The sequence below is a fragment of the Lentzea aerocolonigenes genome, from assembly GCF_000974445.1.
GTDB lineage: Bacteria > Actinomycetota > Actinomycetes > Mycobacteriales > Pseudonocardiaceae > Lentzea > Lentzea aerocolonigenes.
This window is the reverse complement of sequence record NZ_BBOJ01000013.1, coordinates 1-56082: the sequence shown is the minus strand read 5'-3', so window position 1 is coordinate 56082 and position 56082 is coordinate 1. Positions and strand designations below refer to the sequence as shown.

Annotated in this window: 62 protein-coding genes (1 of these 62 only partly in view); 45 read left to right on the top strand and 17 right to left on the bottom strand. The window is 68.7% G+C overall.

Annotated elements, in window-relative coordinates; genetic code table 11:
* The 14 genes from AOM45_RS24455 to dprA all read left to right on the top strand — a co-directional run.
* Positions 1–577, top strand: partial view of a type II CAAX endopeptidase family protein gene (locus AOM45_RS24455; RefSeq protein ID WP_030468014.1) — the 3' portion only. 200 nt of this gene lie to the left of the window's left edge; only the last 577 of its 777 coding nucleotides appear in the window; its start codon lies off the left edge, out of view; the stop codon is at positions 575–577.
* Positions 577–1308 (top strand): LamB/YcsF family protein, encoded by a 732-nt coding sequence (locus AOM45_RS24450; RefSeq protein ID WP_030468015.1) that lies wholly within the window; start codon positions 577–579, stop codon positions 1306–1308. Before AOM45_RS24455 ends, AOM45_RS24450 begins: the two co-directional genes overlap by 1 nt.
* 122 nt (positions 1309–1430) lie before the next feature.
* On the top strand, positions 1431–1886 hold the full coding sequence (gene rpsP / locus AOM45_RS24445) for a 30S ribosomal protein S16 (protein ID WP_030468016.1): 456 nt from the start codon (positions 1431–1433) through the stop codon (positions 1884–1886).
* The gene (locus tag AOM45_RS24440) at positions 1883–2122 is read left to right on the top strand and encodes an RNA-binding protein (RefSeq protein ID WP_030468017.1); all 240 of its coding nucleotides are present in this window, start codon (positions 1883–1885) and stop codon (positions 2120–2122) included. The genes rpsP and AOM45_RS24440 overlap by 4 nt, the downstream gene beginning before the upstream one ends.
* Before the next feature lie 17 nt (positions 2123–2139).
* Positions 2140–2655, top strand: a complete 516-nt coding sequence (gene rimM, locus AOM45_RS24435) for a ribosome maturation factor RimM (protein ID WP_030468018.1) — start codon at positions 2140–2142, stop codon at positions 2653–2655.
* Positions 2645–3391, top strand: coding sequence for a tRNA (guanosine(37)-N1)-methyltransferase TrmD (trmD, locus tag AOM45_RS24430; protein WP_030468019.1), 747 nt, complete (start codon positions 2645–2647; stop codon positions 3389–3391). The genes rimM and trmD overlap by 11 nt, the downstream gene beginning before the upstream one ends.
* Before the next feature lie 151 nt (positions 3392–3542).
* Positions 3543–3902 carry a 50S ribosomal protein L19 gene (rplS, locus tag AOM45_RS24425; protein ID WP_030468020.1) on the top strand — a complete coding sequence of 120 codons (360 nt, stop codon included), beginning with the start codon at positions 3543–3545 and terminating at the stop codon, positions 3900–3902.
* A 99-nt stretch (positions 3903–4001) separates the two neighbouring features.
* Complete coding sequence (gene lepB / locus AOM45_RS24420) at positions 4002–4646, top strand: signal peptidase I (RefSeq protein ID WP_051783485.1); 645 nt, start codon at positions 4002–4004, stop codon at positions 4644–4646.
* A 4-nt stretch (positions 4647–4650) separates the two neighbouring features.
* On the top strand, positions 4651–5514 hold the full coding sequence (gene lepB / locus AOM45_RS24415) for a signal peptidase I (protein WP_030468022.1): 864 nt from the start codon (positions 4651–4653) through the stop codon (positions 5512–5514).
* Positions 5511–6302 carry a ribonuclease HII gene (locus AOM45_RS24410; RefSeq protein ID WP_035910356.1) on the top strand — a complete coding sequence of 264 codons (792 nt, stop codon included), beginning with the start codon at positions 5511–5513 and terminating at the stop codon, positions 6300–6302. The genes lepB (AOM45_RS24415) and AOM45_RS24410 overlap by 4 nt, the downstream gene beginning before the upstream one ends.
* Positions 6302–6625 carry a DUF2469 domain-containing protein gene (locus AOM45_RS24405; RefSeq protein ID WP_030468024.1) on the top strand — a complete coding sequence of 108 codons (324 nt, stop codon included), beginning with the start codon at positions 6302–6304 and terminating at the stop codon, positions 6623–6625. Before AOM45_RS24410 ends, AOM45_RS24405 begins: the two co-directional genes overlap by 1 nt.
* Before the next feature lie 156 nt (positions 6626–6781).
* Positions 6782–7153, top strand: a complete 372-nt coding sequence (locus tag AOM45_RS24400; RefSeq protein ID WP_051783525.1) for a YraN family protein — start codon at positions 6782–6784, stop codon at positions 7151–7153.
* A gap of 1 nt (position 7154) precedes the next feature.
* Positions 7155–8678, top strand: coding sequence for a YifB family Mg chelatase-like AAA ATPase (locus AOM45_RS24395; RefSeq protein ID WP_030468026.1), 1524 nt, complete (start codon positions 7155–7157; stop codon positions 8676–8678).
* Positions 8679–10156: 1478 nt separating this feature from the next.
* Positions 10157–11287 carry a DNA-processing protein DprA gene (gene dprA, locus AOM45_RS24390; RefSeq protein ID WP_030468027.1) on the top strand — a complete coding sequence of 377 codons (1131 nt, stop codon included), beginning with the start codon at positions 10157–10159 and terminating at the stop codon, positions 11285–11287.
* Positions 11288–11398: 111 nt separating this feature from the next.
* Here dprA and AOM45_RS24385 read toward each other — a convergent pair whose 3' ends face one another.
* Positions 11399–11929 carry a hypothetical protein gene (locus tag AOM45_RS24385; protein ID WP_156093851.1) on the bottom strand — a complete coding sequence of 177 codons (531 nt, stop codon included), beginning with the start codon at positions 11927–11929 and terminating at the stop codon, positions 11399–11401.
* Positions 11930–12086: 157 nt separating this feature from the next.
* Between AOM45_RS24385 and AOM45_RS24380 the strand changes: the two genes are divergently transcribed.
* Positions 12087–13064 (top strand): tyrosine recombinase XerC, encoded by a 978-nt coding sequence (locus tag AOM45_RS24380; protein ID WP_051783489.1) that lies wholly within the window; start codon positions 12087–12089, stop codon positions 13062–13064.
* A 67-nt stretch (positions 13065–13131) separates the two neighbouring features.
* A complete protein-coding gene (locus AOM45_RS24375) occupies positions 13132–14034 on the top strand; it encodes a FliA/WhiG family RNA polymerase sigma factor (protein ID WP_372497494.1) in 903 nt (300 codons plus the stop codon).
* A 536-nt stretch (positions 14035–14570) separates the two neighbouring features.
* Here AOM45_RS24375 and AOM45_RS49790 read toward each other — a convergent pair.
* Positions 14571–15053, bottom strand: a complete 483-nt coding sequence (locus AOM45_RS49790; RefSeq protein WP_081902160.1) for a M23 family metallopeptidase — start codon at positions 15051–15053, stop codon at positions 14571–14573.
* A 370-nt stretch (positions 15054–15423) separates the two neighbouring features.
* On the opposite strand from AOM45_RS49790, the gene rpsB reads away from it, so the two are divergent.
* From rpsB to AOM45_RS24335, 7 genes are all read left to right on the top strand, one after another.
* Entirely contained in the window at positions 15424–16245 is an 822-nt protein-coding gene (rpsB, locus tag AOM45_RS24365; protein WP_030468031.1) for a 30S ribosomal protein S2, read from the top strand.
* A gap of 71 nt (positions 16246–16316) precedes the next feature.
* A complete protein-coding gene (gene tsf, locus AOM45_RS24360) occupies positions 16317–17132 on the top strand; it encodes a translation elongation factor Ts (RefSeq protein ID WP_030468032.1) in 816 nt (271 codons plus the stop codon).
* A 64-nt stretch (positions 17133–17196) separates the two neighbouring features.
* Positions 17197–17964 carry a UMP kinase gene (gene pyrH / locus AOM45_RS24355; protein WP_372497493.1) on the top strand — a complete coding sequence of 256 codons (768 nt, stop codon included), beginning with the start codon at positions 17197–17199 and terminating at the stop codon, positions 17962–17964.
* Between the two features lie 61 nt (positions 17965–18025).
* Positions 18026–18583, top strand: coding sequence for a ribosome recycling factor (gene frr / locus AOM45_RS24350; protein ID WP_030468034.1), 558 nt, complete (start codon positions 18026–18028; stop codon positions 18581–18583).
* Positions 18584–18649: 66 nt separating this feature from the next.
* Positions 18650–19504 carry a phosphatidate cytidylyltransferase gene (locus AOM45_RS24345; RefSeq protein WP_030468035.1) on the top strand — a complete coding sequence of 285 codons (855 nt, stop codon included), beginning with the start codon at positions 18650–18652 and terminating at the stop codon, positions 19502–19504.
* 49 nt (positions 19505–19553) lie between these two features.
* The gene (locus AOM45_RS24340) at positions 19554–20072 is read left to right on the top strand and encodes an RNA polymerase sigma factor (RefSeq protein WP_051783491.1); all 519 of its coding nucleotides are present in this window, start codon (positions 19554–19556) and stop codon (positions 20070–20072) included.
* The gene (locus AOM45_RS24335; protein ID WP_030468037.1) at positions 20059–20589 is read left to right on the top strand and encodes a hypothetical protein; all 531 of its coding nucleotides are present in this window, start codon (positions 20059–20061) and stop codon (positions 20587–20589) included. Before AOM45_RS24340 ends, AOM45_RS24335 begins: the two co-directional genes overlap by 14 nt.
* Here the strand turns inward: AOM45_RS24335 and AOM45_RS24330 are convergent.
* Positions 20586–21404: a VOC family protein gene (locus tag AOM45_RS24330; protein WP_030468038.1), complete on the bottom strand. Its 819-nt coding sequence runs from the start codon at positions 21402–21404 to the stop codon at positions 20586–20588. The genes AOM45_RS24335 and AOM45_RS24330 overlap by 4 nt on opposite strands.
* Before the next feature lie 94 nt (positions 21405–21498).
* Between AOM45_RS24330 and AOM45_RS24325 the strand changes: the two genes are divergently transcribed.
* Both AOM45_RS24325 and AOM45_RS24320 read left to right on the top strand, forming a co-directional pair.
* Positions 21499–22242, top strand: a complete 744-nt coding sequence (locus AOM45_RS24325; RefSeq protein ID WP_051783493.1) for a class I SAM-dependent methyltransferase — start codon at positions 21499–21501, stop codon at positions 22240–22242.
* 36 nt (positions 22243–22278) lie between these two features.
* Complete coding sequence (locus AOM45_RS24320) at positions 22279–23256, top strand: aldo/keto reductase (protein WP_030468040.1); 978 nt, start codon at positions 22279–22281, stop codon at positions 23254–23256.
* Between the two features lies 1 nt (position 23257).
* On the opposite strand, the gene AOM45_RS24315 is transcribed toward AOM45_RS24320, so the two are convergent.
* Positions 23258–23773, bottom strand: coding sequence for a PadR family transcriptional regulator (locus tag AOM45_RS24315; RefSeq protein WP_236703818.1), 516 nt, complete (start codon positions 23771–23773; stop codon positions 23258–23260).
* Positions 23774–23850: 77 nt separating this feature from the next.
* On the opposite strand from AOM45_RS24315, the gene rlmN reads away from it, so the two are divergent.
* Positions 23851–24957, top strand: coding sequence for a dual-specificity RNA methyltransferase RlmN (gene rlmN, locus AOM45_RS24310; RefSeq protein ID WP_030468042.1), 1107 nt, complete (start codon positions 23851–23853; stop codon positions 24955–24957).
* 4 nt (positions 24958–24961) lie between these two features.
* Here rlmN and AOM45_RS24305 read toward each other — a convergent pair whose 3' ends face one another.
* The gene (locus AOM45_RS24305) at positions 24962–25273 is read right to left on the bottom strand and encodes a hypothetical protein (RefSeq protein ID WP_030468043.1); all 312 of its coding nucleotides are present in this window, start codon (positions 25271–25273) and stop codon (positions 24962–24964) included.
* 143 nt (positions 25274–25416) lie between these two features.
* Here AOM45_RS24305 and AOM45_RS24300 point away from each other — a divergent pair, with 143 nt between their 5' ends.
* A complete protein-coding gene (locus AOM45_RS24300) occupies positions 25417–26967 on the top strand; it encodes a serine/threonine-protein kinase (RefSeq protein WP_035910409.1) in 1551 nt (516 codons plus the stop codon).
* 1 nt (position 26968) lies between these two features.
* Here AOM45_RS24300 and AOM45_RS24295 read toward each other — a convergent pair whose 3' ends face one another.
* A complete protein-coding gene (locus AOM45_RS24295; RefSeq protein ID WP_051783531.1) occupies positions 26969–27325 on the bottom strand; it encodes a winged helix-turn-helix transcriptional regulator in 357 nt (118 codons plus the stop codon).
* A gap of 104 nt (positions 27326–27429) precedes the next feature.
* Between AOM45_RS24295 and AOM45_RS24290 the strand changes: the two genes are divergently transcribed.
* On the top strand, positions 27430–28332 hold the full coding sequence (locus AOM45_RS24290; protein WP_030468046.1) for an NADP-dependent oxidoreductase: 903 nt from the start codon (positions 27430–27432) through the stop codon (positions 28330–28332).
* On the opposite strand, the gene AOM45_RS24285 is transcribed toward AOM45_RS24290, so the two are convergent.
* The gene (locus tag AOM45_RS24285) at positions 28333–28590 is read right to left on the bottom strand and encodes a DUF2631 domain-containing protein (RefSeq protein WP_030468047.1); all 258 of its coding nucleotides are present in this window, start codon (positions 28588–28590) and stop codon (positions 28333–28335) included.
* A 157-nt stretch (positions 28591–28747) separates the two neighbouring features.
* Between AOM45_RS24285 and AOM45_RS24280 the strand changes: the two genes are divergently transcribed.
* The 5 genes from AOM45_RS24280 to AOM45_RS24260 all read left to right on the top strand — a co-directional run bounded on the left by AOM45_RS24280 (position 28748) and on the right by AOM45_RS24260 (position 33744).
* The gene (locus AOM45_RS24280; RefSeq protein ID WP_030468048.1) at positions 28748–29887 is read left to right on the top strand and encodes an ABC transporter ATP-binding protein; all 1140 of its coding nucleotides are present in this window, start codon (positions 28748–28750) and stop codon (positions 29885–29887) included.
* A complete protein-coding gene (locus tag AOM45_RS24275) occupies positions 29880–31019 on the top strand; it encodes an ABC transporter substrate-binding protein (protein WP_030468049.1) in 1140 nt (379 codons plus the stop codon). Before AOM45_RS24280 ends, AOM45_RS24275 begins: the two co-directional genes overlap by 8 nt.
* A gap of 18 nt (positions 31020–31037) precedes the next feature.
* The gene (locus AOM45_RS24270; RefSeq protein ID WP_035910360.1) at positions 31038–31877 is read left to right on the top strand and encodes an ABC transporter permease; all 840 of its coding nucleotides are present in this window, start codon (positions 31038–31040) and stop codon (positions 31875–31877) included.
* Positions 31874–32680: an ABC transporter permease gene (locus AOM45_RS24265; protein WP_051783495.1), complete on the top strand. Its 807-nt coding sequence runs from the start codon at positions 31874–31876 to the stop codon at positions 32678–32680. The genes AOM45_RS24270 and AOM45_RS24265 overlap by 4 nt, the downstream gene beginning before the upstream one ends.
* Before the next feature lie 77 nt (positions 32681–32757).
* Entirely contained in the window at positions 32758–33744 is a 987-nt protein-coding gene (locus tag AOM45_RS24260; protein WP_162185666.1) for an ArsR/SmtB family transcription factor, read from the top strand.
* Between the two features lie 42 nt (positions 33745–33786).
* Here the strand turns inward: AOM45_RS24260 and AOM45_RS24255 are convergent, their stop codons facing one another.
* A complete protein-coding gene (locus AOM45_RS24255; protein ID WP_081902162.1) occupies positions 33787–34242 on the bottom strand; it encodes a peptidase inhibitor family I36 protein in 456 nt (151 codons plus the stop codon).
* A gap of 188 nt (positions 34243–34430) precedes the next feature.
* Here AOM45_RS24255 and AOM45_RS24250 point away from each other — a divergent pair, with 188 nt between their 5' ends.
* Positions 34431–36035, top strand: coding sequence for a sensor histidine kinase (locus AOM45_RS24250; protein ID WP_035910363.1), 1605 nt, complete (start codon positions 34431–34433; stop codon positions 36033–36035).
* Complete coding sequence (locus AOM45_RS24245) at positions 36032–36682, top strand: response regulator (protein WP_030468055.1); 651 nt, start codon at positions 36032–36034, stop codon at positions 36680–36682. Before AOM45_RS24250 ends, AOM45_RS24245 begins: the two co-directional genes overlap by 4 nt.
* 236 nt (positions 36683–36918) lie before the next feature.
* Here AOM45_RS24245 and AOM45_RS24240 read toward each other — a convergent pair whose 3' ends face one another.
* Positions 36919–37185, bottom strand: a complete 267-nt coding sequence (locus AOM45_RS24240) for a GlsB/YeaQ/YmgE family stress response membrane protein (protein WP_030468056.1) — start codon at positions 37183–37185, stop codon at positions 36919–36921.
* A 135-nt stretch (positions 37186–37320) separates the two neighbouring features.
* Here AOM45_RS24240 and dxr point away from each other — a divergent pair, with 135 nt between their 5' ends.
* From dxr to map, 6 genes are all read left to right on the top strand, one after another.
* Positions 37321–38451 (top strand): 1-deoxy-D-xylulose-5-phosphate reductoisomerase, encoded by a 1131-nt coding sequence (gene dxr / locus AOM45_RS24235; RefSeq protein ID WP_030468057.1) that lies wholly within the window; start codon positions 37321–37323, stop codon positions 38449–38451.
* A 7-nt stretch (positions 38452–38458) separates the two neighbouring features.
* Complete coding sequence (locus AOM45_RS24230; RefSeq protein WP_236703817.1) at positions 38459–39670, top strand: M50 family metallopeptidase; 1212 nt, start codon at positions 38459–38461, stop codon at positions 39668–39670.
* Positions 39671–39718: 48 nt separating this feature from the next.
* A complete protein-coding gene (gene ispG / locus AOM45_RS24225) occupies positions 39719–40849 on the top strand; it encodes a flavodoxin-dependent (E)-4-hydroxy-3-methylbut-2-enyl-diphosphate synthase (RefSeq protein WP_035910414.1) in 1131 nt (376 codons plus the stop codon).
* A 150-nt stretch (positions 40850–40999) separates the two neighbouring features.
* Positions 41000–41851, top strand: coding sequence for a GNAT family N-acetyltransferase (locus AOM45_RS24220; protein ID WP_030468060.1), 852 nt, complete (start codon positions 41000–41002; stop codon positions 41849–41851).
* Between the two features lie 18 nt (positions 41852–41869).
* Entirely contained in the window at positions 41870–43660 is a 1791-nt protein-coding gene (locus tag AOM45_RS24215; protein WP_030468061.1) for a penicillin-binding transpeptidase domain-containing protein, read from the top strand.
* Positions 43661–43681: 21 nt separating this feature from the next.
* Positions 43682–44539, top strand: a complete 858-nt coding sequence (map, locus tag AOM45_RS24210; RefSeq protein ID WP_030468062.1) for a type I methionyl aminopeptidase — start codon at positions 43682–43684, stop codon at positions 44537–44539.
* Here the strand turns inward: map and AOM45_RS24205 are convergent.
* Positions 44526–45206 (bottom strand): alpha/beta fold hydrolase, encoded by a 681-nt coding sequence (locus AOM45_RS24205; RefSeq protein WP_030468063.1) that lies wholly within the window; start codon positions 45204–45206, stop codon positions 44526–44528. The genes map and AOM45_RS24205 overlap by 14 nt on opposite strands.
* A gap of 28 nt (positions 45207–45234) precedes the next feature.
* On the opposite strand from AOM45_RS24205, the gene AOM45_RS24200 reads away from it, so the two are divergent.
* Positions 45235–46734 (top strand): cobyric acid synthase, encoded by a 1500-nt coding sequence (locus tag AOM45_RS24200; RefSeq protein ID WP_030468064.1) that lies wholly within the window; start codon positions 45235–45237, stop codon positions 46732–46734.
* Here the strand turns inward: AOM45_RS24200 and AOM45_RS24195 are convergent.
* Positions 46658–47551 (bottom strand): EamA family transporter, encoded by an 894-nt coding sequence (locus AOM45_RS24195; protein WP_030468065.1) that lies wholly within the window; start codon positions 47549–47551, stop codon positions 46658–46660. The genes AOM45_RS24200 and AOM45_RS24195 overlap by 77 nt on opposite strands.
* A 73-nt stretch (positions 47552–47624) precedes the next feature.
* Here AOM45_RS24195 and AOM45_RS24190 point away from each other — a divergent pair, with 73 nt between their 5' ends.
* Positions 47625–48518 (top strand): LysR family transcriptional regulator, encoded by an 894-nt coding sequence (locus AOM45_RS24190; RefSeq protein ID WP_030468066.1) that lies wholly within the window; start codon positions 47625–47627, stop codon positions 48516–48518.
* Here AOM45_RS24190 and AOM45_RS24185 read toward each other — a convergent pair.
* The 3 genes from AOM45_RS24185 to AOM45_RS24175 are packed head-to-tail and all read right to left on the bottom strand — an operon-like array spanning position 48515 to position 51421.
* Entirely contained in the window at positions 48515–49606 is a 1092-nt protein-coding gene (locus tag AOM45_RS24185) for a winged helix DNA-binding domain-containing protein (protein WP_051783504.1), read from the bottom strand. The two genes, AOM45_RS24190 and AOM45_RS24185, sit on opposite strands and share 4 nt — an antisense overlap.
* Positions 49603–50706 carry an epoxide hydrolase family protein gene (locus tag AOM45_RS24180; protein WP_030468068.1) on the bottom strand — a complete coding sequence of 368 codons (1104 nt, stop codon included), beginning with the start codon at positions 50704–50706 and terminating at the stop codon, positions 49603–49605. The genes AOM45_RS24185 and AOM45_RS24180 overlap by 4 nt, the downstream gene beginning before the upstream one ends.
* Positions 50707–50749: 43 nt before the next feature.
* Complete coding sequence (locus AOM45_RS24175) at positions 50750–51421, bottom strand: FadR/GntR family transcriptional regulator (protein WP_030468069.1); 672 nt, start codon at positions 51419–51421, stop codon at positions 50750–50752.
* Between the two features lie 48 nt (positions 51422–51469).
* On the opposite strand from AOM45_RS24175, the gene AOM45_RS24170 reads away from it, so the two are divergent.
* Both AOM45_RS24170 and AOM45_RS24165 read left to right on the top strand, forming a co-directional pair.
* Positions 51470–52714, top strand: coding sequence for a CynX/NimT family MFS transporter (locus tag AOM45_RS24170; RefSeq protein ID WP_236703816.1), 1245 nt, complete (start codon positions 51470–51472; stop codon positions 52712–52714).
* 48 nt (positions 52715–52762) lie between these two features.
* Complete coding sequence (locus tag AOM45_RS24165; protein WP_030468071.1) at positions 52763–53167, top strand: VOC family protein; 405 nt, start codon at positions 52763–52765, stop codon at positions 53165–53167.
* Between the two features lie 7 nt (positions 53168–53174).
* Here the strand turns inward: AOM45_RS24165 and AOM45_RS24160 are convergent, their stop codons facing one another.
* From AOM45_RS24160 to AOM45_RS24150, 3 genes are all read right to left on the bottom strand, one after another.
* Positions 53175–53588, bottom strand: coding sequence for an NADPH-dependent FMN reductase family protein (locus tag AOM45_RS24160; protein ID WP_030468072.1), 414 nt, complete (start codon positions 53586–53588; stop codon positions 53175–53177).
* Between the two features lie 65 nt (positions 53589–53653).
* Positions 53654–55027: a mycothione reductase gene (locus AOM45_RS24155; protein WP_030468073.1), complete on the bottom strand. Its 1374-nt coding sequence runs from the start codon at positions 55025–55027 to the stop codon at positions 53654–53656.
* Positions 55028–55280: 253 nt separating this feature from the next.
* On the bottom strand, positions 55281–56082 hold an 802-nt coding region (locus tag AOM45_RS24150), incomplete at its 5' end, for an IS110 family transposase (RefSeq protein ID WP_063778353.1).

The window sequence follows — 56082 nt, the reverse complement described above, 5'->3', positions numbered from 1 at the left end:
CTCGCTCGTGCTGATCGGGTCGCTGGTGCCGATCATGCTCGCGGCCGCGGTCGCCATCGTGATCACCTACCTGCGCGGCAACGGGCCCGTCGTCGACCTCCGGCTCAGCATGACCAAGGCGGACGTCGTCATCGGTCTCAAGATCGGTGTAGTCGGCCTCGTCTTCACCTACGCCGCCGCGACCGTGTGGGCGAAGATCGTCGGCAAGGAGAACGCCACGAGCGCCGTCGGCGAGCTCTTCAGCCAGGCGAACCTCCCGCTCGCCGCCGCCATCACGATGTTCGTCTACATGAGCTTCATCGGGCCGATCTGCGAGGAGATCATCTTCCGCGGGCTGCTCTGGGGCGCCGTCGAACGTCAGGGCTGGAGCCGGTGGGCCGCGTTCGTGCTCACCACGGTGATCTTCGCGGTCAGCCACCTCGAACCGCAGCGCACCTGGTTGCTCCTCGTGATCGCCATCCCCATCGGCGTCGCCCGCCTGATCACCCGCAGCCTCGGCGCGAGCATGGTGGCGCACGTGATGAACAACTTCCTTCCTGGGCTGTCTCTCCTCCTCCTGTCGGCCGGTGTCATCTGATGGACCTCAACAGCGACCTCGGCGAGGGCTTCGGCATCTGGAAGCTCGGCGACGACACCGCGCTCCTGAGCATCATCACCAGCGCGAACGTCGCGTGCGGCTTCCACGCCGGCGACCCGTCCACGATGCGCAGGGTGTGCGAGGAGGCCGCGAGGAACGGCGTCCGGATCGGCGCGCAGGTCTCCTACCGCGACCTCGCGGGGTTCGGACGGAGGTTCATCGATGCCGACCCCGTCGAACTGGCCGACGAGGTGCTCTACCAGATCGGTGCGCTGGACGCGTGCGCACGAGCAGCAGGCACCGAGGTCGTGTACGTGAAGCCGCACGGCGCTCTCTACAACGCCACCGTGCACCACGAGAAGCAGGCGGAAGCCGTGGTCAACGGCACCAAGGCGTTCAAGGACCTGCCGATCCTCGGCCTTCCCGGCTCGGAGCTGCTCAAGAAGGCCGAACGGGCGGGGTTGCGGCCGGTCCAGGAGGCCTTCGCCGACCGCGGGTACACGCCGGAAGGCACGCTCGTCCCGCGCAGTCAGCCGAACGCCCTGCTCACCGACACCGCGCAGATCGTCGAACGGGCGACGAGGCTCCAGGACGGCGAGATCGTCGCGGTCGACGGCAGCGTCATCAAGACCCGTGCGGAGTCGTTGTGCGTGCACGGCGACACGCCTGGAGCGGTCGAACACGCGCGAGCCGTGCGGGAAGCGCTCGGCACCGTGACGTCGTTCGCATAGACCCGATTCGGATCCAGCGGTCCCCATCTGGCACAATTGCCCGCTGTCCGTCGCGGTCGGCCCCTCTGCCCGGGCCGCGGCTGTGCGAACCATCAACACAGAGCTCTAGGAGTACCAGGCCAATGGCCGTCAAGATCAAGCTTCAGCGTCTCGGCAAGATCCGCCAGCCGTACTACCGCATCGTGGTCGCCGACGCGCGCACCCGTCGCGACGGCAAGGCCATCGAGACGATCGGCAAGTACCACCCGAAGGAAGAGCCGTCGTTCATCGCGGTCGACTCCGAGCGCGCGCAGTACTGGCTGGGTGTCGGCGCGCAGCCGACCGAGTCGGTCCAGCGTCTCCTCGAGATCACCGGTGACTGGCAGAAGTTCAAGGGCCTGCCGGGCGCCGAGGGCACCCTGAAGGTCAAGGAGCCGAAGGCGTCGAAGGCCGACCTGTTCGCCGCCGCTCTGGCCGCCGCGAACGAGGAGCCGATGACCGAGGCCACCACGCCGAAGAAGAAGGCCCCGAAGAAAGACGACGCCGCGAAGGCCGACGCCCCCAAGGCTTCTGCCGAGGCGACCAAGGACGAGGCGTGAGTTTGTTGGCTGACGCCCTCGAACACCTCGTTCGCGGCATCGTCGACCACCCGGACGACGTCCGGGTGAACCTCGTCACGACCCGCCGCGGCCGCACCCTCGAGGTCCACGTCCACCCGGACGACCTCGGCAAGGTGATCGGCCGTGGTGGTCGCACCGCGACGGCTCTGCGCACCGTGATGGCCGGCATCGGCGGTCGTGGTGTGCGGGTCGACGTCGTCGACACCGACCGCTGAACGAACTTCAAGGGCAAATGGACGTCGTTGTCGGCCGTGTGGCCAAGGCGCACGGGATCACCGGCGAACTCGCCGTTGACGTGCGCACTGATTCACCCGAACTGCGGTTCAAGCTCGGAGCCACGCTCCAGGCGAAGCTGCGTGACGGCACGTCCCGAAGCCTCACCGTGTCAGCCGCCCGGCCTCATGCCGGGCGGCTGCTCGTGCGTTTCGAGGAAGTCCTCACGCGCGACGTCGCGGAAGCTCTGCGCGGCACGTTGCTGCTGGGCAGCACCGACGACCTGCCGCCGACCGACGACCCCGACGAGTTCTACGACCACGAGCTCGAAGGTCTCGCGGCGGAGCTCGTCGACGGTACGAAGATCGGCACGGTCAAGGAGGTCGTCCACGGACCCGGTGGCGAGCTGCTCGTGATCATCCGTGATCGCGGCGAGGCGCTCGTGCCGTTCGTGCGCGAGATCGTGCCCACCGTGGACGTTCGGGGCGGCCGTGTCGTGATCGACCCGCCAGAGGGCCTGCTCGATGCAGATTGACGTCGTCACGATCTTTCCGGAGTACCTGGCGCCGTTGCGCGCCGCGTTGCTCGGGAAGGCGATCGACAAGGGTCTGATGAGCGTCGGCGTCCACGACCTGCGCGACTGGACCCAGGACGTGCACAAGGCCGTCGACGACAGCCCGTACGGCGGTGGGCCCGGCATGGTCATGAAGGCCGACATCTGGGGTCCAGCGCTCGATGACGTGTGCACGGACGAGACGCGTCTCATCGTGCCGACGCCTGCTGGACGGCCGTTCACGCAGGCAGTCGCGCACGAGTACGCGAACGAGTCGCACCTCGTCTTCGCGTGCGGTCGCTACGAGGGCATCGACCAGCGTGTCGTTGATGACGCCGCACGGCGCGTGCGCGTCGATGAGGTGTCCATCGGCGACTACGTGCTCGTCGGCGGTGAGGTGGCCGTGCTCGTGATCGTGGAAGCGGTCGCACGGCTGTTGCCCGGCGTGCTCGGCAACCCGAAGTCGCACGCGGAGGACTCGTTCCAGGACGGGCTCCTCGAAGGCCCGAGCTTCACGCGGCCGGAGGTGTGGCGCGAGCTCGCCGTCCCGGACGTGCTCCGCTCGGGCAACCACAAGCTGATCAACCGCTGGCGGCGTGACCAATCGCTCGTGAGGACCTTCCAAAGGCGTCCTGACCTGCTGGAAGCGTTGCCGGAGGATGCGTTCGACAAGCACGACCGCGCCCTGCTCGCGCGCCTGCGCGAGGGCGGGGAGTAGTCCGATTTCATTCCGGAGTGCCTGGTCTGGCACACTGGAGCAGTTGCCGCAGCCGGTGTGCTACCGGCGTGCGCACACAAGCCGACCCCCATCATGTCGTGCACAGTCATGGAACATGCTCTGGGGAGTTCAAGACACGTGAGGAACACCGATGAACATCCTGGACGCACTTGACGCCCAGTCGCTGCGCTCTGACATCCCGGCGTTCCGCGCCGGTGACACGCTGAAGGTTCACGTCCGCGTCATCGAGGGCTCGCGCGAGCGCGTCCAGGTGTTCCAGGGCGTCGTGATCCGTCGCCAGGGCGGCGGCATCCGCGAGACCTTCACGGTCCGCAAGGTGTCGTTCGGCGTCGGCGTCGAGCGCACCTTCCCGGTGCACTCCCCGAACATCTCGGAGATCGAGGTCGTCACCCGCGGTGACGTGCGTCGCGCCAAGCTGTACTACCTGCGCGACCTGCGTGGCAAGGCCGCCAAGATCAAGGAGAAGCGCGAGGCCCGTCCGGTCTCCTGATCGGTGGCTTCGAGCCCAGAAGACGCAGAGGACGCCTCCGCACCGGACGAACCGGAGCGGGGGCGTACTCCTGTTTGGAGAGAAGTTCTCTACGTCGTAGTGACGGCCGTCGTGCTGACGGTGCTGATCCAGGCGTTCGTGGCGCGGGTCTACGTGATCCCCTCGGCGTCGATGGAACGCACGTTGCACGGCTGCACCGGCTGCGAGAACGACCGCGTGCTGGTCGACAAGCTCACCTACCGGTTCGGCGACATCGAGCCCGGTGAGGTCGTCGTGTTCCGCGGCCCTGAGGCGTGGACGACGCACGACTTCCGCAACGCGCCGTCGACGAATCCCGTCGCACGGGTTGTGCAGAACATCGGTTCGTTGCTGGGTGTCGCGCCTGCGAACGAGCGTGACTTCGTAAAGCGTGTCATCGCGCTTCCCGGGCAGACGGTGATGTGTTGCGACGAGCAGCACCGTGTTGTTGTGGACGGCAAACCGCTCGATGAGCCGTATGTGTACTGGCAGCCCGGCAGTTCGCCGGCGGACCACGAGCCGTTCGCTCCGATCCGCGTGCCGGACGGACGGTTGTTCGTCATGGGGGACAACCGGATGAACTCCACCGACTCGCGCAAACAGGGCGGCGGGGGCGTAGCGGGCACAGTGCCGATCGAGAACGTCATCGGCAAGGCGCGGTACGTCGTCTTCCCGAAAGATCGGTGGAGTGTTGTGTCCGATCACAACCCTCAGCCCCTAGGCTGATCTCGTGGTTGACGTCGATCCAGAGCAGACCCCGTCCAGCGACGAGCCCAGTTCGGACGCTTCGGATAAACCTTCGAAGAAGAAGAAAAAGGGCAACTTCTGGAAGGAACTGCCGGTCCTCATCCTGGTCGCGTTCGGCCTCGCGATCGGCATCCAGATCTTCCTCGGCCGTGTCTACATGATCCCGTCGGAGTCGATGGAGACGACGCTGCACGGGTGCACCGACTGCTACGGCGACAGGGTGCTCGTGGACAAGGTCACCTTCCGCTTCACCGAGCCGGCGCCGGGCGACGTGATCGTGTTCCGCGGTCCGCCGTCGTGGCAGAACGACTTCATCTCGGAGGGGACGGGCAACCCGATCTCGGAGGGGTTGTCGTGGCTGGGGTCGCTGATCGGGTTGCCGTCGGCGAACGAGGAGGACTTCGTCAAGCGCGTGATCGCCGTCGGCGGGCAGACCGTGAAGTGCTGCGACGAGCAGAACCGCGTGACGGTGGACGGCAAGCCGCTCGACGAGCCGTACAAGCACTTCGACGAGGGCACGCCGGCCGAGCAGGAGTCGTTCGAGGAGCTCAAGATCCCGGACGGCATGCTGTTCGTGCTCGGGGACAACCGCAACCACTCGTGCGACTCGCGGTGCCAGGGGCAGGGCGGGCTCAACGGGCTGGTGCCGGTGGGCAACGTGATCGGCAAGGCGCGCGTGATCGTGCTGCCTCCGTCGAGGTGGGGCGGGGTGTCGGACCACAACCCGCAGGTCGTTTCGATGGGTGCGCCGGGCTGGCAGCAGAACGTTCCGATGGGCCTGGGTATCGTCGCTGCGTGGCCGCTTCTGCTGCTGGGACGTCGAGTGCGAGACCGATTCCGCCGATGACGATGCTGATGCCGCCCCGAGCCGTGGTGAGGGGTTCGTCGGGGAACTGGGCGTTGCAGGGCTCGCTGGAGCGCCGCGGACTGGGGCCGGTCGCCGGGGTCGACGAGGCCGGGCGCGGGCCGTGCGCCGGGCCGTTGGTGATCGCGGCGTGCGTGCTGCGGCCGGGTGACGCGACGCGGCTCGAGGGCCTGAACGACTCGAAGCTGATGACGGCGCTGGCGCGGGACCGGATGTACGACCTGGTGCTCAAGCGTGCCGTGGATCACTCCGTGGTCGTCGTGTCGCCCGCCGAGATCGACTGGCTGGGCATCCACGTCATGAACCTGGAGGGCATGCGGCGCGCGGTGGCGCGGATGGCGACGCATCCCGGGTACGTGCTGACGGACGGGTTCAAGGTGCCGGGGATGCCCGCGCCGAGCGTCGCGGTGGTCAAGGGCGACCAGGCGGCGGCGTGCGTTGCGGCGGCATCCGTGCTGGCCAAGGTCACGCGGGACCGGATCATGGAGGATCTGCACTCGCGGTATCCCCAGTACGGGTTCAACGTGCACAAGGGCTACTGCACGCCGGAGCACACAGCTGCGTTGATGGAACACGGGCCGTGTGCGGAGCATCGCTGGTCGTATGTAAATGTGGCAGCAGCGGCTTCGAAGCACGGTCTCGCCGCGCCGCACAGGGTGGCGCGCGGCACGACCACGAACGCCGTGGTCCAGAATGAGGCAGCCCCGGCTGACGCCGGGGAGCTCGCGACGAGGGAGGGCGCGGAGCAGATGACCCGCGCGGAGGCGTAATGAGTGCAGAGGATCTCGAGAAGTACGAGACCGAGATGGAGCTGTCGCTGTACAAGGAGTACCGCGACATCGTCAGCCAGTTCTCGTTCGTCGTAGAGACCGAACGGCGTTTCTACCTGGCCAACTCGGTGGACGTGCAGGTGCGCAACGCCGATGGCGAGGTGTACTTCGAGGTGCGCATGTCGGACGCGTGGGTGTGGGACATGTACCGCCCCGCGAGGTTCGTCAAGAACGTTCGTGTCATCACGTTCAAGGACGTGAACGTGGAGGAGCTGGACAAGCCGGACCTTCGCCTGCCGGAAAGCGGGCCGTTCCCCACATAGCACACCCCACCGACAGTTCCGCCGTTTCAAGATCGACAACGGCCGACTTGTCCACAGCCGCCGAGTTGTCCACAGATTCCCCTCAGCCCGGCCACCCACCCCGCCCCACCCTGCAAGGTCGTACCCAACGACCCACAGAAGGCGAGGGCAGTGGTGGTGGCACAGACGCTGGTCGAGACCAGGCAGCAGGAGCTGGGCCGTCAGGGGGAGGACCTGGCGTGCAGGTACCTGGAGGGGCAGGGCCTGGTGGTCCTGTCGAGGAACTGGACGTGCCGCGACGGCGAGCTCGACGTCGTGGCCGTGGAAGGCGACCGTCTGGTCGTCTGCGAGGTCAAGACCCGGTCCGGCCCTGTGTGGGGCCGGCCGGACGAGGCCGTGGACGAACGCAAGCTCTCCCGCCTGCGCCGAACAGCCCTGCGCTGGCTGGGCGCTCACGGCGTCGGCTGGTGCAACGTCCGCGTCGATCTGATCTCGGTCACCTGGCCGCCTGACGGCGAAGCGCGCCTGCAGCACCTGCGGGGAGCCTGAGGTGGCGCTGGCGCAGGCGTGGTCCGTCGCTCTCTACGGCGTCGACGGCCTGGCCGTCGAGATCGAGGCCGACGTGGGCGTTGGCCAGCCCCGCACGCATCTCCTCGGGCTTCCCGACGCTTCCTTGCACGAGTCGAAGGAGCGGGTGAAGGCCGCTGTCCGCAACAGCGAGGAGGAGTGGCCGAAGCAGCGCATCGTGCTGGGTCTGTCGCCGGCGAACCTGCCGAAGGGCGGCAGCAGCTACGACCTGGCCATCGCCTGCGCCACCCTGGCCGCCGCCGGCTCGGTCCCGTGCGAGCGCCTGGCCACCACCGTGCTGCTGGGCGAGCTCGCCCTCGACGGCCGGATCCGCCAGGTCCGAGGTGTCCTCCCGTCGCTGCTCGCCGCCCGCCGCGCCGGCCTGCGCGCAGCGATCGTGCCGGTGGACGCCCTACCCGAGGCGTCCCTCGTGGACGGCCTCGAGATCCACGGCGCGCACACGCTCTCCGAAGCCCTCTCCTGGCTGAGGGCGGAGAACGTGGAGTTGCTGTCCCCGTCGGAGTCGGCCGAACCGCCGCTCCCGGAGGTCCCTGACCTGGCCGACGTGGTCGGCCAGCCGGAGGCACGCTGGGCGCTCGAGGTGGCCGCGGCGGGCGCCCACCACCTGCTGCTGACGGGCCCGCCCGGCACCGGCAAGACGATGCTCGCCGAACGCCTGCCGGGCCTGCTCCCACCGCTGACCCGCCAAGAAGCCCTGGCGGTGACCGCGGTCCACTCGGTGGCCGGCGTCCTGTCGCCCGACTACCCGCTGGTCGCGAGCCCGCCGTTCGTGAACGTCCACCACACGACGTCGATTGCGGCCCTGATCGGCGGCGGCAGCGGAATGGCGAAGCCGGGCGCGGCCTCCCGAGCCCACAAGGGCGTGCTGTTCCTCGACGAAGCGTGCGAGTTCGGCCAGAAGACGATCGACACCCTCCGCACGGCCCTGGAGGACGGCGAGGTCCGCATCCCGCGCCGCGACGGCATAGCCCGCTACCCGGCCCGCTTCCAGCTGATCCTGGCCACGAACCCGTGCCCGTGCGCGCCGCCGAAGGAGATCGACTGCATCTGCACCACCACAGTCCGCCGCCGCTACCAGGCCCGCCTGTCCGGCCCGCTGCTGGACCGCGTGGACCTCCGAGTCCGAATGCGAGCCACCACAGCCATGTCCAACGCCGACGCCACCCCACCAGAACCCACCGAGGTGGTCCGCGAACGAGTCCTCAAGGCCAGATCCCGCGCCGCCACCCGCTGGTCGGCTCACGGCCACACCTGGCTGACCAACGCAGTGGTCCCAGGCCCGGCCCTACGCCGAGAGTTCGCCCTCCCACGCCCCACCACAGCACTCCTGGACCGAGCCCTCGCGACCGGCGCCCTGACGGGCCGAGGCGCCGACCGCTGCCTACGCGTCGCCTGGACCCTCGCCGACCTGGCCGAAGCCGACCGCCCAACCCCAGACCACGTAGCCGCAGCCCTCAGCTTCCGAGAACGCCGAACCCCAACCTAACCGCACCCCACGGCCCACCCCGCACTCCGCCGACCCACGCGACCCCCTGCCGACTCACGCCGCACCCGTCGGCCTGCGCGGCACCCGTCGGCCTGCGCGGCACCCGCTGACCTGCGCGGCATCCTGCCGACTCACGCCGTGCTCCGTCGGCCCACGCGACCCCCTGTCGACCCACGCCGTGCTTCGTCGGCCCACGCCGCACCCGCCGGCCCACGCGACCCCCTGCCGACCCACGCCGTGCTTCGTCGGCCCACGCCGCACCCGCCGGACTGCGCGGCACTCTGCCGACTCACGCCGAACCCACGGCCCCCACCCCGCGCTCCGTCGGTCTGCGCCGCACTCGCCAGCCTGCGCCGCACCCACAGACCCACGCCGCCCGATCGGCTCACGTCGCACCCGTCGGCTCACACCGCACCCGCAGGCGCGCCGCCCCCACAACTCCACACCGGACCCACCGACCTCCACCGCCCCCACAACTCCACACCGCAGCCACCGACCCACCGACCCATCGACCCACGCCGCCCCATCGACCTACGCCGCCCCATCGACCTACGCCGGACCCCGCCTGCCCTTGCCCCATCCCGCCGACCCGCGCTCCACCCACAGGTGCCCACCACAGACGCATACCTCACCCGCAGGCGCGCCTCCCCACAACGCCACACCGCGCCCGCAGGCCCCACGCTGGCCCCCACAGGTGTACGTCGCATCCCGCAGGTGCGTGCCCCACCCACAGGCACATCTCTCACCTGCGACTTAACGGCCCACGCTCCACCTGCGGCTCCACCACACCCGAAGGTGCCCGCATCACCGTCCCCCGCCGACTCCAGCCACCTCTTCCCTCGAAGCCGACCCAAGCCGCCAGGCGCGAAGCCCTGAAGGCCCCGATCCCGCGCCCGGCTCCAGCCGAGCAGGCGCTCGTCCACCCCCCGCGAGCGCCTGCTCACCCACCAGCACACAGCCCGACCGACACCGAGGCGCTGCCGGCCCGCCACGACCCATGCACCACCGGCGGCCCGCGTGCCCTGCCCCAGTCATCCAGAACCGACCCCCGAAGCTGCCGGGCGCGGAGTCCCACTCCCGCTCCGCGCCCGGCACCCATCCCAACTGCGACACCCAAGTCGCCGGACGAAGAGCCTCGAGCCTCGGCTCGCGCCCGGCCATCGAGCGGGCCGCTCGCCCCTTCCCCAGCGGGCGGCCCGCTCACCCCGCGCCCTCCAGCCCACCGGACCGGCTCCCACCCCGCGTCCGGTGTCGAGCGGGCCGTCCGCCCTTCCCAAACCGGGCGGCCCGCTCACCCTCCGCGTCCCGAACAGGAACCCGACCATGACCTCGCTTCTCGTCCCAGCCGTTGCCTCAGGCCTTCTTGCGCCGCTGCATCTGCCGTGCACCGTTCGCAGGCGCTCCGCCGGCGCCAGCCCACCGAACCCGTGGCGGCCAGATCCGTGGCATCGGTGGTTGCCCTGGTGGTGGTTTCGGTGATGTCTCCTCCGACTGATGCCGTCCGCCTGGCCAGGGCCTACCTCTCCCGCGTGGCCGAGCCCTTCCCCGCGGCGCTTGCGGCTCTGGTCGCTCAGGTCGGGCCGGTCGAGGCCGCGGAGCTCGTGCGGGCGGGTGAGGTGTCGCCCTCCGTTGCGAGTCAGACTTCTGCTCGCCGGGCCGAGGAACGCGCTCATGAGGACGTCGAGCGCATTGCCAAGATCGGTGGGCGGCTGGTCATCCCCGAAGACGACGAGTGGCCGCGGTGGCCCTTTGTGGCGCTGGCCAATGCGCGGCGGGCTGGTGGTGAGCCGCTCGCGTTGTGGGTTCGGGGGCCGCACGACCTGGCTGCGGCTGCGGACAAGGCCGTGGCGATCGTCGGGTCGCGGGCTGCCAGCGGGTACGGCGAGCACGTTGCCGCCGAGTTCGCGTACGGGTTGGCGCAGGCTGGTGTGACCGTCGTGTCCGGTGCGGCGTACGGGATTGATGGCGCTGCTCATCGCGGTGCGCTCGGGGCCGGCGGGTTGACCGTCGCGGTTTTGGCGTGCGGGGCCGACTTCGCTTATCCCGCTGGGCATCAGGGACTGCTCGGCAAGATCGCGCGAGAAGGGCTGATCGTCAGTGAGTACGCGCCGGGCGTGATGCCTGCGCGGCATCGGTTTCTCACTCGCAACCGACTCATTGCCGCGTTGGGTGGTGGCACCGTTGTCGTGGAGGCCGGGAGACGCAGTGGGGCCAAGAACACCGCTGCGATCACGCTTGCGCTGGGGCGGCAGTTGATGGTGGTGCCTGGGCCCGTGACGTCCGCCAGTTCGGTCGGGTGTCACGAGTTGTTGCGGGACGGGCAGGCCGTGTCGGTGAGCTCTGTGGCCGAGATTGTGGAGTCGGTGGGGCGGTTCGGGGACGACCTCGCCACCGAGCCCGCTGAGAAGGAGAGCGAGCTCGGGGCGCCGCACGGGGAGGCCATGCGCGTGTACGAGGCCCTGGGCAAGCGGTGCGGGGTCAGTGACGAGGTCGTGTCGGTCGAGTCCGGAGTGCCGTTGGAACGGGTTCGGGCTTTGTTGCCCGAGCTGGAACTCGCCGGACTGGCGCTGCAGGCCGACGAGGGCTGGCAGAAGCTGGAGGTGCGGTGATCAGCTGACGTGGATTCCCAGGTCCGCCGAACCAAGCCTGTCCACTGTGGACTGAAGGGTGCGAGGTTCGGTCGAGCGGTGCGGAGGACGTGACCTGTGGCTTCGCTTTCTTCATCGGGAGGTGTCGCCGGCCTCGTTCCGGGTGTCGGTGTCCTGGTCGTTGTCGCGCAGCACGAGAGCGGCGATCACGGCGTCGGCGAGGGCTTCGGCCTTCTGCTGCTTCATGCCCAGTGAGAGGGCGCGTGCGAGTGCGATCTGGCGCACTTCGGCCAGTTGGCTCGTGGTGAGCGGAGTCGACGGCAGCTCGAGAGGCTTGAGCTGCTTGCCGCGCAGCTTGCGCCACGCCTTGCGCATGGCGCTGCCAGTGCCGTCTCGCACGGCTTTGCCGACGCTGTCCGAGACCGCGGTGATCACGCTGCCGGACACGAGGGCGATCACCGGGGTCGCCATCGCGACGATGTCGCCCAAGCCGAAGCCCAGGGGGTCGTCGTAGGCGCGGCGCAACCTGCGTTCCGCCTGCTTGGGGCTTTCCAAGTAGGGGGCCGCGACCACGTCGAACGAAGGCAGCTCCTCTGGAGCGATCTTGCGCACGACTCGGCGGGCGAGCTCGTCGGCTGTTCGGACGGTGGTGCTGGCTACCATCGCTACTCCGAAAGGTGATCTGTGCGGGCCACCAAACCCCTGGTCGTCACAGGGAGTTGAAACGTTATCGTGTTCGCTCTCATGAGAGCGCTCTCAAATGGCGCGGGGGTGTGGCGATACTTGACCAAACGCCCCGACTGGCGCAGCGTCTTGGCCTATGTCCCCGCCGCCGCATGGTCGGACACGTCGTGTCGATCTCGTTCGCCTGCGCGAAAAACTGCCGGCGTCCGTCGCAGACGTGTTGCGGCAGTACGAACGGCACTTGACGTTGGAGCGTGACCTGTCACCGCACACCGTGCGTGCCTACGTCGGTGACGCTGTGGCGTTGCTGGGACATGTCGCCGGGAATAACCCTGATGAAGCCGACATCGGACGCATCGACCTGACGAGCTTGCGGTCCTGGCTTGCCGCACAACGCACTGCGGGTGCCAGCCGCACGACGCTCGCACGGCGTGCCGCAGCTGCGCGGACGTTCACCGCGTGGGCACATCGTGGTGGCCACCTGGCTACGGATCCGGGTCCTCGGCTCGCTGCGCCGCGGCCGCACCGGACGTTGCCGTCCGTGTTGCGCGCGGACCAGGCGAAGGATGCGATGGCCGCCGTATCCTCCGGTGCTTCCGAGGGCGACCCGGTTGCGCTGCGTGATCAGGCCGTGGTGGAGTTGCTGTACGCCACAGGTATCCGCGTGGCCGAGCTCTGTGGTCTTGATCTCGACGACGTGGACTACTCCCTAAGGGTGATTCGGGTTCTGGGCAAAGGTGGACGCGAGCGCAGCACGCCGTTCGGCGTGCCGGCTGAGCGAGCGCTGCGCCGGTGGCTCGACGAGGGGCGAAATGCCCTGGTAGCACCGGATTCGCCACCGGCTTTGTTCCTCGGCGCCCGCGGCGGCCGGCTGAACCAGCGAGCCGTTCGGACTCTGGTGCACGAGGTCGTCGCCGTGGTACCGGATGCGCCGGACATCGGGCCGCACGGGTTGCGCCACTCCGCTGCGACCCATTTGCTGGAAGGAGGAGCGGACCTGCGCACCGTCCAAGAACTGCTTGGTCACGCTACGCTCGCAACGACTCAGCTTTACACACACGTCACTGTCGAACGGCTGAAGGCGATCCATGACCGAACCCACCCCCGTTCCTGACACCCCAGGGGGAGGATCGCGTACGGCGACCGTGCCCCCTGAACCCGTCCTGCCCGCACCTTCGACGATGCAGGCGAGCAACGGGCAGCGTCAGAACGGCGCGCCGCGCACCGAGGCGAGTCCCGAGCCCGGTGCCGACACGCATGTCAACGGCACTCCCGCAGCCGTTCCGACTGCCGTGACGCGCGCGGATGTCAGGTCTGGTGACGACGTCGAGGCCGGCATCGTCGCGCTGTGGCGCAGCTACGGCGAGTCCCGTGATCAGGGTCAGCGCGACCGCCTGGTGCTGCACTACGCGCCGCTCGTCAAGTACGTCGCCGGTCGCGTCGGCACGGGCCTTCCAGCCCACGTGGACGTGGCCGATCTGATCCAGTCCGGCATCTTCGGCCTGGTCGACGCGATCGAGAAGTTCGAGCCGGAACGCGGCCTCAAGTTCGAGACCTACGCCATGCAGCGCATCCGCGGCGCGATCCTCGACGACCTGCGCTCCCAGGACTGGGTGCCGCGCTCGGTCCGCAGCCGCGCCCGCGACGTGGAGCGCGCCCTCGAACGCCTCGGCGCCAAGCTGCAGCGCACGCCCACCGACCGCGAGCTCGCCGCAGAGCTCAAGATCGGCCTGGCCGAGCTGCGCGAGCTCTACGGCCAGCTCCAGCTGACCAGCGTCGTCGCCCTCGACGAGCTGATCGCCCCGAACAAGGGCGGCGCCTCCCTGGCCGAGTCGTTGCCAGACGACGATGCGGAAGACCCGGTGGCGAGCCTCGTCGACCAGGACAGCCGCCGTCAGCTGGCCGACGCGATAGCCCAGCTCGCCGAACGCGACCGCGTGGTCGTGACCCTCTACTACTTCGAGAACCTGACCCTCGCCGAGATCGGCAAGGTCCTCGGCGTCACCGAGTCCAGGGTCTGCCAGCTGCACACCCGCGCAGTCCTGCGCCTGCGCACCAAGCTCAACGAGCAGTCCGAGGCCTGACCAGAGACCGCCCGAACACTGAAATCGGGCCTTCAAACCTCCTTCCGCCGCTTGCGACGGCTAATTCACTCGAACGGGTGGCCGTTGGAGCAGCTCCAACCACAGGCCGTGGCGCAAGCGCGTGCGGGCCGAAGGCCGGGAGCAGGTGGGCCCGGAGCAGGTGGGCCGGGAGGCGGTCGGTGAGCGTTGCCACCTCCCGGCACCTGCCGGGCGCTGCGGCGCACAACGGGGTCGCGCCGCGATCAACCGCCGGGACAGCGGCGGGAAGCGCCCGATCGGACCGCCGTGCGACGTGACGGGTCGCCGCGTGGCGGAGGTCTGGCCGGCTGAGGTCCGGCTGGCTGAGCTTTGGCTGGCGGAGGTTGGGTGCCGCGTCCGCCAGTGGCGGCTGGTTGTCGGTGGCGGCAGGATTGTTGGGCCGTACTGATCGGGTTGCGGCGTTGTGGGAGTGGGCGCAGTCGCTGGGGGCAGCCGTCGCGCGTCGCCGCTGTGCCATTTGACGGGCGACGGCGGTTGGGGCGGGCGCTGTGCGTGGGTCAGCCGCCTCGGGCTGGGGGTGCGGGGCCCAGCGGTAGGAGGCGTACTCGGCCCGTCGAGACCAGGCGTAGCGGGTCCAGGTACTCGTGGCCTCGGCGGGCGCCCCAGTGCAGGCAGGGCGATGGGCAGTGGCCCTCTTGCAGGTGGCCGATCACCTCGCCTCGGCGGACCTGGCGGCCGGTGGTGACTGCGGGGTCGACGGGTTCGTAGGTCGTGCGCAGGTTGCCGCGGTGTTCCAGGGACACCAGCGTGCGGGCGGCTACTGCGCCTGCGTGGATCACCACTCCGTCTGCTGCGGCCAGGACTGCTGTGCCCGCTGGGGCGGAGAGATCTACGCCTCGGTGGCCTGGGCCGAAGGGTGACGTGGGGGCTTGGTATGCGCGCACCACCGGATGGGGCGGGGGCAGGGGCCAGGTGAAGCGGGTGATGGGTGTGGGGGGCAGGAGGGTTGTGAGGAGCAGGGCGGTGGGGAGGAGGGGCATGGGTTCACCGTGGGGGATGGGGCACCCCGGGGACCAGCGGTGATCGGGGAACTGTGGATTACTCGCCGGTTGTGGACAACTACCCCGGGCGAGATGGGGGCGATTCGAAGTTTGTCGGGGGTGGGGAGTAGACTTTTGGGTGCGTCCCGTCTGTGCGCGGGACGACTTCGCGTGCCAACGCAGATCCGACCGGCTGATTTCAGCAGGGTCGAGTCACGACGTCCGACGGTCCTGACGGTGCAGAGATGCTCCGCGGGTGCGGACGGCGGCCACGGCACCAGGGCTGAAGGCCGACCGGCCGGAGGCGTCAACCGAACCGACGCGCAAAGGCGAGACCTGGCGCGTCCGACAGATGAGGTGCGAACCGGCCATGGCCGTCGTAACCATGAAGCAGCTGCTCGACAGCGGCGTGCACTTCGGGCACCAGACCCGGCGCTGGAACCCGAAGATGAAGCGCTACATCTTCACTGAGCGCAACGGCATCTACATCATCGACCTGCAGCAGACGCTGACCTACATCGACCGGGCTTACGAGTTCGTCAAGGAGACGGTCGCGCACGGCGGGTCGATCCTGTTCATCGGCACGAAGAAGCAGGCGCAGGAGGCCATCGCCAACGAGGCGCTCCGCGTCGGCATGCCCTACGTGAACCAGCGCTGGCTGGGCGGCATGCTCACCAACTTCTCGACGGTGCACAAGAGGCTTCAGCGCCTCAAGGAGCTCGAGTCGATGGAGCAGACCGGCGGCTTCCAGGGTTTCACCAAGAAGGAAATCCTGATGATGAACCGCGAGAAGGACAAGCTGGAGCGCACGCTCGGCGGTATCCGCGACATGTCCAAGGTGCCCAGCGCCGTGTGGATCGTGGACACCAAGAAGGAGCACATCGCGGTCGGTGAGGCTCGCAAGCTGAACATCCCGATCGTGGCGATCCTCGACACGAACTGCGACCCGGACGAGGTCGACTACCCGATCCCGGGCAACGACGACGCGATCCGTTCCGCCGCCCTGCTGACCAAGGTCGTGGCCGAGGCCGCCGCCGCCGGTCTCATGCAGCGCTCCGGCGCCCGTCGCGACGCCGCCGAGGGCCAGGACAAGCCCGAGGTCGCCGCTGACGAGCCGCTGGCGGAGTGGGAGCAGGAGCTCCTCACCAACACCACGGCCGAGGCCCCGGCCGAGCAGCCCGTCCAGTCCTGATCTCCCCCACGCGGCGCCCGCGACCAGCGGGCGCCGCGTGACTCAAGCGCGTACATCGCAGAAGGAAAACGATGGCGAACTACACCACCGCGGACGTCAAGAAGCTCCGCGAGCTGACCGCCGCCGGCATGATGGACTGCAAGAAGGCCCTGGACGAGGCTGACGGCGACTTCGACAAGGCCGTCGAGATCCTGCGCATCAAGGGCGCCAAGGACGTCGGCAAGCGCGCCGAGCGCACCACGTCCAACGGCCTCGTCGCCGTCAAGGACGGCGCGATGGTCGAGCTGCGCTGCGAGACGGACTTCGTGGCCAAGAACGCCGACTTCATCGCCCTGGCCGACGACATCGTCGCGATCGCCAAGGCCAACAAGGTCGCCGACGTCGAGGCCCTCAAGGCCGTCGAGGTTGACGGCAAGACCGTGGACGCGCTGGTCCAGGAGTTCTCCGCCAAGATCGGCGAGAAGCTCGAGCTGGCCAAGGCCGTCGACTTCGACGGCACCGTCTCGGTCTACCTGCACCGTCGTGCCGCCGACCTGCCGCCCGCCGTCGGCGTGCTGGTCGAGTACACCGGCGACAACGCCGAGGCCGCCAAGGGTGCCGCGATGCAGATCGCCGCGATGCGCCCGAAGTTCGTCACCCGTGACGAGGTTCCCGAGGAGCTCGTCGCCAACGAGCGCCGCATCGCCGAGGAGACCGCTCGCGAGGAGGGCAAGCCCGAGGGCGCGCTCCCCAAGATCGTCGAGGGTCGCGTCAACGGCTTCTTCAAGGACGTCGTGCTCCTCGAGCAGGCTTCCGTGACCGACAGCAAGAAGACGGTCAAGGCTCTTCTGGACGAGGCCGGCGTGACGGTGACCCGTTTCGCTCGGTTCGAGGTCGGCCAGAGCTGATTCGCATGAGGGCGGGGTTGCAAGCACCGGCGACCCCGCCCTTGGCGTGTCTACAGACTTCCCAATGGCGCGAGGAGAAGGACCTGTGAGCGAAGAAGGTAGCCACGGCTACAGCCGGGTGATGCTCAAGCTCGGTGGCGAGATGTTCGGCGGTGGTGGCGTCGGTGTTGATCCCGACGTCGTCCAGACAGTCGCCAAGCAGATCGCGGCCGTCCACAAGTCCGGCGTGCAGGTGGCCGTCGTGATCGGTGGTGGCAACTTCTTCCGCGGGTCCGAGCTCCAGCAGCGCGGCATGGACCGTTCGCGCGCCGACTACATGGGCATGCTCGGCACGGTCATGAACTGCCTGGCGTTGCAGGACTTCCTGGAACGCGAGCACGGCATCGACACCCGCGTGCAGACGTCGATCCAGATGACGCAGGTCGCCGAGTCCTACATCCCGCGCCGCGCGATGCGCCACCTCGACAAGGGCCGCGTCGTGATCTTCGGCGGCGGCGCCGGCCTGCCGTACTTCTCCACGGACACCACGGCCGCCCAGCGCGCGCTGGAGATCGGTTGCGAGATCGTCCTGATGGCCAAGGCCGTCGACGGCGTCTACACGGCCGACCCCAAGATCGACCCCGACGCGTTGATGTTCGACAACATCACCCACCGCGAGGTGCTGGAACGCGGCCTCAACGTCGCCGACGCCACGGCCTTCAGCCTCTGCATGGACAACAACATGCCGATCCTCGTCTTCAACCTCCTCACCGAGGGGAACATCGCGCGCGCGGTGCGTGGTGAGAAGATCGGAACTCTGGTCAGCACCCCCGGTGGCCGCCCGGCCTTCTAGACCTGGTGGGATCTGACCAGGACCGGGATTTGGGCACGCAAACGCAGAGCAAGGAGCAGTCGTGATCGACGAGACCCTCCTCGACGCCGAGGAGAAGATGGAAAAGGCGGTTTCGGTGGCGAAGGAGAACCTCGCCTCCGTTCGAACCGGTCGTGCGACTCCCTCGATGTTCAACCGAATCCACGTCGACTACTACGGCTCGCCCACGCCGCTGAACCAGATGGCCAGCATCAGCGTGCCTGAGGCGCGGATGGCGGTCGTGAAGCCGTACGACGCGAGCCAGCTGAACGCGATCGAGAAGGCGATCCGGGACTCCGACCTGGGCGTCAACCCCGGCAACGACGGCACCGTGATCCGCGTCGTGATCCCGCAGCTCTCCGAGGAGCGCCGCCGGGACATGGTGAAGGTCGCGAAGGCCAAGGGCGAGGACGCGCGCGTCTCCGTCCGCGGTGTCCGCCGCAAGGCGAAGGAAGAGATCGACAGGCTCGTCAAGGACGGCGAGGTCGGCGAGGACGACGGCGCTCGTGGTGAGAAGGAGCTCGACGCTCTCACCCACAAGTACACGGCGCAGGTCGACGAGCTCGTGAAGCACAAGGAAGCCGAGCTTCTCGAAGTCTGATGTTCCTGAAGGTTCGCCCGGCCGAGTCACGGCAGGCGTAGCAGCCCTGGCCGGGCGGAGGTCGTGATGGGAGCACAGGTGGCAGGCGGTCCGACGGACGTGCCCGCGTCGAAGCCGTCGCGCGCGGGACGTGACCTGCGTGCGGCGATCCTGGTCGGCGTCGGGCTCGGCGCCCTGGTCATCTTGTCGCTGCTGACCGTACGCCAGACCTTCATCGGCATCGTCGCGGCAGCCGTGGCGGTGTCGACGTGGGAGCTGACGAACGCCTTCAAGAAGGGCGGCATCAACGTCGCCCTGTGGCCCGCGCTCATCGGCGGTCAGGCGATCATCTGGCTGTCCTGGCCGCTGGAGCGCGCCGGCATGATGACCGGGTTCGTGGTCACCGTGCTGGTGTGCATGATCTGGCGGTTCCGCGGCGGTTCCGACGGCTACCTGCGCGACCTCAGCGCGTCCGTGTTCACCGTCGCGTACATCCCGGTCTTCGCGTCGTTCGCGGCCATGCTCGTCGTACCCGAGGACGGTGCGGGTCGCGCGTTCGCGTTCCTCATCGGTGTCGTGCTGTCCGACGTCGGCGGCTACGCGGCCGGTGTCTTCCTCGGCAAGCACCCGATGGCGCCGACGATCAGCCCGAAGAAGTCCTGGGAAGGCTTCGCCGGCTCGATGGTCGCGGGCATGGTCGGTGGCGCGATCACCGTCACCACGCTGCTCGACGGCCAGTGGTGGCACGGTGTCCTGTTCGGCGCGGCACTCGTCATCACCGCCACCGCGGGCGACCTGGTCGAGTCGCTGATCAAGCGCGACCTCGGCATCAAGGACATGGGCACGCTGCTGCCCGGCCACGGCGGACTGATGGACCGGATGGACTCGCTCCTGCCGTCGGCCGTCGCCTCCTGGCTGCTGCTGCACCTGTTCGTGCAGTGACGGTTTCCGCGCAACGCCGCAACTAGTGGTTGTGAGAGACCACGAGGCAATGGCGGCGTTCGAGCGGATCTACCGCAACAACGTCGGCGCGATCACCCGGTACTTCGCCAGGCGGTGCGTTGAACCGCAGCTCGTGGCGGACCTGACGGCGGACACATTCGTCCGTGCGATCACGTCGTTCCCGACGTTCGACTCTTCGAGAGGCACGGCGGCCAGCTGGCTGTACGGCATTGCCCGCAAGGCCTTCGCCGCACACAGCGAACAGTCGGCTCGGGGCGCCGAACTGGTGCGCCGGGTCGGCGGCAGGCGGGAGCTCGGCCGCGATGAGCTGGCCGAGCTGGAGGCGCGGATCGACGCCGAACAACGCGGCCGCCTGCTGCTCGAACGGCTGCGGACGCTGCCCGAGATCGAACGGGAAGCGATCGAGCTCGTGCACCTCGATGGTCTCGCACCCAAGGAAGCGGCCGAAGCGCTCGGCGTGCCGAAAGGGGCGATGCGGTCTCGGCTGTACCGCGCCATGGCACGCCTGCGCGATGACGTGGAGGTGCACGCAGATGAGCAAGTTTGAGGACAACCTGTGGGCTGAGCTGCAGCAGGAGCACGGACAGACGCTGCTGCGGAACATGACGAGGCGGCAAAGCCGGCGCACGAAGCGATGGATCGTCGCAGCAGCAGCGGTCACCGTTCTAGGAACTGGTGCGTTGGCCGCATCGGCCTACTTCGGTGGCGCGCCACCCGCGTACGCCGTGGTCGACAACCCGGACGGATCGGTGACGTTGACCATCCGGGAGCTGGAGCGGTTCGACGAGGCCACGGCGAAGCTGCGCGAGCGGGGTGTTCCGGCGATCGCGGTGGGGTTGCGGCAGGACTGCGTGGAAACCGGGCGCTCGCTCGACGTTCCCGTGGCCGCGGTGGACTTCGAGTTCACCAAGGAGGCGTCCAAGATAACGATCACGCCTGGTCGCATCCCCGTGGACGCCACAGTGGTGCTCGCGACGGCGAACGAGGGTGACCACTGGATCGTCACCGGTGGGGTCTACGCGCGTGACCAGCTGCCGGGTTGTCTGCCCAAACGCGTGCGTTAGTCGTCGTAGGGGTCGTCCACCTCGGTGCGCGGCTCGGCCTCGATCACTCGGGACGGGTCGATCACCGAGAACGCCATTCCCGCGTGGTCCTCGACCACGGTGATGCGTCCGTACGGGGTGTCGTAGGGCTCGACGGTCACCCGGCCGCCGAGCTCCAGCACCCGGTACGCGACCGAGTCGATGCCGATCTCGGGAGCGGCGTTGAAGTACACCATCCAGTGCGAACGTTCCCCGTACGGGAACTCGCGGCCCATCTTCTGACGCCCGATGACCTCGGTGCCCTCGACGGACCACGTCGCGTAGTCCAGCCGGTGCCCGTCGCCGATCTGCGTGATGTCGTAGTGGCAGAGCTCGCCGAAGAACTCGTCGGCTGCTGCGCCGTCACGGGTGTTCAGCTCGGCCCACGCGTAGGCGCCGTGCCCGCCCGTGCCGAAGCGCCAGTCCGGTGGCACGTGACGGAACCCGACCACGGCGCCCGTCGGGTCCGCGATCACGGTGCTCTGCGTGTGGTCGGCGGCGTCCTCGGGGTTGCGCAGCACTGATCCGCCGAGGTGGAAAGCCTTCTCCGCAGTGGCCCTCGCATGCGGCGTGACCAGGTACAACCGCCACGGTTCCGGGTCGCCCTGCGGCAGTCCGGCGACGGGGATGCCGTCGACCATCGCCACGGTGTAGCCGGCGTCGTCGGCGTAGTGCCAGCCGAACAGGCCGGTGTAGAACTCGATCGCCGCTTTCAGGTCGTCGACGGTTCTCTCGGCCCAGCAAGGACTTCCCGCGAGCAACGGCGCGAGCTGGGGCGTGTTGGGCGCGATCGACACTGCCGCCTCCTGCAGGGGAGAGATGCGATCACGCTACGCCGTAACTGGACGAATTCGAACTGTCACCTGCAAATCGAGGCCCTACAGTGTCTTCGTGAGGGGATTCGTGCGGGCGGCGCTCAACGCGGTGCGTCCGGCAGACGTCGTGCCAAGTCCGAACATCTGGCACTGGCCCGACGTGTATGAGGTCGAGAACCGCGCGCAGGACGTGCACGGTGCGATCTGGGCGGCGATACGCGAAGAATGTCCGTTCGCCGGGGTGGACGTCGTCGACATCGGGTGCGGCGACGGCTTCCACCTGCCGATCTTCGGCTCGGCCGCGCGGTCGGTCGTCGGCGTCGAACCGCACCCGCCGCTCGTGGTGCGCGCGAAGAACCGCGTGGCGTCGCTGCCGAACGTCCGCGTCGTCTCCAGTCCCGCGCAACGGTTGCCGCTCGACGACGCCTGCGCCGACGTCGTGCACGCCCGCACCGCGTACTTCTTCGGCCCTGGCTGCGAGCCGGGGCTGCGCGAGGCGGACAGGGTGCTGCGGCCGGGCGGTGCGATCGCGATCGTGGACCTGGACGGCGCGGCCTCGCCGTACGGGCCGTGGCTGTGCGCGGACGAGCCGCGCTACGACCCGTCGGCGGTGGAGAAGTTCTTCGCGGACAACGGTTTCTCGCTCACCCGGGTCACGGCGGAGTGGCGTTTCGACAGCCGGGAGGACCTGGAGGCGGTGCTGCGCATCGAGTTCTCCGCCAAGGTCGCGGAACGCGCGATCGCGTCGGTCGGCGGGTTGAGCTTCCCGGTCGGCTACCGGCTGCACGTGCGCCGCAAACCGAAAGGGCTGATCGTGTGAGCGCCTCAAGTGCGACGGCGGACTAGGCTCTGGTTCGTGGAGAAGCGAAACGCAGGCAGGTTGAACCGCCAGGTGGGCGTCGTGGGGCTGGGTTGCTGGCAGCTCGGCGCCGACTGGGGCGAGGTGGACGAGAGCGAGGCGCTCGCGCTGCTGCACGCCGCCGCCGACACGGGTGTCGACTTCTTCGACACCGCGGACGTGTACGGCGACGGGCGCAGCGAGACCCTCGTCGGCCGCTTCCTCAAGGAGCGCAAGGACGACGGCGTCTTCGTCGCCACGAAGATGGGACGGCGGCTGCCGGCGCAGGTCACTGAGGGGTACAACCGGGAGAACTTCCTCGCGTGGAACGACCGGAGCCGCCGCAACCTCGGTGTCGACACGTTGGACCTCGTGCAGCTGCACTGCCCGCCCACGCCGGTGTACAGCCGCGACGAGGTGTACGACACGCTGGACGAAATGGTTGAGCAGCAACGGATCGCTGCCTACGGCGTGTCCGTGGAGAAGGTCGAGGAGGCGCTGGAGGCGATCAGGCGTCCGCACGTGGCCAGCGTGCAGATCATCCTGAACGCGTTCCGGCTCAAGCCTCTCGAGGAGGTGCTGCCGGCGGCGGCCGAGGCGGGGGTCGCGATCATCGCGCGGGTGCCTCTCGCGTCCGGGTTGCTGACCGGGAAGTACGACAAGGCAACGACTTTCGGCGCGGACGACCACCGCAACTACAACCGCAACGGCGAGGCGTTCGACGTCGGCGAGACCTTCTCCGGGGTCCCCTACGACGTTGGCCTGGAGGCCGTCGAGCGGTTGCGGCCGCTGGTGCCGGAGGGTGCCACGATGGCGCAGTTCGCGTTGCGCTGGATCATCGACCAGCCCGGTGTCACGGTCGTGATCCCCGGTGCGCGCAACGTGGAGCAGGCGCGGGCGAACTCGCGGGCCGCGGAACTCCAGCCGGTTGACGAGAAGGCCGTCGCGGCGGTGTACGACGAGCTGATCCGGCCGCACGTGCACGACCGGTGGTAGGTCACTCCTCGGCGAGGATGGCGTAGAGCTTGCGGCGCAGCTCGTTGTAGAGCTCGGCCGCGCGCGCCTTCTGCTCTGGCGTGCCCGCGTGGGAGATCTGCTCCATCGCGCTGCCGAGCAGCGTGATCGCGGTGCGCAGCTCGCCGTCGACCGGGTCGAGCTGGATGTCGATGTCGCGCCAGGGCGGGGCCGTGTGCTCCGTCCTGCCGTGCTCGGTGAGGGTGAACAACCGCTTGCCTCCTTCTTCCTCCGCGGAGATGAGGCCCTCGTCGGCGAGCATCTGCAGCGTCGGGTAGACCGACCCGGGGCTCGGGCTCCACACGCCGCCGGTGCGCCTGGCGATCTCCTGAATGATCTCGTAGCCGTGCATCGGCCGTTCTGCCAGCAAGGACAGGACGGCCGCCCGGACGTTGCCGCGCCTCTGGCGGCCGCCCCTGCCACCGCCTCTTCCTCCGCCCCCGAAGGGACCGCTGCGGTGCCTGTGGTGGTGCTCTCTGTGGTGTGGTTTCATCATCATGTCGTTAACGATATATCGGAAGCTATCGCGATGCAACGGTCTTGTGTTGCCGAAGTTCGTGGGACACTAGATGTGCTATGACCTCGCTTCCCCTTGTCTTCGACGCGCCCAAGCGCGGCCTGCCGCCGCGCCACCTGGTCGACCTCACGCCGGCTCAGCGCGCTGAGGCCGTTGCCGCTCTCGGCGAGAAGCCGTTCCGCGCCAAGCAGCTGTCGAACCACTACTTCAGCCGCCTGACCGTCGACCCGGCCGAGATGACCGACATCCCGGCCACCTCGCGCGACAAGCTCGTCGCCGACCTGATGCCGCCGCTGTTCACGGTCGTGCGCAAGGTCACCACCGACGAGGGGACGACGGCCAAGACGCTCCTGCGCGCGCACGACGGCACGCTCATCGAGTCGGTCCTGATGCGCTACCCGGACCGCGCGACGCTGTGCATCTCGTCGCAGGCGGGCTGCGGCATGGCGTGCCCGTTCTGCGCGACCGGCCAGGGCGGCCTGCAGCGCAACCTGTCGACCGCGGAGATCGTGGACCAGGTGCGCCTGGGCGCCGCGGCGATGCGCGACGGCGAGCTGCCGGGCGGTCCCGGCCGCCTGTCGAACATCGTGTTCATGGGCATGGGCGAGCCGCTCGCGAACTACAAGCGCGTGATCGAGGCGGTGCACCGGATCACGGCTCCCGCGCCGGACGGGCTGGGCATCTCGCAGCGCACGGTGACCGTGTCGACGGTCGGGCTCGTGCCGGCGATCAAGAAGCTGACCGAGGAGAAGTTGCAGGTCAGGCTCGCGGTGTCGTTGCACACGCCGGACGACGAGCTGCGCAACACGCTGGTGCCGGTCAACACGCGCTGGGACGTCGCCGAGGTGCTGGAGGCGGCGCGGGGGTACGCGGACCAGACGGGGCGGCGGGTGTCGATCGAGTACGCGCTGATCCGGGACATCAACGACCAGGGGTGGCGTGCCGACCTGCTGGGCAAGAAGCTGCGCAAGCACCTCGGGCAGCTGGTGCACGTGAACCTGATCCCGTTGAACCCGACGCCGGGGTCGAAGTGGGACGCGTCGCCGAAGCCGGTGGAGCGGGAGTTCGTGCGGCGGGTGCGGGAGCAGGGTGTGGAGTGCACCGTGCGGGACACGCGGGGGCAGGAGATCGCGGCTGCCTGTGGGCAGCTCGCTGCTGAAGGGTGATTGGTCACCTCAGCCAGTTGAACCAGCTGCCGTCGAAGTGGTTGTCGAGGGTCTCCTGCGACACCGCTCGGGTGCTGACCCACGAGAGCTGAGGCTCAGTCACATCGCAACCGCGCAACACCCCGAGCACTTCCGGCAGGAGCGGATCGGACTGCTTCAGCTGCCTGAACTGCTCGTCGGTTTCGGTGACGAGCAGGAACGACCAGCCGCCTGGTTGTGGGAACGCGCCGCGGGGGATGATCTCGCGCACGCCGTGATCGGGCAGGCCCTCGCTGAGACGCAGCCGGATGCGGTCGATCTGATCTTCGTTTGTCACGTCGTCGATGGTGGCAGGGCGATCGAATCAGTGGAGTGGTTCGCGGGAAGCGTGACCACTGCTCGGCTCTCCTGCCGGGTCTGCGCCTGGAGAACCGACACGGGAAACTGCGCCGCGAGACCGTGCGGCTACCATGCGGCGTCGTGGGGGAACCGACGAGACTGGTCGCGGGCCGGTACGCGACGATCAGAGAACTCGGCCGGGGCGGCATGGGGGTCGTCTGGCTGGCCGAGGACCGGGTCATCGGACGGCAGGTCGCGCTCAAGGAGCTGCGGACCACCGAGACCGACCGCGTGTTGCGCGAGGCCCGCACGGCCGGGCGGCTGAACAGCCCGAACGTCGTCGCCATCTACGACGTCATCGTCGAGGACGGCGTCACGTACCTCGTCATGGAGCTCGTCGAGGCGCCCACGCTGTCCGAGGTGATGACCCGCCAGGCCCTCACCGAGGACCAGGTCGCCGACATCGGCCTGCAGACGCTGAACGCGCTGGAGGTGGCGCACGCGGCGGGCATCGTGCACCGGGACGTCAAGCCCAGCAACATCATGGTGTTGCCCGATGGCCGGGTGAAGCTCGCGGACTTCGGCATCGCCCGCGTGATGGACGATCCGGGTCTGACGGCGACCGGCGGCATCATGGGCTCGCCCGGTTACATGGCGCCGGAGTTGTTCGCCGGCAAGCATCCTTCACCGGCGAGCGACCTGTGGGCGTTGGGCGCCACCATGTTCCACGCGGCTGAGGGGCGCGCGCCTTTCCACCGCGACACCACCGCGGCCACCATGCACGCGATCATGTACGAGGAGCCGGTTCTCCAGCGCACCAGGGGGCCGCTCGGCGACACGATCATGGCGTTGCTCGCCCAGGACGAGACGCGGCGGCTCACGGCGGACCAGCTGAGGGAACGGCTCAGCGGCCGCACCACGGTGGTCAAGCCGCTCACGGTGTCCGAGCAGACCGTCGTCATCGAACCGGTCACCACCTACGTCGCGCCGAACACGCCGACGCACGCGGACTGGGACGAGAAACCCAAGTCCCGCAAGAAGATCGGGGTGTTCGCCGGTGCCGCGGCCGCGCTGGTGGTGATCGCGCTCGCCGCCGTGTTCCTCCTCAAGCCGGAGACCCAGCCGGGTGCGGCCGCCGCGCAGCAGCGACCCAGCTCCGAACAGCCGCCGTCGAGCACCACGTCCAGTGCGCCGTCGAGCAGCAGCGCGGCGCCGAGCAGCAGTGCCGCGCCGTCCAGTTCCTCGGTGAGCAGCTCGAAGCCCACCCAGACCACGCAACCGGCGGCCCAGCCGCCGACGAGCCAGCCGAAGCCGCCGCGCAAGACGCTCGTGCTGAACCGGCACCTCAAGAGCGGCACCTACCACTTCAGCGGCACGCCGTCCGTGGGCACTCCCGCGGGGTTCAACGTCGAGTTCAGCATGGGCAAGCTGGCGGCCGAGCCCGAACCGGGCACCAAACCCCTGTACGCCTGCCGCATCAACAACTCCGAAGACCACATGACGTCGGTGTCCTCGACCTGCGAGGGGCAGACGGTGCTCGGGACGCTCGGCTACGTCTTCACGGAGAAGCCGTCCGACGCCCCGTCGCTGCCGCTGTACCGCTGCCTGTTCAACGGCACCCACTTCGACTCGAACCAAGCGAACTGCGAGGGCTACAAGCTCGAGTTCCAGTTCGGGTGGACGATCCAGTGAGCTAGCGGGCGGGCTCCAGCCCCAAGGGCTCCGCGGCGTCGAACGTCTCCCGGGCCTGCGCGACCGACTCGTAGTTGCGCTGCGCCCACGACCGCAGTGCGGCCAGCGGCTCGGTGACACTGCGCCCGAGCTCGGTCAGCTCGTACTCGACGCGCAACGGCACCGAGGGGTACACCGTGCGCGTGACGAGCCCATCGCGCTCCAACGTGCGCAACGTCTGGGTGAGCATCTTCTGGCTGACGCCGTCCAACCGCCGTTTGAGCTCACCGAACCTCTTGGGCCCCTCTTCCAGTGCACCGATCGCCAACGCCGTCCACTTCGACGCGACCATGTCCAGCAGGTCGCGGCACGGGCACATCTTGAGGTAAACGTCCCTGATCACGACTAGTTTCTATCAGGTACCTAGTGCACAAACTAGTGCCTAATTGCCAACGGAGACCAGATCCCTGAGGCTTACCAACCATGCGAGCGATCACCCAGAACGAGTTCGGCGGCCCGGAAGTCCTCACCCTCACCGAGGTGCCCAAGCCCTCACCGCTTCCGACGGAGGTGCTGGTCAGGGTGCACGCGGCCGGCATCAACCCGGTCGACTGGAAGACCCGCGCGGGCGGCGGCATGGCCGGCCTGCAGGCGTTCCCGCTGGTCCTCGGCTGGGACGTCTCGGGTGTCGTCGAGGAGGTCGGTTTCGGTGTGACGACGCTCAAGCCCGGCGACGAGGTCTACGGCATGCCGCGCTTCCCCCACGCTGCGAGTGCCTACGCCGAGTACGTCACCGCGCCGTCCCGCCACTTCGCGAAGAAGCCGAAGGGTCTCACCCACGTCGAGGCGGCAGGCCTCCCGCTCGCGGCGCTCACCGCGTGGCAGATCCTGGTCGACACCGCTGACGTGCAGCCTGGGCAGAAGGTGCTGATCACGGCCGCGGCGGGCGGCGTCGGCCACCTCGCGGTGCAGATCGCGAAGGCCCGCGGCGCGCACGTCATCGGCACCGCGCGCGAACCCAAGCACGCGTTCCTGAAGGACCTCGGCGCCGACGAGGTGATCGACTACACGAAGACGGACTACGCCGGCACCGACGTCGACGTGTTCGTCGACCTGGTCGGAGGCGCCTCACCGGACTCGGTGCGTCCCGGCGGTCTGTTCGTCGGCGTGCCGTCCGGAGTGGACAGGCCGATCCGCGACGACATCAGGACCAGCCCGATCCTGGTCGAACCCGACCGCGCCGGGCTGGAGGCGATCGCGGCACTGGTCGAGAGCGGCGAGCTCAGGGTGCACGTCGACGCGACGTTCCCGCTCGAGGACGCCGGAAAAGCGCATGCCCTGGGCGAGACGGGTCGCACCCAGGGCAAGATCGTGCTCGAGGTCTAGCTAGCGGCGCCAGGGCTTCTTGCGGCGCGCGGCGTCCCACACCAGCAGTGCGATGATCACCACACCGGTGGCGACGAGGTAGATGTTCTCCGTGTTGCCGTGGTGGTTGCCGATCAGCATGAGGAACACGAAGATCGCGGAGAGCCAGCCGGCGATGCGCGTGCCCTTGGGCAGCTGGCCGTGCCAGCCCCACTCGTGCGACGGCTCCTCGTGAGGGTCGACGGCAGGACGCTTGTCCAGTTCCGAGGACGAAGCCACGGTTTCCTCCACTGCTCATCCGGATTACGAGGTCATCGTCGCACATGTGGGTGCGCTCGGATGTGTGAGGTCGCGCGCGCACGACTTACCGGCCAGGTCGCGTGGCGTCTACGCTCAGCGCTGCCACTCCCGTCCGATCTTGCGAAGGCGCCTCGACTTGACCGGCTTCTCTCCCGCTGAGGCCTCCACCCCGGACACGTTCGCTCCCGTCGAGATCGGTCTCCACGGGGTGCGCAAGCGCTTCTCCGACCAGGTGGCGGTCGACGGCATCTCGCTCGACGTCCACGAGGGCGAGTTCTTCTCGGTGCTCGGCCCGTCCGGCTGCGGCAAGACCACGGTCCTGCGCATGATCGCCGGGTTCGTCGACCCCGACGAGGGCCGCATCGAGCTCGACGGCAACGACATGGTGGGCGTCCCTCCGTACCGGCGGGACGTCAACACCGTCTTCCAGTCGTACGCGCTGTTCCCGCACATGTCCGTGTGGGACAACGTCGCGTACGGCCTCAAGCGCAAGAAGATCCGCGGTGACGAGCTGAAGAGGCGCGTCGGCGAGCACCTCGAACTCGTGCGCCTCTCCCAGTTCGCCAAACGCAGGCCCGCGCAGCTGTCCGGCGGTCAGCAGCAGCGCGTCGCCATCGCCCGTGCGCTCGCCGCCGGTCCGCAGCTGCTGCTGCTCGACGAACCTCTCGGTGCGCTCGACGCCAAGCTCCGCAAGGAGCTGCAGATCGAGCTGATGCGCATCCAACGTGAGGTCGGCACGACGTTCCTCTACGTCACGCACGACCAGGAAGAGGCGCTGGTCCTCTCGCACCGCATCGCCGTGATGAACGCGGGCAGGATCGAGCAGGTCGGTTATCCCGAGGACGTCTACGAACGCCCCGCCACGAGGTTCGTCGCCGGGTTCATCGGCACGTCGAACATCCTCGACGCCGAGGTGTCCGGTGTGGACGGTGAGTTCGCCGAACTGACCGCTCCCGGTGCGACGCGGTTGCGCGCCCGGTTCTCGGGCAGCGTCGGCCACGGCCGGAAGGTCGCCGCGACCGTCCGCCCGGAGAAGGTCCACCTCTTCAACACCACCGCCGAGCCACCGGCTGGCTGGTGCGTGCTCCAGGGCGTCGTGCACGACGTCGTCTACACGGGCGTTTCGACCCAGTTCGTGGTGGACACCCCCGGTGGCGAGCTGGTGGCGTTCGTGCAGAACGCCCAGCGCATCGACGACGCGGGCGCGCCGGGACAGCCGGTGCGGATGGCGTGGGACCCCGAGTTCACCGTGCTGCTGGAGAAGGCTGATGACTGACGACAAGATCCGGATCGCTCGGCTGTGGGACGTCGACAGCCCTCGGGTGACCCGGCGCACGATGCTGGGCTCGATGACCTTCTTCGCGCTCGCCGCGTGCGGTGTCGGTGAGGCGCCGTCGAACAGCGGCGGGTCGACCTCGGCCGCCAAGGCCACGAACCTGAAGAACGAGCCCAAGCTCAACTTCTACAACTGGACCGACTACATCGCGAAGGACACCCTGCCGGGCTTCCAGACCGCGACCGGCATCCAGGTCACCTACGACAACTTCTCCACCAACGACGAGATGGAAGCCAAGATCGCTTCCGGCTCGGCGGGCTACGACCTGGTGGTGCCTTCGGACAACTTCCTGCGCCGCTTCCTGCGTTCCGGCCTGGTGCAGCCGCTGGACCACTCGCTGCTGCCGAACCTCAAGAACCTGGAGAAGCGGTTCGTCGAGGCCGACTACGACGCCGGCAACAAGTACTCCGTGCCGTGGGCGTGGGGCACGACCGGTCTCGCGTACTCGAAGTCGCAGATCGGCGGTGACGTCACCGGGTTCTCCGCCTACGACCTGCCGAACGCCCAGGGCCGCAGCTCGATCCTCGACGAGGCCCGCGACGGCATGGCGCTCGGCCTGCTGAAGCTCGGCCACGACCCGAACACCACCGACCAGAAGCAGATCGACGACGCGGCGAACTTCCTGCTGTCGTTGAAGAAGAAGCTCGGCCAGATCACCTCGGACGTGATCGAGCCGCTGACCTCGGGCCAGGTCCGGCTCGCGCAGGCGTACTCCGGTGACGCGTTCCAGGCCCGCGCGGCCAACGAGGACGTCGGTTACGCCATCCCCGCCGAGGGTGGACTGTCCTACGTGGACCTCCTGGTCATCCCGAAGGACGCGCCGCACGCCGAGAACGCGCACCGGTTCATCGACTACGTCCTCGGCGCCGAAACGGGTGCCGCGCTGTCCAACGCCGTGCGCTACGGCAGCCCCAACGCCGCCGCGAAGCCGTTGATCGACAAGGAGCTGCTGAACGACCCGCTGGTCTACCCGTCGGAAGAGCAGCTCAAGAAGCTCCCGTTCACCAAGGACCTCGGTGGCGACGTCGAGGCGAAGTACGCCGACGCGTGGACGAAGGTCAAGACCGGCTGACGGGAAAGGTTCGCACTCGTGTCGCGACGCTGGCTGAAGGCCAACGCCCTGCTCACGCCCACCGGGCTGTGGCTGGGGATCTTCCTGATCGCGCCGTTGGCCCTGGTGGTCCAGTTCAGCTTCGCCACGCGCGACACGGGTGTCGCCCGCGCGGTGCTGCCGTGGACGACGCAGGCGTATCTGACAGCACTCGATCCGGCGTTCCTGCCGATCTTCGGCCGGACCCTGGTGTACGCGGTGGCGACGACGGTCGCCTGTCTGCTGCTGGGGTTCCCTCTGGCGTGGTTCATCGCACGGCACGGCGGCAAGTACCGCACCGTGCTGCTCGCGGCCGTCCTCATCCCGTTCTGGTCGAGCTATCTCGCGCGCATCTACGCCTGGAAGGCGCTGCTGGACGGTGAAGGCTTGGTCAACACGATGCTCGGATGGGTCGGCCTGGGCCGTGACGGCGGTTTCCTGCTCACGCACGGAGTGGTGATCCTCGGGCTGACGTACGGCTTTCTGCCGTTCATGGTGTTGCCGCTCTACGTCGCGTGTGAGCGCTTCGACTTCCGTTTGGTGGAGGCGTCCTACGACCTCGGCCACGGGCGTGCGTCGACGTTCTTCCGAGTGGTGCTGCCCGGTGTGATGACGGGTGTTCTGGCCGGGTCGCTGCTCGTGCTGGTGCCGTCGGCAGGTGACTTCGTGACGCCGAAGCTGCTCGGTGGCGTCGACCAGTCCACGTTCGGGTCGGTGATCGACGACCAGTTCCGCGGTGGCAACAACTGGCCGTTGGGCTCGGCGATGGCCGTGCTGCTGCTCGTGCTGGTGGTGCTCGTGCTCGTGTTGCGCGGACGCCGTGGGGAGGACGTGCTGTGAACCGTCGTCCGTGGATTTTGGGTTTCGTGGTGTTCCTCGTGTTCGTGTTCTTGTACGCGCCGATCGCGTGGCTCGCTATCGCCTCGTTCAACTCCTCACGGTCGTTGTCGCGCATCAGCGGTGTGTCGACGCAGTGGTACGTCGAACTGTTCGACGACTCACGGGTGTTGGAGTCGTTGCAGCTGACCTTGCAGCTGGCGCTGGCGTCCGCGGTGATCTCGACGGTGATCGGCACGCTGGCGGCGTTCGGGTTGCGGCGGGCGTTTCCCGGACGCGGGCTGTGGACGGTGCTCCTGTCGCTTCCGCTGGTGGTGCCTGAGGTCGTCATGGGCGTGGCGATGCTGGGGTTCTTCGTGAAGATCGCCGGGATCCCGCTCGGGTTCGGGGCGCTGTTGTTCGCACACGTGGCGTTCTCGCTGAGCTTCGTGGTCGTCGTGGTGAGGTCGAGGGTGTCCGGAATGGACGTCCGGCTGGAGGAGGCGGCCGCGGATCTCGGGGCGTCGCCGTTCGTCGCGTTCCGAACCGTGACGCTGCCGCTCGTGGCGCCGGCGGTGGTGGCCGGTGCGGCGTTCGCGTTCCTGCTGTCGTTCGACGACGTGGTGATCTCGTCGTACCTCACCGGTGTCGGCTCGACGACGTTGCCGGTGTTCGTCTACGCGCAGGCCTCCAAACGCGGGATCTCGCCGGAGATCGTGGCCCTGTCGACGTTGATGGTGACGACCACGGCGGTGCTGCTGGTCATCGGCGTGATGGTCGCGTCGTGGCGCGCCCGCAAGGCGGGATCCTCCGCGCAGCTGGTCTAACTTCCTGCGACAGCGGTATCCCCGCAGGTGCGCGGACGGCATCTTGACGGAAGCCACCGGCAGCCATGGGGGATGACGTGCCGCAGTTGCGTGTTCACTTCACCGACCGAGACATCGCGCGCACCCGGTTGAAACTGGAACCCGACCTGATGTGGGAGATCGTTTCCAGCGCGCAGATCCTGCAACACCGCGACGGTGACCTGTCCTTCGGTCCGTGGCGCCGCCACGTGCGCGAGCTCGCCGCACGCGATCCCGACCTGCGCACGGCGCTGCACACCCTGGTGACGGTGGCACCGCACGCGACGTACTTCCCGGACCTCCTCACGCCGTCCGCGGACCTGTCCGGCATCGACGAGTGCGCCGACGCGGTGCTCTCGACCCCGCCGCGCCGCCTGCGCGAGGAGATCGGCCGGATTCGCCCCGCGGCCGGCGCGGAGGCGTGCTGGCTGGACGAGCTCGCCAGGGGCGGACCGACCGCGCTTCTGCAGCTGCGGCACGCCTTGCGCGTCTACTTCAGGTCCGTGATCGAGCCGCACCTGCCGGTCATCGAGGAGGGGCGGTGCACCGACGTGGCGGCCGGCGTCCAGCAGTACCTGCACCGCGGTCCGGAGGGACTGCTGGGCGCGCTCGGGCCTGCGACCCGCTGGGACCCGCCGGTGCTTTCCGTCAGGTATCCGCACGACCGCGATTTGTACCTGCGCGGACGAGGTCTCGTGCTGATCCCGTGCTACTTCGCCGTGCACCACCCGGTGGCGCTGGCGGATCCCGAGCTGCCGCCGGTGCTGGCGTTCCCGATCCGGACCGGGTCGCGGCTGCTGGCCGGTGGCCGGGTGGGAGGCTCCCTGACCGCACTCCTGGGCACCACCAGGGCCGCGATCCTGCGGTTGGTGATCGCCGGCAGCACCACCACCGCGCTGGCGAAGATGGTGGGGGTCGCTCCCGCCACGGTGAGCCACCACACCGGAGTCCTGCGCGAGGCCGGGCTCATCGCCACCGAGCGCGAGGAGAACTACGCCCGGCACCTGATCACGCCGCTGGGGCTGAGGGTGCTCTCGGGCACGTGACGCAGGGCCGCCACGAACGTGACGGCCCTCGTGATCACCTGATCAGCACGTGGTGCCGCCGGCGCCCGCGACCCACCTGTGGGAGCGGATCCGCACGCCCGGGAACGCCGTGCCGGACAGCACGCGCTGGCGGATGTACCAGGCGCTGCCCGTGTAGTTCGCGCCCGTGTACAGGCACACCCGGTCGTAGGACGAGCTGGCCCCGTTGTTGTACACGCGCATCACGGCCCTGGACGACGCCCACGAACACGTGACCGGAGCGTTCCACCAGTCGGCGTCGCGGTTCGTCCAGCTGCAGCGGCTGCTGCTGCCGTCGTTGTTCGGCCACACGCACAGGTCGCCGGAGGGGCACGTCAGGGCCAGAGCCGAGACGTCCTCCTGCACCACCGGTGCTTCGACCGCGGGGATGGTCAGCGCGTCGGGGTCGGCCGACGCCGTTCCCACCAACGTCAACAGCACCATGACCGCGGCGAACAGCACATTCAGCGTTTTTCTCATCTTTCCCCCTGTGAGAAGTGATGTGCAGGACGCGGAGTCTGCCGAGACCGTCGCGCGCCGGGAGGGTCCTTCGAGCGTCGTCTAAGCGTTTCCACCCGACGTGGAATGACAGAAGCGTCAACTTTCGTCGCGGTGGTTCGATACTCCAGCGTGCCGCGCGGACATGGGACGTCTCGTAGCTTGAGGGCGTGACTACCGCTCTGCGGACCAGGGCGGAGGCGTTCCGCGCCGACACCCTGGCCCGGCTCAAGGCGATGACCCCGGTGCGGGTCGTCGGTGACGTGATCGTCGTGGTCGCCGCGATCCTGCTGGACCTGTGGCCGGGACCGTGGGCGGAGCAGAAGGCGTCGGGCTGGACGCTCGTCGCGTACGTCGCGGTGTACCTGGTGCTGCTGCCGTCGCGGCACGTGCTGCCGGCGACGGCCATGATCGTGGGCGCGGCGATCCCGTTCATCGGGCCCGCCGTGATGGTCGTGCTGAGCTACACGGCGGGGCGCCGGATCGAGTCGTGGGTCAAGGCGGTGGTGTCGACCACGATCACGTTCGTCGTCGTGGTGCTGGTGTGGGACTGGGACGCGCGGCCGATCGACATCGAACCGGTCTACGGGGTGCTGATCCTCGTCACGATCTTCGGCGTGGGCGTGGCGCTGCCGTTCCTGGTCGGCCGGTACCTGGCGCAGCGCGAGGCGCTCGTGCAGGCCGTGCAGGACCGCGAGGCGCGGATGCAGGCGGAGCACAAGATGCTGTCCCGGCAGGTCCGCCTGCGCGAACGCAGCCGCATCGCCCAGGACATGCACGACAGCCTCGGGCACCGGCTGTCGCTGATCTCCGTGCACGCCGGTGCGCTGGCGATGGACCCGTCGCTGGGGGAGAAGCAGCGCGAGGCGATCGGCGTGCTGCGCTCGGCGGCGTTGACCGGCATGGAGGAACTGCGGGCGATCATCGGCGTGCTGCGAGCCGAGGACGGTCCCGACGACGACCCGGCGACACGGACCGTGGAGTCCATCGACTCGTTGGTGGGCGACGCGCGCAAGGCGGGTGTGCTGGTGAGTCTGGTGCGGGGCGGGCAGGCCCACCCGTTGCCGTCCCGTGTCTCTCACGCTGCCTATCGCGTGGCACAGGAAGGTCTGACGAACGCGTCCAAGCACGCTCCGGGCGCCGCCGTGCAGGTGACGGTGAAGTACGAGCCGGACGCGCTCGTCGTCGAGGTGCGCAACAACCCGTCGCGCAGCGGTTCATCGGGCGGTGAGCCGGGGGTAGGGCTCATCGGCCTGAGCGAACGCGTGCGCGTGGCGGGCGGCATCCTGCACGTGGGCGCGCTTCCGTCGGGAGGCTTCCGAATCGCGGCCGTGCTGCCGTACGAGGAAACGGCGCTGCCCGGCGAACCCGAGGACGAGCAGGACGAGGCGGAGTCGCCGCGCGGCATCCGCAAGTGGGCGGGCGTCGGCTCCATCGTGGGCGCGTCGGTCGTGCTGACCGTCATCATCGGCGGCTTCACCTACCTGGGCGCGCAGCCGGTGACCGAGGTCGTGACGCAGGAGAACCTCGACCGGATCCAGGAGGGCCAGCCGGAGGCGGAGGTGATGAAGCTGCTGCCCTCCGGTGACGAACCGCTGGTCGGCGACGGCGAACGCAAGTCGCAGGCCTCTCCGGAGCCGGCGGGAGCACGCTGCGTCTACCACATCACCGACGAGCAGTCGTACCTCGCGAAGGGCACCCGAGTGGTGCGTTTCTGCTTCCGGGACGGCAAGCTGGTCGAGAAGAAGATCCACGTGCAGAGGACTGGTTCATGATCCGGGTGCTCATCGCCGACGACGAGCCGCTGATGCGCGCCGGCATCAAGGCCATCCTCGGCACCGCCGACGACATCGAACTGGTGGCGGAGGCGGGCGACGGCCACGAGGCGCTGCAGATCGTCCGCGAACGCCGCGTCGACGTGGCCGTGCTGGACATCCGCATGCCACGGATGGACGGCCTCGCATGCGCGCGCGAGCTCCATGTGCTCGCACCGTCCGTGCGCGTGGTGATGCTGACGACGTTCGGCGAGGACGAGAACATCGTGCGCGCGCTGTCCGAAGGCGCCGCGGGCTTCCTGCTGAAGGACTCTGCACCCGAGGAACTGCTACGGGCCGTGCGAGCGGTCAACAACGGCGAGGCGTACCTCTCGCCGATGGTGACCTCACGGGTCGTGGGCATGGTGGCGACGTCCGGGCAGCCGAAGCGGCAGGAGGCGCAGAAGGCCGTCGCGGGGCTGACCGAACGCGAGGTCGAGGTGCTGGCGCTGCTCGGGCAGGGGATGTCGAACGCGGACATCGGCGCGAAGCTGCACATGTCGGAGGCGACGGTGAAGACGTACGTGTCGCGGCTGCTGGCGAAGCTGGGTCTGACGAACCGGGTGCAGGCGGCGCTGCTGGCCCGCGACGCGGGCATCGCAAGCTGAGCGACGGCCCGCGGGTTCGCGAGCCGACTGCGGGTGGGATGCACGACCTGTCGCCGATCCGCGAGTTCGTGCCGGTCGTCCGGTCGCCCCTTCGCCACGATTCGGCGGAGCCCAATCGTGGCGAAGCGGTGGCCGGACGACCGGCTTCTCGACGAACTCGCCGCCGCGGCGAAGCAGCGGCCGAAAACACTGAGGCCGTCCGGGTGTCACCCGAACGGCCTCAAACGTCTCAAGCGCTAGACGTGACTTCGCCTCCCGGTTACCAGGCGGTAGACGCCGAGCAGGATGAGAGATCCGACGATCGCCAGCAGCCAGGTCCTCAGGTCGAAGAAGGACCCGAGGTCGGTCCCGAAGAGCGCGGACCCGATGAATCCACCGAGAATCGCGCCCACGATGCCGAGCAGCATCGTGATGATGAAACCACCGGGGTCGTTACCAGGCATGATGGCCTTGGCGATGGCACCGGCCAGCAGACCGAGCACGATCCATCCCAGGATGCCCACGGAGAGTCTCCTTCCATCCGCTTGTCGCGAGAGGAATGCCCCCGAACTGGCGACTTCACGCCTCCAAAACCACTCCGTTATCAAAGTAACGGGCTGTGCCGGGCTCTCAGGCACTCTCCGGAACAATGAGGGGCGATGAGTACTCCACGCACTGTCCTGATCCTGGGCTCGACCGGCTCCGTCGGGACCCAGGCGCTCGACGTCATCCGCCGCAACCGCGACCGCTTCCGCGTCGTCGGGCTCGGCGCCGGTGGGCGTCAGCTCGACCTGCTCAAACAGCAGGCGGCAGAGTTCGACGTGTCGACGGTCGCCGTCGCCAGCGGGGCCGAGATCCCCGGCGTCAAGACGTTGACCAGCATGGTCGACCTGATCGAGGCGTGTCCCGCGGACGTCGTGCTCAACGGCATGGACGGCTCCCGCGGCCTCGAACCGTCGTTGAAGGCGCTGGAGGTCGGCGCCACGCTCGCGCTCGCGAACAAGGAGTCGCTCATCGCCGGCGGGCCGCTCGTGCTCAAGGCGGCCAAGCCTGACCAGATCGTGCCGGTCGACTCGGAGCACTCGGCGCTCGCGCAGTGTCTGCGGGGCGGTGCGCCGCACGAGGTGCACAAGCTGGTGCTGACGGCGTCCGGTGGTCCGTTCCGCGGCAAGACCCGCGCGGAACTCGACGGCATCACCGTGCAGCAGGCCATGGCGCACCCGACGTGGTCGATGGGCCAGGTCGTCACGATCAACTCGGCGAACCTGGTCAACAAGGGCCTGGAGCTCATCGAGGCGCACCTGCTGTTCGGGGTGCCCTACGACCGCGTCGACGTCGTCGTCCACCCGCAGTCCATCATTCACTCGATGGTGACCTTCACGGACGGCTCGACGCTGGCCCAGGCGTCGCCGCCGGACATGCGCCTGCCCATCTCACTGGGGCTCGGATGGCCCGAGCGCGTCGCCGGTGCCGCGGCCGCCTGTACCTTTGACACCGCCACCTCGTGGACGTTCGAGCCGCTGGACAACATCACGTTCCCGGCGGTCGAGCTGGCACGGCAGGCGGGAACCGCGGGCGGATGCCTGCCCGCGATCTACAACGCCGCGAACGAGGAGGCTCTGGCGAGTTTCGTCGCGGGCAAGACGTCGTTCCTGTCGATCGTGGACACCATCGGCCAGGTTCTCGGCGAGGCGAACGACTGGCGGAGCGACCCCGCGGACGTCGCGGAGGTCCTCGCCGCCGAGGACTGGGCACGCGCACGTGCCCGCGAGCTGGTTGGAAGGAACTGAACGTCTCGTGAACACATTCATCAACATCCTCGGGGTGCTGTTGTTCGCGTTCGGCATCGCGGTGTCCATCGCGCTGCACGAGTTCGGGCACCTGCTGACCGCGAAGGCCTTCGGCATGAAGGTCACCCGCTACTTCATCGGCTTCGGCCCGAAGCTCTTCTCGTTCCGCAAGGGCGAGACCGAGTACGGCCTGAAGGCGATCCCGGCCGGCGGCTTCTGCGAGATCACCGGCATGACCGCGCTGGAGGAGGTGCACCCCGACGACAAGCCGCGCGCCTTCTACAAGCAGAAGGTGTGGAAGCGCGTCGTCGTGCTGTCCGCCGGCTCCATCACGCACTTCCTGCTCGGCTTCATCATCCTGCTGATCCTCGCGATGTCGCTGGGCCTGCCGAACAACAAGGACGTCCCCGTCCTCGCGCAGGTCTCCGACTGCGTGCAGGACTACACGGTCCCCTACGACGCGCCGTGCCCCGCCGGGGCGCCGTCCCCCGCCAAGAGCGCGGGCCTCAAGCCCGGTGACCAGATCGTCTCGATCGCGGGCAAGCCGATCGCGACCTGGTCGGACATGCAGAAGGTCACCCGCGACCTCAGCGGCCCCAACGAGTTCAAGGTGCTGCGCGACGACAAGGAGGTCACGCTCACCGTCGACGTGCCGAAGGTCTCCCGCCAGATCTCCGACGGCAAGGGCGGCGTGGAGGTCAAGCAGGTCGGCGCGATCGGCGTGATGGTGCAGCAGGCCTTCACCTACGGCCCGATCGACGCGGTCCCGGCCGCAGTGTCGTTCACCGGCGAGATGTTCGTGAACACCTGGAAGGGCCTCATGCGCTTCCCGGAGCGCATCCCGGCCGTGGTCAAGGCCATCGGCGGCGGCGAGCGCGACCTCGACACCCCGATCTCCGTCGTCGGTGCCTCCCGCCTGGGCGGTGACGCGGCGGAACGCGGCCTCTGGGCGTTCTTCATCCTGATGCTCGCGGGCCTGAACTTCTTCGTGGGTGTGTTCAACCTCCTGCCGCTGCTCCCGCTTGACGGTGGTCACATCGCCGTCAACCTCTACGAACGGGTGCGAGACTGGATCAGGAAGCTGCGCGGGAAGCCCGCCGGCGCCCCGGTCAACTACATGCGCCTGTTGCCGCTCACCTACGTGGTCATCTTCATCGGCGGCGCCATCACGCTGCTGACCGTGACCGCCGACATCGTCAACCCGATCAGGTTGCAGTAGTGAATTACGAAAGGTGCACACCCCATGAGTGACGGCGTGATGCTCGGAATGCCGGCACTGCCGCCGCCGGTGCTGTCGGAACGCCGCAAGACCCGGCAGCTGATGGTCGGCAACGTCGGTGTCGGCAGCGAGTTCCCCGTCTCCGTCCAGTCGATGACGACGACCCTGACGTCGGACGTCAACGCGACGCTGCAGCAGATCGCGGAACTCACCGCGTCCGGCTGCGACATCGTCCGGGTCGCCTGCCCGTCGCAGGACGACGCGGACGCCCTGCCGGCGATCGCCAAGAAGTCCCAGATCCCGGTGATCGCGGACATCCACTTCCAGCCGAAGTACGTCTTCGCCGCCATCGAGGCCGGTTGTGCCGCGGTCCGCGTGAACCCCGGCAACATCCGCAAGTTCGACGACCAGGTCAAGGAGATCGCGGCCGCCGCCAAGGACCACGGCACCCCGATCCGGATCGGCGTGAACGCCGGTTCGCTCGACCCGCGCCTGCTCAAGAAGTACGGCAAGGCCACCCCGGAGGCCCTCGCCGAGAGCGCGATGTGGGAGGCCTCGCTCTTCGCGGAGCACGACTTCCACGACATCAAGATCTCGGTGAAGCACAACGACCCCGTGGTCATGATCCGCGCCTACGAGCTGCTCGCCGAGCAGTGCGACTACCCGCTGCACCTGGGTGTCACGGAGGCCGGTCCCGCCTTCCAGGGCACGATCAAGTCGGCCGTGGCGTTCGGCGCGCTGCTCCGGCAGGGCATCGGCGACACCATCCGGGTGTCGCTGAGCGCGCCGCCGGTCGAGGAGATCAAGGTCGGCCACCAGATCCTCCAGTCGCTCAACCTGCGTCCGCGCAAGCTGGAGATCGTGTCCTGCCCGTCCTGCGGTCGTGCCCAGGTGGACGTGTACACGCTCGCCGAGCAGGTCACGGCCGGTCTGGAGGGCATGGAGGTGCCGCTGCGCGTCGCGGTCATGGGCTGCGTCGTGAACGGCCCCGGCGAGGCCCGTGAGGCCGACCTGGGCGTGGCGAGCGGCAACGGCAAGGGCCAGATCTTCGTCAAGGGCAAGGTCATCAAGACCGTGCCCGAGCACGCGATCGTGGAGACCCTCATCGAAGAGGCGATGCGCATCGCCGAGGAGATGGAGCCGGTAGAAGGCGGCGCCCCCGCCGTCACCGTCGGCTGACCGCTGTTCGAAGTTCACGCGGGAGCCCCGCGTACTCGTTTTCGGGTACGCGGGGCTCCCGCGTGAACTGAAGCAGGTGCGGGGCGTCACTGGTGCGTGTGCACTGTTGGCTGATGCCACACACACGTCCCATCTGGCACGCTAGTCAACGTGCTGAGGCTTGCCGGAGCGCGCGTGCTGGACGAACGCGACCTGATCGATGTGCGCGGGGTCTTCGACAGGGACCCCGTCGCCGCGTGCATGGTCGCGGCAAGGGTGGAAGTGGCCGGCCTGGACCCGTGGCGCCTGGGCGGCGAGATGTGGGGCTCGGACTCCCGGCCCTTGCGCGGCCGCGTCGACGGCCTGTGCTTCTCCGGACCGAACCTCATCCCGCTCAAGGGCGGCGCGTCGGCCATGCGGATGTTCGCCGACCGCGCGCGACGCCGCGGCCGCATGTGTTCCAGCCTCGTCGGCCCCGCCGAGCAGGTCCTGACGCTCTGGGACGAGCTGCAGCCCGACTGGGGACCCGCCCGCGAGGTGCGGGGCGACCAGCCGTTGATGGCGATCTCGTCGAGCCCGAAGGTCACCCCGGACCCGATGGTCCGCCAGGTCCGCCCGAGCGAGCTCAGCCGCTACCTCCCGGCCGCCATCTCGATGTTCGTCGAGGAGGTCGGCATCGACCCGTGCGCGGAGGACGGCGGTGCGGGCTACCGGGCACGCGTGAGCGAGCTCATCGCCGCCGGCCGGGCCTTCGCCAGGTTCGAACACGGCGAGGTCGTCTTCAAGGCCGAGATCGGCGCCATGTCGTCCAGGGTCGGTCAGATCCAGGGCGTCTGGGTCCGCCCTGACCGCAGGGGCGAGGGCCTCGGCACCACGGGCACCGCGGCCGTGGCCGACCGCCTGACCCGCGTTCTCAACCGCACGGCCAGCCTCTACGTGAACGGCTACAACCATGTGGCGCAGGCCGCCTACCGCCGAATCGGTTTCGAACAGGTCGGGCAATACGCCACTGTGCTCTTCTGAACGGGCATACTCGCGCGGGTGCGCCTTCTCGCGACGATCACGGTGGTCCTGCTGACGCTGAGCGGCTGCGGCCTGTTCAAGTCCGAACCCGGAGCACCGGAGATCACCAACGACTTCCTGGCGAAGCTCGCGTCCGGTGACGTGCAGGGCGCGGCCGGGATGACCGACAACCCGAACGACGCCAAGGACACCCTGGAGAAGTTCCGCAACGCGCTCAAGCCGGAGGGGCTGACCAGCAAGGTCGACCAGCTCCGCAAGAACGGCGAGACCGCGTCCGAAGCGTCGGTGACGCTCGACTGGAACCTCGGCAAGAACCGCCACTGGACGTATCCGACGAAGTTCGACGTGCGCCAGGAGGGCGACACGTGGAAGGTGCACTGGCAGTCGTCGGTGGCGCACCCGAAGCTCGCACCGCAGCAGTCCATCCAGCTCACCGAGCTCAAGCCGGACCCGGCTCCGGTGCTCGACCGCGACGGAACGCCCCTGCTGGCCCCTGAGCGCGTCGTCTCGGTGCTGCTCGTCGCGAAGGAGGCCGGTGACGTCCCGGCCGTCGCGAAGACGCTCGCGGACGCGCTGAACCCGTTCGACAAGGCGATCACCCAGCAGTCGATCACCGAGGGCGTCGGCAAGACCCCCGAGGGCCAGGCCTACCAGGTGGCGGCGCTGCGCGACCCCGACTACCAGTCCGTGAAGCCGAAGATCTACGAGCTGCCCGGCGTGCGGTTCAGCTCGCAGACGTCGCTGCTGGCACCGAGCCGCAACTTCGGCTCCCAGGTGCTGCCCGCGGTCCGCAAGCTCGTCGAGAACGACATCGCCGGCAACACGGGCTTCCGCGTCGCCACGGTCGACGCGCAGGGCACGGAGGTCGAGGAGCTGTTCTCGAAGGCCCCGGAACCCGCCAAGGCCGTGAACATCGCGCTGTCCCGCGCGATCCAGGCCGCGGCCGAGGACGCCGTCGAGCCCGTGCAGCAGCCCACGGTCCTGGTGGCGATCCAGCCGTCGACCGGCGACATCCTGGCCGTCGCGCAGAACGACCCCGCCGACGCCCAGGGCGCCCTCTCGCTCACCGGCCGCTTCCCGCCGGGCTCGACGATGAAGGCGGTGTCCGCGCTGGCCGCGCTCCAGTCCGGCAAGGTCAACGCCGACACCCCGCTGCCGTGCCCCGGCAAGACGACCATCGACGGACGGCGGATCGTGCCGAACTCCAGCGAGTTCGACAAGGGCACCATCCCGCTGCGGTCGGCGTTCGCGTTCTCCTGCAACACGACGTTCGCCCAGCTCGCCGTCGACATGCCGCCGGACCTGCTGACGAACACGGCCCAGTCGCTCGGCCTCGGCGTGGACTTCGACATCGCAGGCCTGACGACGATCACCGGTTCCGTGCCGCCCGCCACCGACGTCGTGGAACGGGCGGAGGACGCGTTCGGCCAGGGCAAGGTGCTGGCGTCGCCGTTCGGCATGGCGCTGGTCAGCGCGTCGATCGCGAAGGGCTCGATGCCGGTGCCGCAGCTCGTCCGCGGCAAGGAGACCAAGGCGGACAAGCAGCCCGCCGCGCCGCCCGCCGCGATGCTCGACCCGTTGCGGCAGATGATGCGCGAGGTCGTCGACTACGGCACCGCACCGCAGCTCAAGCCGTACGGGGACGTGCGGGGCAAGACCGGCACCGCGCAGTTCGGCGACGGCGTGCACTCGCACGGCTGGTTCATGGGCTACCGCGGCGACGTCGCGTTCGCGACGATCGTTCTCAGCGGGGAGACCTCGACACCGGCCGTGGAGGTGGCGGCGAGGTTCCTCAAGGCCGTGCCGTGACGGACGGCTAATGTGGAGCGCATGGCTGTTCGTGCTCCGCTGGAACCTGGTGTGCAATCTCCGCGTCGTCAGGTGCCCTCGCGCATCGTGCGTCCCGAGTACGTGGACAAGCCCGCGCCGCAGAAGAGCACCGACCCGTGGGTGCAGACCCCGGAGATCATCGAGGCCATGCGGGTCGCGGGCAGGCTCGCCGCGCAGGCGTTGCAGGAGGCGGGCAAGGTCGTCGTTCCCGGCGTGACGACGGACGAGATCGACGCGGTGGCGCACGAGTTCCTGTGCGACAACGGCGCGTACCCCTCGACGCTCGGCTACCGGGGCTTCCCGAAGTCCTGCTGCACCTCGCTCAACGAGGTCATCTGCCACGGCATCCCGGACTCCACGGTCGTCGAGGACGGCGACATCGTGAACATCGACGTCACCGCGTTCATCGGTGGCGTGCACGGCGACACCAACGCCACCTTCCTCGCGGGCAACGTCTCCGAGGAGGCGAAGCTGCTGGTCGAGCGCACGCACGAGGCGACCATGCGCGCGATCAAGGCCGTCAAGCCCGGCCGCGAGATCAACGTCATCGGCCGCGTGATCGAGGCGTACGCGAACCGCTTCGGCTACGGCGTCGTGCGCGACTTCACCGGCCACGGCATCGGGCGCGCGTTCCACAGCGGTCTCGTGGTCCTGCACTACGACGAGCCGTCGATGAAGACCGTGCTCGAGCCCGGCATGACGTTCACGATCGAGCCGATGATCACGCTCGGCGACTACGAGGGCGACATGTGGGACGACGGCTGGACCGTCACCACGAAGGACAAGAGCTGGACCGCTCAGTTCGAGCACACGATCGTCGTCACCGAGACCGGCTCGGAGATCCTCACAGTCTGCTGACCACTGCCTTGAGCGCGGCCGCGACCGTCGAGGGCGATGTCGCGGCCGCCAGGTGGTGCGACTCGACGCGCTCGACCGGCCAGCCCAGCGCCTCCGCCTGCGCCGCCGCCTCCTCGTAGGCGGACGACAGCAGCACGTACCCGCACGCCCCGGACCACTCGACGACCGGGCGCTGTTCCTTCAGGAACTCCCACGGCACCTCGGGTGCCTCGTCGCGCATCTCCTCGCGCAGGCCGGCCGGTACGAGCCGCAGCGGGTCCTCGGGGAACCACCGGTCCCAGCGCGGCAGCCTGCCGTCGCGGACCGACGCCTTCACCTGGCGGACCAGGTCGGGGTCCACGGTGTCGCGCCACGCCCTGCCCGGCGTCGGCAGGTCCGAGTCGAGGAACACCAGGCCCGCCACGTCCAGTTCGAGGGCGTCCGCGAAGCTCGGCAGCAACGGTCCGGCGCCGCTGTGGCCGACCAGGACCAGTGGTCCCGTGACGCCCGCGTCGTCCAGGGCGTCCGCGAACGCGCCGATCAGCCGCTGGTGGACCGGGGCCTCGTTCACGGTCATCTGCAGGTCGACCAGCAGGACGGCCACCCCGTCGGAGGCCAGTTCGTCGGCGAGCGGACGCATGCTCGACGGGCCGAGGAACGGGCTGTGCATGAGGACGACGGTGACCATGCTGGTGATGATGGCAGCATTGGCGTCCATGCGGGGCTCGATGTTGATCTGTGGGACGACCTCCGACGCCGGGAAGAGCGTCCTGGTCGCGGGTTTGTGCCGCTTCCTGGCACGCCAGGGCGTCGACGTCGTGCCGTTCAAGGCGCAGAACATGTCGAACAACTCGTTCGTCACGCTCGACGGCGGTGAGATCGGGCGCGCGCAGGCGTTGCAGGCGCGGGCGGCGTTCAAGGAGCCCAGCGTGCGGTTCAACCCCGTGCTGCTCAAGCCCGGTAGCGACCGCACGTCCCAGGTCGTCGTGCTCGGCCAGGCGGTCGGCGAGGTCTCGGCGCTGAGCTACCGCGAACGCAAGCAGCACCTGCTCGACACCGTTCTGTCCACTTTGGATGGACTCGAACGCGACCACGAGGTCGTCATCTGCGAGGGCGCCGGTTCGCCCGCCGAGATCAACCTGCGCGCCAACGACATCGCGAACATGGGCCTGGCGACCAGGGCGAACCTGCCGGTGCTCGTCATCGGGGACATCGACCGCGGCGGCGTGTTCGCCCACCTCTTCGGCACGGTCGCGGTGCTCGACGCGGCCGACCAGGCGCTGGTCTCCGGCTTCGTCATCAACAAGTTCCGCGGTGACGAGCGTCTGCTCGAACCGGGTCTACGACAGCTCGAGGCGCTCACGGGACGGCCGGTGCTCGGTGTGCTGCCGTGGCGCGAGGAGCTCTGGCTCGATGCCGAGGACTCCTTGTCCTACAACGCGGACGGCGTGATCGGCAGGCCGCAGCCGCCGAAGCGCGACTGGTTGCGCGTCGCCGTCATCCGGCTGCCGCGCATCTCCAACGCGACCGACGCCGAGGCGCTGGCGTGCGAACCCGGCGTGTCCGTGCGGTTCGTGACCGAGCCGTCACGGCTGGCCGACGCCGACGTCGTCGTGCTGCCCGGCTCCAAGGCCACCGTCTCCGACCTCGCCTGGCTGCGCGAAACCGGTCTGGCGCAGGCGATCGAACGCTTCGAGGGGCCCGTCCTCGGCATCTGCGGCGGGTTCCAGATGCTCTCCAAGTGCATCGAGGACGACGTGGAGTCCGGGCACGGCACGGTCGACGGGCTGGGCCTGCTCGACGTCGACATCCGCTTCCAGCCACGGAAGACCCTCGCCACACCGGCGAGCACGGCGTGGGGCGAACCCGTCACCGGCTACGAGATCCACCACGGCCAGGTCGTGCGCAGCACCGAGGACCCGCTCATCGGCGACGAGGGCGCCCAGACCGACCGGATCCTCGGCACGCACTGGCACGGACTGCTGGAGAACGACACGTTCCGCCGAAAGTTCCTGCTCTGGGCCGCCGAGCGCGCGAGCCGGGACTTCGAACCGGGCGAGGTGAGCTTCCAGGCCGCCCGCGAGGCCCAGCTGGACCTGCTGGGCGACCTGGTCGCCGATCACCTCGACACGAAGGCCGTCATCGACCTGCTGGAACGAGGAGCTCCCGCGGGGCTTCCGTTCGTGCCGCCCGGCGCCCCACCAGCTGCGGAATAGCGAGCCCCGCCAGCACGAGACCACCGGCCGCGGCCTGCAGCCCGCTCAGGTCCTCCCCGAGGAACACCCAAGCCGAGAACATCCCGAACACCGGCACCAGCAACGAGAACGGCGCCACGACGGACGACTCGTACTGGCGCAGCAGGAATCCCCACACGGCGAACCCGAGCAGCGTCGAGATCCACGAGACGTACCCGACCGCGCCGATCCCGGCCCAGTCGAGGCGGCCGAGCGCGCTCATGTCCTCGGTGAGCGCCGACAGCGCGAACAGCGGCAGCACCGCGACCGCGCTCACCCAGACCATGAACCGCAACGTGTCCGCGGGCCGCGCGTACCGCATCAGCACGTTCGACACGCCCCAGCAGGCCGCCGCGGCGATCAGCAGCACGAACCCGAGCAACGGCGACGAGAGCCCGTAGTCCCACGCGATCACCCCGATGCCCGCGACGGCCAGCGCGATTCCGGTGATCTGCACGGACTTCGGTCGTTCGCGCAGCACGACCGCCGCGAACAGCGTCGTGAAGATCACCTGGCTCTGCAGCACCAGCGATCCCAGGCCGGCCGGCATGCCCGCCTTCAGGCCGATGAACAGGAAGCTGAACTTAGCCACGCCGAGCACCAGTCCGACCGAGATGACCCACTTCCACGCGACGGACGGCCGTCCGACGAAGAAGATCGCGGGCACGGCCGCCGCGAGGAAGCGCAGCGCGGAGAACAGGATCGGCGGGAACTCGTCCAGGCCCACCTTCAACACGACGAAGTTGAAACCCCAGATGGCGGCGACCAGCAGGGCGAGCAGAACGTGGCGTGGGCTCATGCCCTCAAGCTTGCGCGTGCTAACTGTTTAGCACTAGTTCCGTTTCCTACGTCGTTAGGTTTAGCATCGCTACATGCTCGATCTGGGAAGACTGAAGGCGCTGCACGCCATCGCCGTGCACGGCACGGTCGGCGCCGCGGCGGACGTGCTCGGCTACACGCCGTCCGCGGTCTCGCAGCAGATCGCCAAGCTCGAACGCGAAACCCGCACCACGCTGCTGGAACGCAACGGCCGGGGTGTCCGCCTCACCGACGCCGCCCGCCTGCTCGCCGACACCGCGGGCCAGGTCCTCAAGCTGGTCGAGGAGGCCGAGGTCGCGCTGGAGGAACAGCGCGGCGCCGCGATCGGCCGCCTGTGCATCGGATCGTTCGCCACCGCCGCGCGAGGTCTGCTGCCGGACGTCCTCGTGGGGCTGACCGAGCAGCACCCGGCGCTCGACGTGCGGCTCACGGAGATCGACCCGCCCTACGCCACCGAGGCCGTCGCACGCGGCGAGCTCGACATGGCGATCGTGCACGACTGGGCGAACACGCCGCTGCCTGTGCCGGAGTCGCTGTCCCGCAGCTACATCGGTGACGACGTCGCCGAGGTCATGATCCCGGTCACGAACCCGTTGTCGGACAGGGAGTTCCTCGAACCCGCCGACCTCGCCGGTGAGCGGTGGATCTGCCAGACGGAGGGGTCGATCTGCTTCGACTGGCTGGAGCGGACGTTCCACGGCGCGGGCATCGAACCCGTGGTGGCGTACCGGATCAGCGAGTACCGGACGCAGATGGCGTTGCTGGCCAAGGGGATCGGGGTCGCCCTGATCCCGCGCCTGGGCAGGGGAGAGGTGCCGGGCAACGTCAAAGCCGTGCCGTTGCGTCCCACGCCCACGCGGCGGCTGTACGCGGTGTGGCGGACCCAGGCCTCGCGCCGCCCGGCGATCAAGGCCGCGCTGGAGGTGATCGAGCAGGTCGCCGGCTAAGGGCCTGTGTCGACCACGTGCGTCTTGCCGGGCGCCATGGCCTTCAGCAGTGCCTTGGCCTCGCTGACCACCGCCTTGAGGTCCTTCGCCGTGGTCTTGAAGTAGGGCTCGATCGTGAGCGTCGCGGTGTCCTTGGTCTCCACGACGTTCCAGGTGCCGTGCAGGTACCCGTCCACGAGGAACGTCGGCGGGAACACTCCGTTGCGCACCGCGCCCCACCGCGACCGCGCGTCCTCGTTCATGATCCGCGACCGGTCCGCGTGGCCCAGCAGCACGTTGTCGAACGAGGGCAGCAGCCGCGCGGGCGCCGGGGTGTCCTCCGGCACGAGCACGCCGTCCGGCACGTCGAACAGCACCTTGCCGTCGGAGTTGCGGTACTGCACGAGATCCATCCGCGCCGCGTGCGCCTTCAGCCCGGTCATCCGCGACCAGGCCTGCACGTCCGCGAGCGTCGACGGCCCGAACGCCCGCAGGTACCGCGTGATCAGCTCCGGCACGGCGGCCTCGGACGGCAGGTCGCGGCCGAGCCACGTGGCCATCGCGACGTTCTGCGGAACGCCGCCCACGCCCCAGATCCCGCGCGGCGGCACCTGGACCATCGGCACCAGCATCTGCGCCTGCGTCGACAGCTCGCGGGCCGTCGGTCCGGGGAAGTGTTCCCGCAGGTGCGCGCCGATCTCCGCGACCGTGCGCGGTTCGGTGTCGACGAACTCGCGCGTGATCCGTGCCAGCTTCGCGAAGTCGATCTCGACGCGGGTGGCCGGTGGCATGACGTTCTTCGCCCACTTGTCGAGCTCCGGCTGCAACGCCGTGCGCATCAGGTACACGTCGTCGGCCGAGATGAGGTGCAACGTGCCGCGCCACAACGTCATGCGCACCAGCGAGCGGTCGATGATCAGCTCGCTCAGCGCGCCGAAGTCGAACGAGCGCAGCCGCGTCCACAGCGCGAGGTACGGCGGCACCGGCGCTTGGGCCTGGAGGCCGCCGAGGTGCTCGACGGCGGCCACGATCGGCATTTCCGTGCGGTCCAGCAGCATCTGCCGCGCGAGGAGCGTCCGGTTGAGAGTGCGGTTCGAAAGAGTGTTCACAGCGATCCGAAGAACTTCCTGATGTCCTGGACCAGCAGGTCCGGTTCCTCCATCGCGGCGAAGTGACCGCCGCGGTCGAACTCGCTCCAGTGCACGATCGTCGGGATCATCTTGTCCGCCAGCGACCGCACCGGCGTGCCGACGTCGTGCGGGAACACCGCCACGCCCGTCGGCACCGTCGTCGGCTGCTGCTGACCCCACGACGCGGACTGCTCCTTGTAGAGCTGAGCCGAGGAGCCCGCGGTGCCGGTGAACCAGTACACGGACACGTTGGTCAGCATCTGGTCGCGGTCCACGGCGTCCTCGGGCACGTCCGCGCAGTCGGTCCAGTCGTGGAACTTCTCCACGATCCACGCGAGTTGCCCGACCGGTGAGTCGGTCAGCCCGTAGGCGACCGTGCGCGGCCGGGTGCGCTGGACGTGCATGTAGCCGGAGAGCTCCTTCTGGTAGTGGTCGAGCGTCTCCAGCGCCTTGAGCTCGTCGGCGGTCAGGTCGTTGACGCCGTGCGGCCGGAACGTCAGCAGCATGTTCACGTGCACGCCGACCACGTGCTCGGGGAAGACCCTGCCGATTTCCTGTGCGATGCCGGAGCCCCAGTCGCCGCCCTGCGCGCCGTAGCGGTCGTAGCCCAGGCCCTCCATGAGCTTCGCGAACGCCCAGGCGACGCGCAGCACGTTCCAGCCGGTCCTGCGCACCGGCCCGGAGAAGCCGAAACCGGGAATGGACGGGATGACCAGGTGGAAGTCCTCGGACAGCGGCTCGATCACGTTCAGGAACTCGACGAACGAGCCGGGCCAGCCGTGGATCAGCAGCAGCGGGAGCGCGTCCGGGTTCTTCGACCGCACGTGCAGGAAGTGGATGCGCTGCCCGCCGATCTCGGTCGTGAACTGCGGGTAGGAGTTGATCCGCGCTTCCTGCGCGCGCCAGTCGAACCCGTCCGCCCAGTACTCGGCGAGCGGGCGCAGGTACGTCAGCGGGATGCCGTAGGACCAGCCGACGTCCGGCAGGTCCTCCTCCGGCCAGCGCGTCCTGGCCAGGCGCGAGCGGAGGTCGTCGACCTCCGCCTGCGGGACCTCGATGCGGAACGGCGTGATCTCCATGGCCCCCACGCTATGAGCTCTTGCGGACAGCTTCCGTCCGCGATCAGCAGAACTTCTCGATCAACTCCTCGAAGAACCCGCCGGCCTCGATCGCCGCCTTCTCCTGGTCGCCGTCGCGGACCGCGTGCAGCAGCCCGGTGTGCGACACCTGGTCACCTCCCGGCTGGCTGGTGTCGACAGAAGCCGCCACCGAAGCTTTGACCGCCTCGGTCAAGCCCTGGTACAGCTCCGCCAGAAGCGTGTTGTGCGAGCACTGGACGAGCAGCACGTGGAACGCGGTGTCGTGCTCGACCACCTCGGTCCACTGCTCGGCCTCCATCGCCGCGTCGCGCTTGCGCAGCAGCTCGGTGAGACGTGCCAGCTCGGCGTCCGTGCGGTGCTTCGCGGCCAGGCGCGCGCCCTCCATCTCGAGGGTGCGGCGGACCTGGAGCACCTCCTTCAGCTCCGTCCCGCACATGCGGCGGACCGCGCCGGAGATCTCGCTGGTCGCGCGGACGAACGTGCCGTCGCCCTGCCGCACCTCCAGCAGGCCGGCGTGCGAAAGCGCGCGCACGGCCTCGCGGACCGTGTTCCTGCCCACCCCGAGCGCGGTGACCAGCTCGGGCTCGGGCGGGATGCGCTGCCCGACGGGCCATTCGCCGCTGGTGATCGCACCCCTCATCTGGTCGATCACCTGGTCGACGAGGCCTGCACGTCGGGTAGTGGCCAACGGCACAGCGTCATCCTTTCATCCGAACATCCCATGTCTGCGATAGTGGTGCCCGTGACGATTCAGCAGACGACTCTTGCCGCACAGACTGCCACCGATCCCGGTCGCAGGGTGTTGGTCGTCAAGAATCGTCACGTTCCGCTGGTCGGGTCCACGCTGCTCGCGATCGGGGTCGCCCTCGCGGCGGCGAATCTCCGCCCTGCGGTGACCAGTCTGGCCTCGGTGCTCGGCGATGTCCGCGCCGCCCTTGGGGTTTCGGCCGCTTGGACCAGCGCGTTGACGGCCGTTCCGGCGCTTTGCTTCGGCTTCGCGGCGTTCGCGGCGCCGTGGCTCGGCCGCCGCCTCGGCATGGCCCGCGCGATCGGACTTTCCCTGGGGGTGCTCACGCTCGGCCTGGTGCTGCGCGTGATCGACGGTCCGTGGGTCGTGCTGGGCGGCACTTTCATCGCGTGCGCGGGCATCGCCGTGTCCAACGTGCTCATCCCGGTGGTGGTGAAGGCTTCCTTCCCGGACAAGGTCGGTCTCATCACCGGTGTCTACACGGGAGCGCTCGCCGCGGGCGCCGCGCTTGCTGCTGCGCTGACCCCACGGCTGGAGGACTACCTCGGCTCGTGGCGCCTCGCCGTCGGTGCGTGGGCGCTGCTGTCGGCCGGTGCGGTGATCGTGTGGCTCGCCGGTGCGCGGCACGGTTCCTCGGCGTCCGTGGTGCGGTCGGCCGCGCCCGCCGAGAAGCGGTCGTTGGTGCGCAGCCCGCTGGCATGGGTGATCACGGTGTTCTTCGGCCTGCAGTCGCTGTTCGCCTACACCGTCATGGGCTGGCTGCCCGCGATGCTCGTCGACTCCGGCGTGGACCGGAACACCGCCGGCATGCTGCTCGCGGTGTCGATGCTGCTCGGCGTGCCGGTCAGTCTCTTCGTGCCGCCGATCGCGGCGAAGTTCTCCAGCCAGGCGCCGATGGTGCTGGTGCTCGGCGTGCTGTCGTTCGCGGGCATGCTCGGGATGCTGCTGGCGCCCGCGGTCGCCCCCGGCCTGTGGGTGGTGCTGATCGGGTTCGGCATGGGCATGTTCCCGCTGGCGCTGCTGATCATGTCGCTGCGCACCAAGTCCACTTCGGACACCGCACGGCTGTCCGCGATGGCGCAGAGCCTCGGCTATCTGATCGCGGCTTCCGGCCCGTTCGCGTTCGGTCTGCTGCGTGACGCCACCGGATCGTGGTCGGTGTCGCTGGTGCTGCAGCTCGTGCTGCTGGCCGCGCTGACCGGCCTGGGCGTGGTCGCGGGACGTCCCCGCTACATCTAGTCAGGAATCGAGAAGCTTCGCGTTCTCGCTGGTCCTAGCGTTGTCGGCATGGACATCACCATTCACGCCACGTTCCTCCCGCACACCGACCCCGAAGCGTCGCTGACCTTCTACCGCGACCTGCTCGGCTGGGAGGTCCGCGCCGACGTCGGTCAGGGCGCGATGCGCTGGATCACGGTCGCGCCCGCCGGTTCCGGTTCGTCCGTCGTGCTCGAACCGCCCGCCATGGCGGAGGGACTCACCGACTCACAGCGCACGGCGATCGCCGAGATGATCGAAGGCGGCTCGTACGGGTACATCCAGCTGTCGACGCCCGATCTCGAAGCCGTGTTCGACAAGTTGCAGGGCAGCGGCGCCGACGTCGTGCAGGAGCCGACCGATCAGCCGTGGGGTGCGCGCGACTGCGTGTTCCGCGACCCGGCCGGCAACAACGTCCGGATCATCCAGGCCTAGTGCCGCACTAGTTCGAGGCGAAACCGCGGTGCAGCACCGTGAGCTGGTCGGCGAGGTAACGGGCCCACGCCTTCGCCCGGTCCCAGTCCGGTGCGGCACCGCCGAAACTGACGGGGCCGATGGCGCCGAGCCTGCGCACCATGCGGGTGACGTCGTTGGGCACCGGCGGAGTGCCGCGGTGGAACAACCACATGGGCGTGTGTTTGAGGGAAACCTTGTGCCGCCGCACGAACCGGTGCGCGTCGCGCGTGGCGGCGTCGCCCATGATCACGGCACCGAACCCGTGCAACGTGTCGGCCGCGGCGACCGAGAGCACGGTGACTCTCAGCCCGCAGCCCGCGAGTTCGGTGCCGATGATCTCTGCTATCTCGTCGGTGGCGGCGATTCTCGAGGTGTACGCGACGAGGACTCTGTCAGTCATCGCTGCATCGTTGTTGGTGGTTCTGGTTTTCGGCAGCGTCAGAAGTCCCTGTCGTGCAAGGCCTTTCAGTCCAACGGCAGGTTCAGGAGCGCGTTTTCCACGAGCTCTGGCATAGCCGGATGGATCCAGTACTGCCCGCGCGCCATGGTTTTCGCGTCCAGACCGAAGCTCATCGCCTGGATGATCGGCTGGATCACCGTCGACGCCTGCGGCCCGATGATGTGCGCGCCGAGCAGCTGCCCGGTCGCGGGATCGGCGATCAGCTTCGCGAAACCGGTCGTGTCCTCCATCGCCCAGCCGTACGCGATGCTCGCGTAGGCCTGGCTCGCGGTGACGTACCGGATGCCCTTCTCCTCGGCCTGCTCCTCGGTGAGACCGACGCTCGCGATCTGCGGGCTGGAGAACACCGCGGCGGGCACGAACCGGTGGTCGCTCTTCATCGGGTCGTCGGGGTTCAGCAGGTTGTGCTGCACGACCTTGGCTTCGTGGTTCGCGACGTGCTTGAGCTGGTAGTCCGAGCTGATGTCGCCCAGCGCGAGGATGTGCGACTGGCTGGTGCGCTGGTACTCGTCGACCTTGATCCGACCGTCGTCGTGGGTCTCGATGCCGGCGTTGCGCACGTCGAGCAGGTCGGTGTTCGGCTTCCTGCCGGTCGCGATGAGAAGCTGGGCCGCCTCAACGGTTTCCGCGCCCTCAGGTCCTTCGAGGTGGAGCTTGACGCCCGTCGCGGTCTTCTCGGCACGGGTGGTCTTGCGGTTGAGGCGGACGTCCCACTTCTGCTTCGCGACGTCGGTGAAGCGCTCGGCGATCTCCAGGTCCTCGTGGCGGAGGAGGAGGTTCGAGCGGGCGATCACGGTGACCTTGACGCCGAAGCTGCTGAAGACGTGGGCGAACTCGCTCGCGATGAAACCGCTGCCGACGATGATCAGGCTCTCGGGGAGCTCGTCGAGGCGCATGATCGTGTCGCTGGTGTGGTAGCCGGTCGTGTCCAGGTCCGCGATGTCGGGGATGCTGGGGCGGCTGCCGGCTGCTACGACGATTCGGTCCGCTGTGATGGTTTCGCCGGTGCCGGTGTTGATGGTGTGCGCGTCCTCGAACGTCGCGGTGCCCTCGTAGACCGTCACGTTGGGGTTCTCGTTGGCGCGCCAGTTGCGGCCGCCTTCGGCGATCGGGTCGATGCGGTTGAAGATGCGGTCCCGGATCTGTGGCCAGTTCACCTTGTCCAGGTGGGCGTCCACGCCTAGTTTCTTGGCGTTTGCTGGGGCTGCGGCCTGGTCGGCGGTGTGGACGAACATCTTGGTGGGGATGCAGCCCACGTTCAGGCAGGTGCCGCCGAAGGTTCCCTTTTCGAGGATGGCTATCTGCCAGCCTGCCATCGCCTCGTTCGGGATGGAGTTGCCGGAGCCGGTGCCGATGATGACCAGGTCGAAGTGCCTCACGTGTGGATCCAACCATCCTGGGGATGGGGGTGTTCCCGTGTTGGGGTTACGTGGGGCTTACGCGCCGGTTTTGTTGGTCGTCCCCCTGGTGCGTTGGCGTCTGCCTGTTTCGTGTCCGTAGGTTGGTTGCGGTTGGGCGGGTGTCGTGCCTGTTTCAGGATTTCTGGGGCGCTGCCCCAGACCCCGCCAATCTGATCAAAGACCGGCCAGCGCCGTCTGCGGGTTGATGGCACGCCTGACGCTCCTATAGATGTCAAGCGATGGCTGCGAGGTCTTTCATGATCGCTGTGTGTGCTTCGCGGAGGATGTAGCGCTTGAGGCAGCGGAGGATGTCGCGTTTGGTGAGGCCTTGTTCGGTGCGTCGTTGCAGGTAGGCCTGGGTGCGTGGGCAGTAGCGCAGGCGGACGACGGCGACGACGTGCAGGACGCGGTTGGCTTGGCGTTCGCCGCCTTTGTTGAGGCGGTGCCGGTCGGTTCGTCCGGATGAGGCTGGGAGTGGGGCGACGCCGCAAAGTTTGGCGAAGGAGGCTTCGCTGCGGAGTCGTTCGGGGTTGTCGCCGGCGGTGACGAGGAGCTGGCCTGCGACGTCGGTGCCGATGCCGAGCAGGCGGACCAGGGTCGGGGCGGTGGCGGTGACCAGCCGGTCGAGGTGTTTGTCGAGCTGGGTGATCTGCTGGTTGAGGGCGATGATTCGCTCGGCTATGGAGCGCAGGGCGAGCATGGTGCCGTGGATGGGGTTGGCCAGCTTGGTGAGGTCGGGTTCCAGGGCGGTGCAGGCGGTGAGCAGTGCCTTGGTTTGCTTGCCGCGTAAGGTTTCGCGGATCTCGGCGGGTGCGGTGGTGATGAGGTTGGTGAGTTCGTTGCGGGCGGCGGTGCGGGCTTTGACCGCGCCACCGCGGGCGATGCGCAGGACGCGGATGGACTCGATCGGCCCGTCGGCGGTTTTGGGTGTGGCGGTTTTGTCGTCGGAGATGACGGCGCGGGCGGCGTTGATGGCGTCGATGACGTCGGATTTGCCGTGGCTGCGGCGGGTTCGCCGGTCGGGGCGGGAGACT

Coding starts and splice junctions, on each gene's coding strand:
- AOM45_RS24450 (WP_030468015.1), top strand. CDS start 577: ATGGACCTCAACAGCGACCTCGGCGAGGGCTTCGGCATCTGGAAGCTC.
- rpsP (WP_030468016.1), top strand. CDS start 1,431: ATGGCCGTCAAGATCAAGCTTCAGCGTCTCGGCAAGATCCGCCAGCCG.
- rimM (WP_030468018.1), top strand. CDS start 2,140: ATGGACGTCGTTGTCGGCCGTGTGGCCAAGGCGCACGGGATCACCGGC.
- trmD (WP_030468019.1), top strand. CDS start 2,645: ATGCAGATTGACGTCGTCACGATCTTTCCGGAGTACCTGGCGCCGTTG.
- rplS (WP_030468020.1), top strand. CDS start 3,543: ATGAACATCCTGGACGCACTTGACGCCCAGTCGCTGCGCTCTGACATC.
- AOM45_RS24410 (WP_035910356.1), top strand. CDS start 5,511: ATGACGATGCTGATGCCGCCCCGAGCCGTGGTGAGGGGTTCGTCGGGG.
- AOM45_RS24405 (WP_030468024.1), top strand. CDS start 6,302: ATGAGTGCAGAGGATCTCGAGAAGTACGAGACCGAGATGGAGCTGTCG.
- dprA (WP_030468027.1), top strand. CDS start 10,157: ATGTCTCCTCCGACTGATGCCGTCCGCCTGGCCAGGGCCTACCTCTCC.
- AOM45_RS24385 (WP_156093851.1), bottom strand. CDS start 11,929: ATGGTAGCCAGCACCACCGTCCGAACAGCCGACGAGCTCGCCCGCCGA.
- AOM45_RS24380 (WP_051783489.1), top strand. CDS start 12,087: ATGTCCCCGCCGCCGCATGGTCGGACACGTCGTGTCGATCTCGTTCGC.
- AOM45_RS24375 (WP_372497494.1), top strand. CDS start 13,132: ATGCAGGCGAGCAACGGGCAGCGTCAGAACGGCGCGCCGCGCACCGAG.
- AOM45_RS49790 (WP_081902160.1), bottom strand. CDS start 15,053: ATGCCCCTCCTCCCCACCGCCCTGCTCCTCACAACCCTCCTGCCCCCC.
- rpsB (WP_030468031.1), top strand. CDS start 15,424: ATGGCCGTCGTAACCATGAAGCAGCTGCTCGACAGCGGCGTGCACTTC.
- tsf (WP_030468032.1), top strand. CDS start 16,317: ATGGCGAACTACACCACCGCGGACGTCAAGAAGCTCCGCGAGCTGACC.
- pyrH (WP_372497493.1), top strand. CDS start 17,197: ATGGCGCGAGGAGAAGGACCTGTGAGCGAAGAAGGTAGCCACGGCTAC.
- AOM45_RS24345 (WP_030468035.1), top strand. CDS start 18,650: ATGGGAGCACAGGTGGCAGGCGGTCCGACGGACGTGCCCGCGTCGAAG.
- AOM45_RS24340 (WP_051783491.1), top strand. CDS start 19,554: ATGGCGGCGTTCGAGCGGATCTACCGCAACAACGTCGGCGCGATCACC.
- AOM45_RS24335 (WP_030468037.1), top strand. CDS start 20,059: ATGAGCAAGTTTGAGGACAACCTGTGGGCTGAGCTGCAGCAGGAGCAC.
- AOM45_RS24315 (WP_236703818.1), bottom strand. CDS start 23,773: ATGATGATGAAACCACACCACAGAGAGCACCACCACAGGCACCGCAGC.
- rlmN (WP_030468042.1), top strand. CDS start 23,851: ATGACCTCGCTTCCCCTTGTCTTCGACGCGCCCAAGCGCGGCCTGCCG.
- AOM45_RS24295 (WP_051783531.1), bottom strand. CDS start 27,325: ATGTGCCCGTGCCGCGACCTGCTGGACATGGTCGCGTCGAAGTGGACG.
- AOM45_RS24290 (WP_030468046.1), top strand. CDS start 27,430: ATGCGAGCGATCACCCAGAACGAGTTCGGCGGCCCGGAAGTCCTCACC.
- AOM45_RS24275 (WP_030468049.1), top strand. CDS start 29,880: ATGACTGACGACAAGATCCGGATCGCTCGGCTGTGGGACGTCGACAGC.
- AOM45_RS24255 (WP_081902162.1), bottom strand. CDS start 34,242: ATGAGAAAAACGCTGAATGTGCTGTTCGCCGCGGTCATGGTGCTGTTG.
- AOM45_RS24245 (WP_030468055.1), top strand. CDS start 36,032: ATGATCCGGGTGCTCATCGCCGACGACGAGCCGCTGATGCGCGCCGGC.
- dxr (WP_030468057.1), top strand. CDS start 37,321: ATGAGTACTCCACGCACTGTCCTGATCCTGGGCTCGACCGGCTCCGTC.
- ispG (WP_035910414.1), top strand. CDS start 39,719: ATGCCGGCACTGCCGCCGCCGGTGCTGTCGGAACGCCGCAAGACCCGG.
- map (WP_030468062.1), top strand. CDS start 43,682: ATGGCTGTTCGTGCTCCGCTGGAACCTGGTGTGCAATCTCCGCGTCGT.
- AOM45_RS24205 (WP_030468063.1), bottom strand. CDS start 45,206: ATGGTCACCGTCGTCCTCATGCACAGCCCGTTCCTCGGCCCGTCGAGC.
- AOM45_RS24200 (WP_030468064.1), top strand. CDS start 45,235: ATGCGGGGCTCGATGTTGATCTGTGGGACGACCTCCGACGCCGGGAAG.
- AOM45_RS24195 (WP_030468065.1), bottom strand. CDS start 47,551: ATGAGCCCACGCCACGTTCTGCTCGCCCTGCTGGTCGCCGCCATCTGG.
- AOM45_RS24190 (WP_030468066.1), top strand. CDS start 47,625: ATGCTCGATCTGGGAAGACTGAAGGCGCTGCACGCCATCGCCGTGCAC.
- AOM45_RS24180 (WP_030468068.1), bottom strand. CDS start 50,706: ATGGAGATCACGCCGTTCCGCATCGAGGTCCCGCAGGCGGAGGTCGAC.
- AOM45_RS24165 (WP_030468071.1), top strand. CDS start 52,763: ATGGACATCACCATTCACGCCACGTTCCTCCCGCACACCGACCCCGAA.
- AOM45_RS24160 (WP_030468072.1), bottom strand. CDS start 53,588: ATGACTGACAGAGTCCTCGTCGCGTACACCTCGAGAATCGCCGCCACC.